The 50,964-nt window shown below is 32.1% G+C and carries 46 protein-coding genes and 1 pseudogene; 35 read left to right on the top strand and 12 right to left on the bottom strand.

The window, feature by feature from the left end:
* Positions 1 to 157 precede the first annotated feature (157 nt).
* Positions 158 to 688, top strand: a complete 531-nt coding sequence (locus tag ACYU7A_RS11500) for an RNA polymerase sigma factor (protein ID WP_344817060.1) — start codon at positions 158 to 160, stop codon at positions 686 to 688.
* The gene (locus ACYU7A_RS11495; RefSeq protein ID WP_460576672.1) at positions 688 to 1,476 is read left to right on the top strand and encodes an anti-sigma factor; all 789 of its coding nucleotides are present in this window, start codon (positions 688 to 690) and stop codon (positions 1,474 to 1,476) included. The genes ACYU7A_RS11500 and ACYU7A_RS11495 overlap by 1 nt, the downstream gene beginning before the upstream one ends.
* A 62-nt stretch (positions 1,477 to 1,538) precedes the next feature.
* Here the strand turns inward: ACYU7A_RS11495 and ACYU7A_RS11490 are convergent, their stop codons facing one another.
* Positions 1,539 to 4,790: a cytochrome c biogenesis protein gene (locus ACYU7A_RS11490; RefSeq protein WP_460576670.1), complete on the bottom strand. Its 3,252-nt coding sequence runs from the start codon at positions 4,788 to 4,790 to the stop codon at positions 1,539 to 1,541.
* Between the two features lie 155 nt (positions 4,791 to 4,945).
* Between ACYU7A_RS11490 and ACYU7A_RS11485 the strand changes: the two genes are divergently transcribed.
* The 10 genes from ACYU7A_RS11485 to ACYU7A_RS11440 all read left to right on the top strand — a co-directional run bounded on the left by ACYU7A_RS11485 (position 4,946) and on the right by ACYU7A_RS11440 (position 13,832).
* The gene (locus tag ACYU7A_RS11485) at positions 4,946 to 5,707 is read left to right on the top strand and encodes a Rossmann-like and DUF2520 domain-containing protein (protein WP_460576669.1); all 762 of its coding nucleotides are present in this window, start codon (positions 4,946 to 4,948) and stop codon (positions 5,705 to 5,707) included.
* Positions 5,691 to 6,218, top strand: coding sequence for a KdsC family phosphatase (locus ACYU7A_RS11480; RefSeq protein WP_298309008.1), 528 nt, complete (start codon positions 5,691 to 5,693; stop codon positions 6,216 to 6,218). Before ACYU7A_RS11485 ends, ACYU7A_RS11480 begins: the two co-directional genes overlap by 17 nt.
* A 76-nt stretch (positions 6,219 to 6,294) precedes the next feature.
* Complete coding sequence (locus ACYU7A_RS11475) at positions 6,295 to 6,672, top strand: four helix bundle protein (RefSeq protein ID WP_345094868.1); 378 nt, start codon at positions 6,295 to 6,297, stop codon at positions 6,670 to 6,672.
* A 98-nt stretch (positions 6,673 to 6,770) separates the two neighbouring features.
* Complete coding sequence (locus ACYU7A_RS11470) at positions 6,771 to 7,697, top strand: geranylgeranylglycerol-phosphate geranylgeranyltransferase (protein ID WP_460576666.1); 927 nt, start codon at positions 6,771 to 6,773, stop codon at positions 7,695 to 7,697.
* Positions 7,690 to 8,265, top strand: a complete 576-nt coding sequence (locus ACYU7A_RS11465; RefSeq protein WP_344817066.1) for a Maf-like protein — start codon at positions 7,690 to 7,692, stop codon at positions 8,263 to 8,265. The genes ACYU7A_RS11470 and ACYU7A_RS11465 overlap by 8 nt, the downstream gene beginning before the upstream one ends.
* 38 nt (positions 8,266 to 8,303) lie before the next feature.
* Positions 8,304 to 8,549 carry a hypothetical protein gene (locus ACYU7A_RS11460; RefSeq protein ID WP_460576664.1) on the top strand — a complete coding sequence of 82 codons (246 nt, stop codon included), beginning with the start codon at positions 8,304 to 8,306 and terminating at the stop codon, positions 8,547 to 8,549.
* A 112-nt stretch (positions 8,550 to 8,661) separates the two neighbouring features.
* Entirely contained in the window at positions 8,662 to 8,979 is a 318-nt protein-coding gene (locus ACYU7A_RS11455) for a hypothetical protein (protein WP_460576662.1), read from the top strand.
* Positions 8,980 to 8,984: 5 nt separating this feature from the next.
* Positions 8,985 to 9,416 carry a hypothetical protein gene (locus ACYU7A_RS11450; RefSeq protein ID WP_460576660.1) on the top strand — a complete coding sequence of 144 codons (432 nt, stop codon included), beginning with the start codon at positions 8,985 to 8,987 and terminating at the stop codon, positions 9,414 to 9,416.
* 129 nt (positions 9,417 to 9,545) lie between these two features.
* Positions 9,546 to 12,017 carry a PIG-L family deacetylase gene (locus ACYU7A_RS11445; protein ID WP_460576659.1) on the top strand — a complete coding sequence of 824 codons (2,472 nt, stop codon included), beginning with the start codon at positions 9,546 to 9,548 and terminating at the stop codon, positions 12,015 to 12,017.
* 111 nt (positions 12,018 to 12,128) lie between these two features.
* Positions 12,129 to 13,832: a sodium:solute symporter family protein gene (locus ACYU7A_RS11440; protein WP_460576657.1), complete on the top strand. Its 1,704-nt coding sequence runs from the start codon at positions 12,129 to 12,131 to the stop codon at positions 13,830 to 13,832.
* Between the two features lie 48 nt (positions 13,833 to 13,880).
* On the opposite strand, the gene ACYU7A_RS11435 is transcribed toward ACYU7A_RS11440, so the two are convergent.
* Positions 13,881 to 14,735 carry a DUF2911 domain-containing protein gene (locus tag ACYU7A_RS11435; RefSeq protein WP_298309075.1) on the bottom strand — a complete coding sequence of 285 codons (855 nt, stop codon included), beginning with the start codon at positions 14,733 to 14,735 and terminating at the stop codon, positions 13,881 to 13,883.
* 145 nt (positions 14,736 to 14,880) lie between these two features.
* Here ACYU7A_RS11435 and ACYU7A_RS11430 point away from each other — a divergent pair, with 145 nt between their 5' ends.
* Genes ACYU7A_RS11430 through ACYU7A_RS11420 form a run of 3 tightly spaced genes read left to right on the top strand, consistent with a single transcriptional unit; the run spans position 14,881 to position 17,369 of the window.
* Positions 14,881 to 15,348 carry an SRPBCC family protein gene (locus tag ACYU7A_RS11430; RefSeq protein ID WP_460576654.1) on the top strand — a complete coding sequence of 156 codons (468 nt, stop codon included), beginning with the start codon at positions 14,881 to 14,883 and terminating at the stop codon, positions 15,346 to 15,348.
* 7 nt (positions 15,349 to 15,355) lie between these two features.
* Positions 15,356 to 16,054, top strand: a complete 699-nt coding sequence (locus ACYU7A_RS11425) for an SDR family NAD(P)-dependent oxidoreductase (RefSeq protein WP_460576652.1) — start codon at positions 15,356 to 15,358, stop codon at positions 16,052 to 16,054.
* A 28-nt stretch (positions 16,055 to 16,082) separates the two neighbouring features.
* Positions 16,083 to 17,369, top strand: a complete 1,287-nt coding sequence (locus ACYU7A_RS11420) for a cryptochrome/photolyase family protein (RefSeq protein WP_460576650.1) — start codon at positions 16,083 to 16,085, stop codon at positions 17,367 to 17,369.
* A 60-nt stretch (positions 17,370 to 17,429) separates the two neighbouring features.
* On the opposite strand, the gene ACYU7A_RS11415 is transcribed toward ACYU7A_RS11420, so the two are convergent.
* From ACYU7A_RS11415 to ACYU7A_RS11395, 5 genes are read right to left on the bottom strand one after another with little or no spacing between them, the layout of a single operon-like run.
* Positions 17,430 to 17,855 carry an endonuclease domain-containing protein gene (locus ACYU7A_RS11415; RefSeq protein WP_460576648.1) on the bottom strand — a complete coding sequence of 142 codons (426 nt, stop codon included), beginning with the start codon at positions 17,853 to 17,855 and terminating at the stop codon, positions 17,430 to 17,432.
* Positions 17,856 to 17,910: 55 nt separating this feature from the next.
* Positions 17,911 to 18,570, bottom strand: a complete 660-nt coding sequence (locus ACYU7A_RS11410) for an HAD family hydrolase (RefSeq protein ID WP_460576646.1) — start codon at positions 18,568 to 18,570, stop codon at positions 17,911 to 17,913.
* Positions 18,571 to 18,619: 49 nt separating this feature from the next.
* The gene (locus ACYU7A_RS11405) at positions 18,620 to 19,336 is read right to left on the bottom strand and encodes a tRNA threonylcarbamoyladenosine dehydratase (protein WP_460576644.1); all 717 of its coding nucleotides are present in this window, start codon (positions 19,334 to 19,336) and stop codon (positions 18,620 to 18,622) included.
* 21 nt (positions 19,337 to 19,357) lie between these two features.
* Entirely contained in the window at positions 19,358 to 20,011 is a 654-nt protein-coding gene (locus tag ACYU7A_RS11400; protein ID WP_460576642.1) for a TatD family hydrolase, read from the bottom strand.
* Entirely contained in the window at positions 20,011 to 20,610 is a 600-nt protein-coding gene (locus ACYU7A_RS11395) for a DUF1684 domain-containing protein (protein WP_460576640.1), read from the bottom strand. Before ACYU7A_RS11395 ends, ACYU7A_RS11400 begins: the two co-directional genes overlap by 1 nt.
* Before the next feature lie 94 nt (positions 20,611 to 20,704).
* On the opposite strand from ACYU7A_RS11395, the gene ACYU7A_RS11390 reads away from it, so the two are divergent.
* Together ACYU7A_RS11390 and ACYU7A_RS11385 are read left to right on the top strand one after the other, a co-directional pair.
* Positions 20,705 to 21,937, top strand: a complete 1,233-nt coding sequence (locus ACYU7A_RS11390) for an MDR family MFS transporter (RefSeq protein WP_460576638.1) — start codon at positions 20,705 to 20,707, stop codon at positions 21,935 to 21,937.
* A gap of 3 nt (positions 21,938 to 21,940) precedes the next feature.
* Complete coding sequence (locus ACYU7A_RS11385) at positions 21,941 to 22,489, top strand: hypothetical protein (protein ID WP_460576636.1); 549 nt, start codon at positions 21,941 to 21,943, stop codon at positions 22,487 to 22,489.
* A 17-nt stretch (positions 22,490 to 22,506) separates the two neighbouring features.
* Here the strand turns inward: ACYU7A_RS11385 and ACYU7A_RS11380 are convergent, their stop codons facing one another.
* A complete protein-coding gene (locus ACYU7A_RS11380) occupies positions 22,507 to 23,064 on the bottom strand; it encodes a hypothetical protein (RefSeq protein ID WP_460576634.1) in 558 nt (185 codons plus the stop codon).
* Positions 23,065 to 23,260: 196 nt separating this feature from the next.
* On the opposite strand from ACYU7A_RS11380, the gene ACYU7A_RS11375 reads away from it, so the two are divergent.
* The 3 genes from ACYU7A_RS11375 (at position 23,261) to ACYU7A_RS11365 (ending at position 26,748) form a co-directional block, all read left to right on the top strand.
* On the top strand, positions 23,261 to 23,620 hold the full coding sequence (locus tag ACYU7A_RS11375) for a BlaI/MecI/CopY family transcriptional regulator (RefSeq protein WP_460576632.1): 360 nt from the start codon (positions 23,261 to 23,263) through the stop codon (positions 23,618 to 23,620).
* A 73-nt stretch (positions 23,621 to 23,693) separates the two neighbouring features.
* Entirely contained in the window at positions 23,694 to 25,727 is a 2,034-nt protein-coding gene (locus ACYU7A_RS11370; RefSeq protein ID WP_460576630.1) for a M56 family metallopeptidase, read from the top strand.
* 115 nt (positions 25,728 to 25,842) lie between these two features.
* Positions 25,843 to 26,748, top strand: a complete 906-nt coding sequence (locus ACYU7A_RS11365) for a hypothetical protein (protein ID WP_460576628.1) — start codon at positions 25,843 to 25,845, stop codon at positions 26,746 to 26,748.
* Positions 26,749 to 27,111: 363 nt separating this feature from the next.
* Here ACYU7A_RS11365 and ACYU7A_RS11360 read toward each other — a convergent pair.
* Positions 27,112 to 27,780 (bottom strand): annotated as a pseudogene (locus ACYU7A_RS11360) (superoxide dismutase); the annotation flags it as partial.
* Between the two features lie 230 nt (positions 27,781 to 28,010).
* Here ACYU7A_RS11360 and ACYU7A_RS11355 point away from each other — a divergent pair.
* Positions 28,011 to 28,883: a tetratricopeptide repeat protein gene (locus tag ACYU7A_RS11355; RefSeq protein WP_460576626.1), complete on the top strand. Its 873-nt coding sequence runs from the start codon at positions 28,011 to 28,013 to the stop codon at positions 28,881 to 28,883.
* 54 nt (positions 28,884 to 28,937) lie between these two features.
* Here ACYU7A_RS11355 and lpdA read toward each other — a convergent pair whose 3' ends face one another.
* The gene (lpdA, locus tag ACYU7A_RS11350; protein ID WP_460576624.1) at positions 28,938 to 30,341 is read right to left on the bottom strand and encodes a dihydrolipoyl dehydrogenase; all 1,404 of its coding nucleotides are present in this window, start codon (positions 30,339 to 30,341) and stop codon (positions 28,938 to 28,940) included.
* Between the two features lie 302 nt (positions 30,342 to 30,643).
* On the opposite strand from lpdA, the gene pckA reads away from it, so the two are divergent.
* Positions 30,644 to 32,245 (top strand): phosphoenolpyruvate carboxykinase (ATP), encoded by a 1,602-nt coding sequence (gene pckA, locus ACYU7A_RS11345; protein ID WP_344817127.1) that lies wholly within the window; start codon positions 30,644 to 30,646, stop codon positions 32,243 to 32,245.
* Positions 32,246 to 32,311: 66 nt separating this feature from the next.
* Positions 32,312 to 33,979 (top strand): putative transporter, encoded by a 1,668-nt coding sequence (locus ACYU7A_RS11340; RefSeq protein ID WP_460576622.1) that lies wholly within the window; start codon positions 32,312 to 32,314, stop codon positions 33,977 to 33,979.
* A gap of 22 nt (positions 33,980 to 34,001) precedes the next feature.
* On the opposite strand, the gene ACYU7A_RS11335 is transcribed toward ACYU7A_RS11340, so the two are convergent.
* Positions 34,002 to 34,454 carry an Lrp/AsnC family transcriptional regulator gene (locus ACYU7A_RS11335; protein ID WP_396147651.1) on the bottom strand — a complete coding sequence of 151 codons (453 nt, stop codon included), beginning with the start codon at positions 34,452 to 34,454 and terminating at the stop codon, positions 34,002 to 34,004.
* 206 nt (positions 34,455 to 34,660) lie between these two features.
* Here ACYU7A_RS11335 and ACYU7A_RS11330 point away from each other — a divergent pair, with 206 nt between their 5' ends.
* From ACYU7A_RS11330 to ACYU7A_RS11280, 11 genes are all read left to right on the top strand, one after another.
* On the top strand, positions 34,661 to 35,863 hold the full coding sequence (locus ACYU7A_RS11330; RefSeq protein ID WP_460576619.1) for an aminotransferase class V-fold PLP-dependent enzyme: 1,203 nt from the start codon (positions 34,661 to 34,663) through the stop codon (positions 35,861 to 35,863).
* A gap of 520 nt (positions 35,864 to 36,383) precedes the next feature.
* Positions 36,384 to 36,593 carry a helix-turn-helix domain-containing protein gene (locus tag ACYU7A_RS11325; RefSeq protein ID WP_374550950.1) on the top strand — a complete coding sequence of 70 codons (210 nt, stop codon included), beginning with the start codon at positions 36,384 to 36,386 and terminating at the stop codon, positions 36,591 to 36,593.
* On the top strand, positions 36,590 to 38,668 hold the full coding sequence (locus ACYU7A_RS11320) for a DNA methyltransferase (protein WP_460576617.1): 2,079 nt from the start codon (positions 36,590 to 36,592) through the stop codon (positions 38,666 to 38,668). The genes ACYU7A_RS11325 and ACYU7A_RS11320 overlap by 4 nt, the downstream gene beginning before the upstream one ends.
* Positions 38,669 to 38,671: 3 nt before the next feature.
* Entirely contained in the window at positions 38,672 to 41,548 is a 2,877-nt protein-coding gene (locus tag ACYU7A_RS11315) for a type III restriction-modification system endonuclease (protein WP_460576616.1), read from the top strand.
* Entirely contained in the window at positions 41,541 to 41,921 is a 381-nt protein-coding gene (locus ACYU7A_RS11310; protein WP_460576615.1) for a hypothetical protein, read from the top strand. Before ACYU7A_RS11315 ends, ACYU7A_RS11310 begins: the two co-directional genes overlap by 8 nt.
* Positions 41,922 to 41,949: 28 nt before the next feature.
* Positions 41,950 to 42,366, top strand: coding sequence for a hypothetical protein (locus ACYU7A_RS11305; RefSeq protein ID WP_460576613.1), 417 nt, complete (start codon positions 41,950 to 41,952; stop codon positions 42,364 to 42,366).
* A gap of 171 nt (positions 42,367 to 42,537) precedes the next feature.
* Complete coding sequence (locus ACYU7A_RS11300) at positions 42,538 to 43,518, top strand: kinase (RefSeq protein WP_460576612.1); 981 nt, start codon at positions 42,538 to 42,540, stop codon at positions 43,516 to 43,518.
* 225 nt (positions 43,519 to 43,743) lie between these two features.
* Positions 43,744 to 44,271, top strand: a complete 528-nt coding sequence (locus tag ACYU7A_RS11295; RefSeq protein WP_460576611.1) for a hypothetical protein — start codon at positions 43,744 to 43,746, stop codon at positions 44,269 to 44,271.
* A 140-nt stretch (positions 44,272 to 44,411) separates the two neighbouring features.
* Positions 44,412 to 45,095 carry a hypothetical protein gene (locus tag ACYU7A_RS11290; RefSeq protein WP_460576609.1) on the top strand — a complete coding sequence of 228 codons (684 nt, stop codon included), beginning with the start codon at positions 44,412 to 44,414 and terminating at the stop codon, positions 45,093 to 45,095.
* Between the two features lie 169 nt (positions 45,096 to 45,264).
* Positions 45,265 to 45,738 (top strand): hypothetical protein, encoded by a 474-nt coding sequence (locus tag ACYU7A_RS11285; protein WP_460576607.1) that lies wholly within the window; start codon positions 45,265 to 45,267, stop codon positions 45,736 to 45,738.
* A 197-nt stretch (positions 45,739 to 45,935) separates the two neighbouring features.
* The gene (locus ACYU7A_RS11280; RefSeq protein ID WP_460576605.1) at positions 45,936 to 46,466 is read left to right on the top strand and encodes a hypothetical protein; all 531 of its coding nucleotides are present in this window, start codon (positions 45,936 to 45,938) and stop codon (positions 46,464 to 46,466) included.
* A gap of 99 nt (positions 46,467 to 46,565) precedes the next feature.
* On the opposite strand, the gene ACYU7A_RS11275 is transcribed toward ACYU7A_RS11280, so the two are convergent.
* Entirely contained in the window at positions 46,566 to 48,497 is a 1,932-nt protein-coding gene (locus ACYU7A_RS11275) for an amino acid permease (protein ID WP_460576603.1), read from the bottom strand.
* 233 nt (positions 48,498 to 48,730) lie between these two features.
* On the opposite strand from ACYU7A_RS11275, the gene katG reads away from it, so the two are divergent.
* Entirely contained in the window at positions 48,731 to 50,917 is a 2,187-nt protein-coding gene (gene katG / locus ACYU7A_RS11270; protein WP_460576601.1) for a catalase/peroxidase HPI, read from the top strand.
* Positions 50,918 to 50,964 lie beyond the last annotated feature (47 nt).

Here is a 50,964-nt window from a genome sequence, read left to right as displayed (position 1 = left end):
TTTTTTTATAAAATTACGTAATAAAGTTAGGTGTAGTTCACTTATCAATATATAAATAAATGTTAAATTTTATATTTTATAAAACCATAAGTTGTCACTTTACGTACATAAAATTACTCTAAATAATTTTATTAATTTTGAACAAACCCAAAAGTTTATGACACAAGAACAACTGATTCCGCTAATTTTAAAGAAAGACGACCGAGCGTTTACTATCATGTATGATATGTACTCAAAAAGTCTGTTTGCAGTAATTTCTAACTTGGTAAAAGAAACTGATGAAGCCGAAGATGTACTTCAAGAAGTCTTTGTAAAGATTTGGAAAAATATTGAATCTTATAATGATTCCAAAGGACGCTTATATACGTGGATGTTAAATATTGCAAGAAATACTGCAATAGATAAACTTCGTTCTAAAGGATATAATAACAGTCAAAAAAACCTATCATCTGATAATTTCGTACATCTGTTAGACGACAGCAACAAGTTAATCAATCGCATCGATACGATTGGAATTCAAGAATTCGTAAAAAAATTAAAACCAAAGTGCATCCAATTAATTGAATTGCTATTCTTTCAAGGATACACCCAACAAGAAGCTTCTGACGAACTTGAAATTCCGCTTGGCACTGTTAAAACACAAAATAGAAATTGCATCAATGATTTAAGAACTTATTTACAAGTATAATGAACACACAAGAATATATAGAATCAGGAAACTTAGAACTTTACGTTTATGGTTTATTAAACGAAAGCGAAACTAAGGAAATTAGCGAATTGGCAAAGATCAATCCGGCTATAGGACAAGAAATCATTTCAATTGAAAAAGCAATTCTAAATTTATCAAGCTGTTTTTCTCCAACAATTTCTGCTGAAAATTTTGAAAAAATCAAAGCCAAGTTAGAATTGAAACATGGTAAAATTGTAGATATGAAACCAAAATCAAATTGGTCGCAATATCTTGGTTGGGCAGCTTCAATTGCATTATTAATTGGTGTAGGATATCAATATACCCAATTAAATTCAACATCACAACAATTGAACACTATTGAAACTGAAAAATCAAATCTTCAAAAATCGGTAGTTGAATTGGAATTGAAAAATAAAGAAACTGCTACAGCTTTAAACGTTGTTAGAGACGAAAAAAATACAGTTGTAAACTTGGCAGGACAAACGGTTGCTCCTACTTCATTTGCTAAAATCTATTGGAATAAAGAAACTTCAACAGTTTATGTAGATGCAAAAGGATTGCCAGAGCCACCAGAAGGAAAAGTTTATCAAATATGGTCTTTGAAATTGAGTCCAACTCTAACTCCAACAAGTATTGGATTATTGGAAGATTTCAAAGGAAACAACGAAAAATTATTTGCAGTTAGCGGAACTTCTGATGCCGAAGCGTTCGGAATTACTCTTGAGCCAGCTGGAGGAAGTAAATCGCCAACAATGGAACAATTATATACTTTAGGAAAAGTATAATTATTTTAAACCCTAATTAAAAAAGAAAAGGTTCAACTTAATTGTTGAACCTTTTTTTATTTCTAATTCTTTAAGAATTTTTTGTATCTGAAATAGGCAAATGTTGCTAAAATTGTTAATCCCACAAGAGAATAATAAAACTCAACTGGCGTTACAACTTTGTCTCCACTTGCGTAAGAATGCAAACCAGTTAGATAGAAATTCACTCCGAAATAAGTCATCATGATTGAATAGAAAGCAACTACACTCATCAAATTATAAATCCATAATCCGCGCAAGGCAGGAACGAAACGAGCATGAATTACAAAAGCATAAATCATAATACTAATTAATGCCCAAGTCTCTTTTGGATCCCAACCCCAATATCTACCCCAAGATTCATTTGCCCATTGTCCGCCAAGGAAATTTCCAATGGTTAGCATTACTAAACCTATGGTTAAAGCCATTTCGTTGATATAAGTGATTTCTTTGATGTTCAAACTCATTTTGGCTTTGTTCTTTTCGTTGGTAAACAACATCAATATTAAAGCTACAACACCTAAAATCATTCCTAGCGTAAATGGTCCATAACTTGCAACAATAACTGCTACGTGAATCATTAACCAATACGAATTTAAAACCGGTTGTAAATTAGCAATAGCTGGATCCATCCAATTCCAATGAGCAATCATTAAAATCATAGAAGCTACGAAGGTTCCAGAAGCAACTACCAAAGGTGATTTACTATTAAATTTCCATGGTAATAAAGATAATATATAAAAAGTGGGATTGATTTTGGATAAAATTGCAATTGTGCTTGCAAATAATAATGTAAACAACATTGTTGCCCATGCAACATAAATCATACTTTCATAGGCATCACTCCATGGAGCGTGTCCTGATATATACCATCTTGCAATTAATCCTAAGGTATGTAAAACAAATAAAACACCAATGAATACATGAAAACCATTGATAATAATTCGAATTGCTTTCTTCTCAAAAAAGATGTTTACAATAGTAAAGACCAACATTAGTACACCACAAAGCATATACAAATAATAGAGATTTTTGAAAATATCATATTTGTTGTACATGATTTCAGAATCAATCTTGTCATCGCTCGGCCTTACAGCTTTACCTTGTTTCTTTTGATAATTTTCCATACCTACTAAGAAAGTATTAGCCATAGTATAGTTATCATCTTGTGAAGATTTCATCAAAGCATCAAGATAAATTGGAAGAGCATTTTTTATGGTATCCAACGATGTTCCAGTAGCATGATTTATTTCTAAATAGGAAGCCCATTTGTTATTTTTATCATTTGGTACAGGAAATATTTTTAAGATTTGACCACTCAAAGCTGTATTTAATAGATTTACTTTTTTATCAGTTTCTATAAAATCCTTCTCAAATTTACTTGGAACTTGTGCCTTGTAAGCCGATTCTAAATAAGGTGACAATTTATAATTTCCTTTGGCATCAAAAAATGACTTTAATGAAGCATAGGTTTCCTTTTTATCAATTCCGATAATTTTTCTAATACTATCGTTTCCACTTTTAATATAAACCAATGGAACTTCATACCAAGCAATAGGAAACTGCGTCATAGAAACAAATACTTGATCCGAATTCATATCTTCGTAAGTATCTTTCTTACTAACTTTTCTAAGTAATTCTGATGAAAACGTATTGATTGGTTTCATTCTTCCTCCTTCATCTTGAATTACCAATCGTCCAAATTGAGCTGCGTGTTTCTCTGAAACTTTATATTTTAAAATAGAATCAACATAGTTAAATTTTGCACTCTTAACAGGAACTTTTTCTTTTCCATGATTGTGACCATCGTGATTATCGTGATTTTGAGAAAATCCAGTAAAAGATAACATTAATGCCAAAATGGTAATTAATTTCGACTTTTTATCTTTAATAACTTCCAACTTACGTTTCAAATCAGCAAAACGTGAATACTTTGTAAACAATATGGCCATCATTGCAAAGAATAAAATAAAATAACCAATATAGGTAATTAAAGTACCCCAAAAATCATGATTTACAGAAAGAACAGTTCCTTTTTCATCTGGATCAAAGTTGGCCTGAAAAAATCTAAATCCTTTGTAATCCAAAATATTATTCATAAAAATTCTTGCGTCAAATTTGTCATTACCGTCAATTACAGTGACTTTACTTTCAAATGAAGAATATCTTTTTTCAGTTCCTGGATAACGTTGAGCAATAAAATCATTTAACTTAAGACTAAATGGCAATGTGTAAACTTTACTTCCAAAGAAAAAAGTAAATTCTAATTTACCAATTTTAACTGTTTGTGGTACGCCTTGTTTTCCTTTAGAACCTACTAAAGTAATTTCTTTCTCTTGACCTTCTGTTTTTACCTTAAGTACTAAAGCATCTTCTCCATTTTTTGCTTTATAATCACCACTAAATTTATAATCTTTTTCTCCTTTTATAGGTTGATCTGGAAATACAAATTGTGCGCCTCCCATATTATATAGTGAACGAAACATTAACGGTTGAACTACATCTTTAGCTACTGTTCCTTGAAATTTATCTGCCATTCGCATAAAATTTCCTTCAAATGGAGCTTCAATTGTGGTTGTTCCGTCTTTAATTGTGATGTTGATTGCGCCTTTAGTATAAGAATTTAGAGCAAACAAAACATTGTGAATATTTTGAACGTCACCTTCTTTCAAATAATGTTCATGACGTTCACCTCCACCAGATTCAACCATTTTTAAATGAAACTTTCCGTTTGGCGTTTCTTTAATTGATTCTTTAGCATCAAGGATAAATTTTTCATATTCTACCTCAAAAGAAGTTTCATTGAATTTATCTTTAAAATTGAAATGATTATCTGCAATTGGTGAAAGAGATACTGAAGAAAACAATAATGGATGTTCAAATACTCTTCTTCGCATTTCGCCTTGATATTGTCCATCCACAAAATAAGTAAGATAATTTTTATCAGAATAGACTTGATTAGAAGCTTCGCCTTCACGAATTGGCATCATACCTTCATAACTTATGTATCTAGTAATTGCAGCACCAACAATAATAAAAATAAAAGAAAGATGTAATAATAAAGTAGCCCATTTCTCTTTTTTCCACAATTGATATCTTGAAATATTTCCGAAGAAATTGATTAAGAAAAAAATGTGAATAGCTTCAAACCACCAAGTATTATAGATGATAACTCGGGCTGTATCTGTATTAAAAGCGCTTTCAATAAAAGTTCCGGCTGCCATTGCAACAGCATAACCAATAAATAAAACAGCCATTAAACGTGTTGAGAAAAGTATAGATTTAATTTTTTCCATGAGGATTTAGGAATGATTTTTTTAAGTGTCACAAAAGTAAATTAAAATTGTGGATTTTTTAAAAATTATAACATCGTTTTAAGGGATTTTTAAGAGACGTTGAGAATATTAATTTTTACTAGTGCTGTAAAATATATTTTCAATATTTTTACCGAATGATTTCAATTACTATAATTGGTTCGGGCAATGTCGCACAACATTTAATAAAAGCCATTTCTAAAACTACAACTTTAGAAGTGACTCAAGTGTATGCACGAAATATTGATTCTGTTTCGCATCTTATTGATTCTGATAAAATTACAAATGACATTTCTAAGTTAAAAAATGCTGATTTATATATTATTTCAGTTTCTGATGATGCTATTCAATCAGTTTCTAATTCCATGTTTTTTTCTAACAAATTAGTTGCACATACTTCCGGAAGTGTTGCTATAGATGAACTATCAGATAAAAACAGAAAAGCCGTTTTCTATCCTTTACAAACCTTATCCAAGAAAAAAGAAGTCGATTTTACAACAGTTCCTCTTTGCATCGAAGCTCAAAATGAAACTGATTTACATCTTCTAACTGAAGTTGCTCAACATCTTTCAGATCATGTGTACAATGTTGATTCGGAACAACGAAAATCTTTACATGTCGCTGCGGTTTTTGTTTCCAATTTTGTAAACCACTTATATAAAATAGGAAGTGATATTTGTATCGAACACAAAGTACCATTTGAAATTCTAAAACCATTAATTTTGGAAACTGCCAAAAAAGTGCAACTTATGGAACCTAACGAAGCGCAAACAGGTCCGGCAAAAAGAAATGACACTTCAACAATAAACAAACATTTAGCAATATTAACTGATGAAAATCAGAAAGATATCTATAAAATTCTAACAAAATCTATTATCGATAATGGCAAAAAGTTATAAAGAAATAATGAATACAATTGACACCTTTATTTTTGATGTTGATGGTGTTTTAACAGATAGTTCGGTTCACGTTTCTCAAAATGGTGAAATGTTGAGAATTATGAATATTCGCGATGGTTTTGCCATGAAAGCTGCTATTGAAAGTGGTTATAATGTTTGCATCATTTCTGGTGGAAATAATGAAGGTGTTCGAATTCGCTTGAGAAATTTAGGCATTACCGACATTCATTTAGCTTCTCCAAACAAAGTAGAAACTTTTAAAGAATATACTGAATTATACAATATCAAGCCAGAAAATGTATTATATATGGGAGACGATATTCCTGATTATCATGTGATGCAATTGGTAGGCTTACCAACTTGTCCACAAGATGCTGTAGCCGAAATTAAAGCAATTTCTAAATACATATCACACAAAAATGGAGGAAAAGGTGCTGTTAGAGAAGTTATAGAACAAGTAATGAAAGTACAAGGAAAATGGCATTTGTATTACAACGGAAAACACGATTAAAAAGTATTCAGTGTTCAGTAATCAGTTTTCAGTTACTTAGATTGTGTTAATTTAGTATTCAGTTAATTAGTTATTTATGACATTTCAAGATTTATTGGCTTATCAAAAATCATTTGCCTTAGCAATGAAAATATTTAGAGTTTCAAAATCCTTCCCAAAAGAAGAAACTTATTCTTTAACAGATCAAATAAGAAGATCATCAAGAAGTGTTTCTGCAAATATTGCTGAAGCATACAGAAAACGAGATTATCCAAAACATTTTCATAGTAAGTTAACCGATTCTGATGCTGAAAATTCTGAAACTCAAGTTTGGTTAGAATATTCCATTGCTTGTGAATACATAACAAATGAAACATATACAGAATTATTAAATGATTCAAAAGAAGTAGGAAAATTGATAAATTACATGATTCTAAACCCAAAAAAGTTTGGAGTAAAAGAAGATAAATCGTAAATTCATAAACATTATTTAACACTGAACACTGAACACTGAACACTGAACACTGAACACTGAATACTGAACACTGAGCACTGAACACTGAACACTATAATATGAAATTCCTAAAACTAATACGTTACCAAAACCTACTTTTAATTGCCTTAATGCAACTTGTTATTCGGTTTGGATATCTTGAACTTATAAACATTCCTCTTTCTCTATGGTATTGGCAATATGCTTTACTTATTTTAGCAACTGTTTTAATTGCTGCTGGCGGATATGTAATAAACGATATTTTTGACCAAGAAACTGATGCTGAAAACAAACCTAATAAAGTAATTATCGGTAAATCAATTTCAGAATCTAAGGCTTATATTATTTATGCTTCACTAACTATAACTGGAGTTGCGTGTGGATTTATTTTAGCTAATTCTGTTTCGCATCCTAACTTTGCAGTGGTTTTTGTTTTGATTGCTACACTACTCTATTTTTATGCAAGTACTTTAAAACAAATAGCTTTAGTTGGAAATATTGTAGTAGCATTGTTATTGGCTTTCAGTGTTATTATTATTGGAATGTTTGACATTTTTCCAAATACATTTGATATCAATCGAAAACAAATGACTTTGGCTTTTAGCATCCTTTTAGATTATGCCAAGTTTGCTTTCATTATCAATCTAGTTCGTGAGATAATTAAAGACATTCAAGATGTAAAAGGAGATACTTTACAAGAAATGAAAACATTGCCAATTGTTATCGGTGTTGCAAAAACTAAAATTATTGCTTTCATATTGTTATTGCTTCCGAGCTTGTATTTGTTGTATTATTCTAAAACGTATTTATTTGAAAACAACTTGTTTTATGGATTAGCTTACATTTTAGCCTTAGTCGTAGCCCCAATGATAATGTGTTTAGTTCAAATTTTGAACGCCAAAGAAAACAACGATTACAAAAAAATTAGTACGCTTTTAAAATGGATTATTTTCTTCGGAATTTTATCAATCGCCGTTGTTACTTTAAATATCAAACACAATGCTTAAGGACTATAAAATAATTTTAGCATCTGGTTCACCAAGACGTCAACAATTTTTTAAAGATTTCGATTTACAATTTGAAATTAGATTAAAAGAAATTGAAGAAATCTATCCTGAAAATCTAAAAGCTGAGGAAATTACAAATTATCTTGCCGAACTAAAAGCAAAAGCGTTTGAAGGTGAATTAGCTGATAATGAAATCTTGATTACGAGTGATACTTTAGTTTGGTTAAACGACAAAGCATTGGGCAAACCAAAGGATTATGACGACGCTTTTCAAATTTTAAAATCGTTATCCAATCAAACGCACGAAGTAATTACATCGGTTTGTTTTAAAACAACTACTAAAACGGAAACTATTTTTGAAATAACAAAAGTATCTTTTCGAGAATTATCTGATGATTCAATACGTTACTATTTAGATAATTACAAACCATTTGACAAAGCTGGTGCCTACGGAATTCAAGAATGGATTGGTCTGATTGGTATACATAAAATTGAAGGTTCTTACACTAATGTCGTTGGTTTACCTACAGAAAAAGTATATACTTATTTAACATCTTATTTGGATTAAAGTGCGTAAATTTACAATTCCCAATAGTCGTAAAATTTATGGAAACTGAAGAAGAGATCAATGCTAAAATTTTAAAAATTACAATGGTTATTCAAGAAAATTATCCTGAATTATCAAAGTACTTAAATGAAATGCCTATCACAATTCCAATTGATAGTAACCCAAAAGTTAATGTAAAAAACTTAGAAAAATATTATGATTCTTTGGTGGAACTATTTAGAAATTATGTTGCAGAACATCAATTAAATTACATTAATCAGCATAAAAATTCAGGTCACTTATAATTACATTAAAATGTGATTTATGTAAAATTTACAACAAATAATATAACACATTTGAACAAATCATTTATCAATTTTACACTTACAAATTAAGTTTAACTAAAATTGAAACAAAATGAAAAAATTCACTTTCTACACTATGATGTTGTTACTAACTGTAACCATCTTTCCAACCAATTCTTTTGCAATTAATGAAAAAGTTCCAACATCATCAAGCAATCCAAAAGAAGTACCTGCTGAAGTAAAACTACTACTAAATAGATTGGAAGAAATTAAAAAAATGGACAAGTCCAATCTAAATTCTACAGAAAAAAAAGAACTTAGAAAAGAAGTTAAAGCAATTAAAAAAACTTTAAAATCTACTGGTAATGGCGTTTACCTTTCTATTGGTGCAATAATTATCATTATTCTGTTGTTAATTTTATTACTATAAGTTATATGAAATTAAAACTATTTATTTTTAGTTTACTGCTTATTGCAACTAGTACTATTCAAGGTCAAACCGAAGTAAAAATTACTTTTGGAACTCCTCCTGAATGGGCACCAGCAAATAGAGTTGAAACTCAATATTATTATATGCCAGACATTGACGCATATTATGATGTTCCAGCTGCACGTTTCATCTACATAAAAAATGGCGAATGGATTCGTGCTACTTCATTACCCTACAGATATAGAAATTATAATTTGAGAGGTGGAAATATTATTTATTTAACAGATTACAGAGGAACTTCACCATATAAGTTTCACAAAAATCATAAAATAAAATATCCCAAAAAAGCACACTCAACCAAAGTTTATGTTGTGAAAAAGGAAAAAAAGGAAAAAGGAAAAAAGAACCCTAAAAAGGGAAAAAACAAAAAAGATTAGAAATCAAATCAAAAGCAATGTTTCATTATGTTGCTTTTTTTTGTTAAAGAAATTCCAAAGTTTAAAAAAATAAAACTTCACTTTATATTTATTGCTACATTTGATGCTATTGCAAAATAATAGTATCCAATGCAGAAATATTACTCTTTTATATTCCTTCTTTCCTCTTTTATTGTTTTTGGACAACGTCCACAAAAACCAAATGCTGTAGAGATTTATCATCAAATTGAAAAACTAAATTTCTTAGGTTCCGTACTCTATGTAGCTGCACATCCTGATGATGAAAACACGCGTTTAATTTCTTATTTATCTAACGAAAAAAATGCTCGCACAGGATATCTTTCTTTAACTCGTGGTGATGGTGGTCAAAACTTAATTGGTCCTGAACTACGCGAATTACTTGGAGTTATTAGAACGCAAGAACTTATTGAAGCTCGAAAAATTGATGGTGGCGAACAATTATTCTCTCGTGCCAATGATTTTGGTTATTCTAAAACTCCTGATGAAACATTACAAATTTGGGATAAAGAACAAGTCTTGAGTGACGTAATTTGGGCAATTAGAAAATTCCAACCCGATGTAATTATCAATCGATTTGATCATCGTTCACCAGGAACGACTCATGGACATCACACTGCTTCTGCAATGTTGAGTATGGAAGCATTTGATAAAACTAATGATGCCTCTGTTTTTCCAAATCAATTGCAATACGTTGCTACTTGGCAACCAAAACGTATTTTTTTCAATACTTCATGGTGGTTTTATGGAAGTAAAGAAAAATTTGAAAAAGCAGACAAAACCAATTTAAGTAAATTGCAAATTGGTGTTTATTATGAACAATTTGGTAAATCCAATCAAGAAATTGCAGCTTTAAGTAGAAGTTGTCATCAATCACAAGGTTTCGGAAATACCGGAACTCGTGGCGAAGAAGACGAATATTTAGAATTTCTAAAAGGTGAATCATTGAATGATAAAACCAATTTATTTGAAGGAATTGACACCACTTGGAATCGTGTAAAAGGTGGAAATGCTATTGGAACTATTTTAGAAAACGTACAAAAGAATTTTGATTTTAAAAATCCTGAAGCAAGTATAGCAGAATTGGTAAAAGCCTATGATTTAATTCAAAAATTAGAAGACAATCATTGGAAAACTATAAAATCGGAAGAAATTAAAAAGATAATTGCTGCTTGTGCAGGTTTATATTTGGAAGCAGTTGCCGATGTTCAAGAAGTTGCTTTAGGAAGTAAAACTAAAGTAAAACAAGAAGTTATCAATAGAAGTTCTGTAAAAATGAATTGGATTTCTAGTATCGATAGTTCTAAAAAAATAGAGCTTCCGTTTAATAAAGTAGTTAATGACAATATTGAAGTTGAAATGGAAAACAACGATCCATACACAAATCCATATTATCTAAACGAAAAAGGAACTGAAGGAATGTATGTTGTTAATGACCAAAGAAATATTGGTAAACCTGATGTTATTTCTAGGATATATGAAACTTTTTTAATTGAAATCAATGGAGTTACAATTCCATTTGAAAAAAATATAGTTTACAAATACAACGACGACGTAAAAGGAGAAGTCTATCAACCACTTGATGTTGTCCCTGTTGCCACTTCTTCTATTCAAGAAAAAGTATATATTTTCCCAAACAACAAAGAGAAAGCTGTTGTAGTTAAAATTAAATCTGGTAAAGAAAACATATCGGGTTCGGTAAAACTAGAAGTTCCTCAAAATTGGATAGTTTCGCCATCTTCAATCCCGTTTACGTTGGCTAAAAAAGGCGAAGAACAATTAGCAGTTTTCAATGTAACTCCATCTAAAGAAGCATCAGATGTAACTTTAAAAAGCATCATTACCATTGACGGACAAACATTTGATAAAGAAAAAATAGACATCAATTATCCGCACATTTACAAGCAAATGGTTTTAAAACCTGCTGAAGCAAATGCGATTAAATTGAACATCAAAACTAAAGGAGAAAAAATTGCTTACATCATGGGTGCAGGCGACGAAGTTCCGAAAAGTTTGATGCAAATGGGTTATGAAGTTGTTGTACTAAAACCTGAAGAAATTTCAACAGAAAAACTTCAGAATTTTGATGTAGTTATGACTGGAATTCGTGCTTATAACGTAGTTACTAGTTTAGGATTTAAACAAAATATTCTTTTTGATTTTGTTAAAAATGGTAAAACGATGATTGTGCAATACAATACTCTTGACGATTTGGTTACCAAAGAAATTGCACCATTTCCGTTAAAAATTTCAAGAGATAGAGTTACTGAAGAAAGCGCAGAAGTTAGATTTTTAAATCCAAATCATCCCATTTTGAACCATCCAAACAAAATAACATCTGATGATTTTAAAGGATGGAAACAAGAACAAGGTTTGTATTATCCAAGTGAATGGGATGCCAATTTTACGCCAATAATTTCATCCAATGATAAAGGCGAGAAAGCTAAAGATGGTGCTATTTTAGTAGCAAAATATGGCAAAGGAAATTACATTTACACAGGAATCAGTTTCTTTAGAGAATTGCCAGAAGGCGTTCCTGGTGCGTTTAGATTATTAGCTAACATGATTGCAATCGGAAAATAACTATGGAACCAAAAAAACATAATAAATGGAGTAATAATTATACTTGGCTTTTAGTAATGAACGCTATTTATATCATTATTTTTTTCATGCTAATGCAAATCTTCTCGTAATATGCAAAAGATAGACTGGATAATTCTTTCGGCAACACTCCTATTTATTGTAATATATGGAGTATACAAAACCAAAGGAAGTAAAAACGTAGAAGATTATATTTTAGGAAATAAACAAACCAATTGGTGGACCGTTGGTCTTTCTGTTATGGCAACCCAAGCCAGTGCCATTACATTTTTATCAACGCCAGGTCAAGCCTATCATGACGGAATGGGTTTCGTACAATTCTACTTCGGTTTACCTATAGCAATGGTAGTAATATGTTTCACATTTATACCTATTTACCATCGATTAAAAGTATTTACTGCTTATGAATATTTAGAACAACGATTCGATTTAAAAACACGTTCCTTGGCTTCTATCCTATTTCTTATTCAACGTGGTTTGGGAACTGGTTTGACTATTTATGCACCAGCAATTATTCTATCAACATTATTGGGTTGGAACCTAACTTTACTAAATATCATCATTGGAATTTTAGTAATCATCTACACTTTTTCTGGAGGAACTAAAGCGGTAAACGTTACTCAAAAACAACAAATGTTTGTCATCATGAGCGGAATGTTTATCACATTCTATCTTATTTTACATATGTTACCAAATGAAATGACTTTTAGTAATGCAATGCATATTGCTGGAGCTAATGACAAAATGAATATTGTAGATTTCTCTTTTGACCCAGAAACTCGTTATACTTTTTGGAGTGGAATTACAGGAGGTTTCTTTCTGATGTTATCCTATTTTGGAACCGACCAATCGCAAGTTGGACGCTATTTATCTGGAAAATCAGATAGAGAAAGTCAGAAAGGTTTAATTATGAATGGATTTCTAAAAGTACCAATGCAGTTCTTTATTTTACTTACAGGAGTTATGGTTTTTGTATTTTTCCAATTCAATGATGTACCACTTAACTTTAATCCTGTAAACAAAATAGCCATTGAAAAATCGGAATATGCTAATCAATATCATGGTTTAGAAACCCAACTAAAAGCACTTACTGAAGAAAAAAAAGAGTACAATTTACTCTACATGGATCATTTAAATCAAAATTATGACAATCCAATTTTGAGAAGCAAATTAGTTGCAATTTCTGGAAAAGAGAAAGATCTACGCGACCAAGCCAAAGACTTAATTGCCAAAGCCGACCCAAAAGCAGAAACTAATGATAAAGATTATGTTTTTCTCTATTTCATTCTAAACTATCTACCAAAAGGACTCATTGGATTATTACTTGCTGTAATTTTATCAGCAGCCATGTCTTCTTCTGCTTCTGGACTAACTGCATTGGCTTCAACCACTGCTATTGATTTGTACAAACGTAATGTAAAAGGAGAAAAATCTGAAAAGCACTATGTAAATGCCACTAAATATTTTACACTACTTTGGGGTGTTGTTGCAATACTTTTTGCTTGTATTGGAACATTATTTGAAAACTTAATCCAATTAGTAAATATAGTAGGTTCCATTTTTTATGGTACCGTATTAGGAATATTTTTAGTTGGATTTTACATCAAATTTGTCAAAGCAAGAGCTATTTTTTGGAGTGCTGTTGTAAGTCAGTTAACAATTTTCTACATATACTATTTGGATGTTGTAAGCTTCTTATGGCTTAATTTTATTGGTGCTTTGCTTACAATTCTATTGTCAATGCTTTCACAAGTTATTCTCAAAGAGAAGAATACTTCTACAGAAATCACAGCATAAAAAAAACGTCCCAATTTCTTGGGACGTTTTTTAAATATTAAAAGTAAATTATTTTTTACTCCATTCTTTTATACTGTCGTTATTCATTTTAACGTAATCACCATTGCCATCTTTTTCAGCTCCTGCTAATGATAATTTTGCTGTTTCAATAGCACCTTTTTTATCACCAAGTTTTCCTTGAATTAATGATTTTAAACGTAAATGCCAATAAGGAGCTTCTTCACCTGGTTTTACCATAGATACAGCTTTGTTAACATATTCTAAAGCTTTATTCAAATCACCATTAGATTGGTAGTAGTATTGAGCTGATGAAAAGTAATCTCCAGCTGTTGGTCCTGCCAAAACTTTAGCAATACTTGCCATTGCAGCTTTTTGAGTTGGTACTTCAAATTTCATTGAAACCATAGTTTTTTCCCATGAAATGTCTAAAGTTGCGCTATCATTGGTTAAATTATTAATTCCAATTGTAAAAGTTTCAACATTATTGTTCAATACAACTGGGTCAACATTTAAACTTACTGCCACTTTATTTACATCATAATTTTCAGGTAAACCCCAATTATCTGTAGTTGTATAAAGGATGATTTCCCACATATCAGCTTTTGGTAAAGTGAAAATAGCATACTTCCCTTTTTTAACGGTTGTTCCATTTATAACAACATCTTCACTAAAAGAAACTGTTGAATTAGCATTCGCACCTGTTCTCCATAATTTTCCAAAAGGAACTAAATCACCAAATACTACTCTTCCTTTGGCACTAGGACGAGAATATTCTACAGTTACATCTGTAAGACCAACTACTTGATTTAAAACAGATTTCGGACTTGGTTGTGGTGTTTTCACCTGAGCTTCTACAGCAAAATTAGCAATCGCAATTGCCAATAAAAGAAATATTTTTTTCATGTCATTTGTTTTAGAGTTCCAAAATTACAAATTGTATCGGCTTCAAATGTTAATTTAAACTTAAATGATGTTATTTTTTGTTTAACAAATATTTTAAATAGTTAAACATTTATTACCTTTACAACGAATTAAAAGTACAATTTAGATGAAAATTTACAGATTACATACCAAACAAAATCTTCCTATATCAATTGATGAAGCTTGGGCGCTTTTATCAGATCCAAAAAATTTACAGAAAATAACTCCTGAATATATGGGTTTTAAAATCCTTTCTGGTGCTGACAGACCAATGTTTCCAGGACAAATTATTCAATATATAGTAACACCTGTTTTAGGAATTCCTGCAAAATGGGTAACCGAAATCACTCATGTTGTAGACAAACAGTATTTTGTAGACGAACAACGTTTTGGTCCTTACGCTCTATGGCATCATAAACATTTTATCAAAGAAATTCCAGGTGGTGTTGAAATGGAAGATATTGTAGACTATAAAGTGCCTATGGGTATTTTAGGTCAACTTATTCATCCCTTTTTGGTTAAACCAAAGCTTGATGAAATATTTGAATACAGAAGAAAAAAATTAATTGAAATGTTCGGAGAATATAAAGGATAAATAAATTATGAAAAACATACTACTAATTGGTGGTTCTTATGGAATTGGATTAGCCATAGCAAAAGAATTACAATATGAAAATAAGGTTTTTGTAGCTTCAAGAACCAACGAAGAAATATCGGAAATGCATGTAACTCACATTCCATTTGATGCTACAACTGATACTTTAGACACCTCTAAACTACCAGAAGTAATTGATGGTTTAGTATATTGTCCTGGAAGCATCAATTTACGTCCATTTCGTGGTTTAAAACCTGAAGCATTTGAACAAGATTTACAAATAAATTTTATAAGTTTGGTGAAAGTAATCCAATCGGTTTTGCCAAATTTGACTGCTTCCAATCAATCTAGTATTGTGCTTTTTAGTTCAGTTGCGGCTAGCATGGGAATGCCTTTTCACACTAGTGTTGCAGCTGCAAAAGGTGCTATTGAAGGATTTGCAAAAGCGTTAGCAGCAGAATATGCTCCAAAAATTAGAGTTAATGTAATTGCGCCTTCATTAACTGATACGCCATTGGCTGAAAAGTTTTTGAGTAACGATGAAAAAAAAGAAAAATCAGCACAACGTCATCCTTTAAAAAGAGTTGGAACCTCTGAAGATATGGCTCAAATGGCAAGTTTTTTATTAAGTGAAAAAAGCAGTTGGATTTCCGGACAAATATTCCATGTAGATGGTGGAATGTCAACTTTATTAGTTAACGGATAACAATAAACTAGCAACAATAAACATTCGAATGAACATATTCTGGTTTAGAAGAGATTTACGATTAGACGATAACGTTGGACTTTTTCATGCATTAAATAGCAATGAAGAAGTGCTGCCAATTTTCATATTTGATGAAGCCATACTTTCACAACTTTCAAAAGACGATGCTCGTGTAACTTTTATTCATCAGCAGTTAGAAAACATCCAAAGCCAACTGAAAGAAATCGGCAAATCATTAGCTGTTTTTCGTGGAACTCCATTAGAAGTATATCAAAAGTTGATTTCTGAAAATAATATTAAATCAGTTTACACCAATCATGATTACGAACCTTATGCTCGCAAACGTGACTTAGATTTGTATCATCTTTTTAAAGAACATAATATAGACTTCAAAACCAGTAAAGACCAAGTTATTTTTGAAAAAAGTGAAGTTGTAAAAGATGACGGAACTCCTTATGTTGTTTACACTCCATATTCGAACAAATGGAAAGAAAACTTCAAAAAAATCCAATTAATCAACTATAATTCAGAAGATTTTTTGGAGAAAATTACACTTCACTCCTATCCTTTTTTGAGTTTAGCTGACATTGGTTTTGAAACTTCATCTATAAAAGTTTCTTCTTTTGATATTTCAAATAACTTAATCGATAATTACGAAGCAACTCGAAATTTTCCTGCATTAAATAAAACCTCATATTTAGGAATTTATCTCCGATTTGGAGCAGTTTCTATCAGAAAAATGGTTGCTAAAGCTTTGCACAGTAAAAACGAAACTTTTCTGAAAGAATTGATTTGGAGAGAATTTTTCATGCAAATTCTATGGCATTTTCCTCACACTAACAAATCAAGTTTCCGACCAAAATATGATGCTATCAAATGGGACAACAATGAAGATTTATTTAAAAAATGGTGTGATGGAAAAACCGGCTATCCTTTTGTAGATGCTGGAATGCGCGAGCTAAACGCAACAGGTCACATGCACAATCGTGTACGAATGATTGTAGCAAGTTTTTTATGCAAACACTTATTGATAGATTGGCGTTGGGGCGAAACCTATTTTGCAACAAAACTTTTAGATTACGAACAAGCAAGTAATGTTGGCAATTGGCAATGGGCAGCTGGAAGTGGTGTTGATGCTGCACCGTATTTCAGAATATTTAATCCTACTGAGCAAATCAAAAAGTTTGATAAAGAGTTGAAATACATCAAAAAATGGATTCCTGAACTAGAAACTCAGTATTATCCGAGTCCAATTGTAGATCATAAAGAAGCTAGAGAAAGATGTCTGAGAGTTTATAAAGAAGCTGTGGGGTAAAGGTAAATGTGTTAGTAGGTTTCTCCTCCTTTGGAGGAGTGTCCGAAGGTGGAGGTGGTTTTAATCGTTTCTAGGAGAATAATGTTCTATAATAAACGATTCCAACTCTTTCATAACATTATCTAAATCGTGCAAAACTCTCAAATTTGTAGCTTTAAATATCTTTAATCCAAAGGATTCTAGATAATCCTCACGCTTTTTATCATACTCTTCTTTATCATTATGACTTTCACCATCAATTTCTACAATAAGTCCTAAAGTCTTAACATAAAAATCAACAATATAGTTACCAATAATTCTCTGTCTATCAAAATCTATATTATGAAAACCTCCTTTTTTTACTTGTAGCCAAAAAGCAACCTCTGGATAATTTTCTGCTTTTCGTAAAGCTCTTGCTCGAGATTTCAAATTAATATTATAAGGCAAATTTTCAACGAAATTTCTTTTGATTGGGATTTCGTTTATATAAGTTAATATTTGTTCCATAATACATTTAATTTTCCACCTCGCCTTTCAGGCACTCCTCCAAAGGAGGAGAATACTATACTGAAATCATTCTAATCCTATCAAAACTCAACTCACTAAAATGACTGATTACTTCATCTGCTTTTGAATAATCTTGCATTTTTGAATTGACACTATCATAACCAATACAATAGATTCCGGCTGCTTTTGCAGCTAAAATTCCATTGGTACTGTCTTCAATTACGATACAATTTTCTCTTGGGGTTTCTGATAAAAAAGCAGCATGTTCAAATATTGCCGGATGTGGTTTCGACTTTGGAAAGTCTTCTCCAGAAACAATATGAGTAAAGTATTGATGCAAATCAAATCGATTAAAAATCCTATTTATAGTAACTTTTGCCGATGAAGACGCCAAAACCAATTGCATACCATTTTGATGCAATTCTTTAATTAAATCCTCCACTCCATCTAATAAATATAAATCTTCTTTTTTATCGAAAGCATCATTGAATAAATTGCGTTTGGTTTCGACAAGTGTTTGAACCTCTTGCTCCAAATTAAAATGGGCTTTCAATTTTTCAAAGATATTCTTAGTAGAATTCCCGGTAAAGGATGCATAGATTTCTGGAGTGATTTCTATATTCAATTGTTTAAAATGTTCGTTATAAGCATAATGATGCACAGGTTCTGTGTCAACAATTACGCCATCCATATCGAAAATTACTGTTTTTATCATTTTGTATTTGCCACAAAGGCGCTAAGACGCTAAGTCTTTTTAAAACTAATTACTCTTTTTTTATCAAATATCGAATCACAGTTTCCGCCATATACAATCCAAAAAGTCCTGGCATGTAGCTATTAGTTCCGTAAAACGATTTTTTGTAGTTACTTCCATCAGTCATTTTCAAGCTACTTTCGTCTTGAATTTCTGAAGAAAAAACTACTTTCAATTTATCAATTTTAAACTCTTTCAAACGTCTTCTGATGGTTTTTGCAAACATACAATTTACCGTATTGGAAATGTCTGCAACTTTTACTTTGGCAGCTTCCATTTTTCCACCTGCGCCCATTGAAGAAATTATTTTTACACGTTTGCGTTTAGCTCCAACAATCAGATTTAACTTTGGCGTTACGCTATCAATACAATCTAAAACGTAATCGTATTTTTCTTCTACAATTTCAAAAGCTCTTTCAGGTGAAAGGAATTCTTGTACTCTCGTCAAATTTAACTCCGGATTTATATCCATCAAACGATCGCCAACTACATGAACTTTTGGCATTCCTTCCGTAGAATGTAACGCTGGTAATTGTCTATTTACGTTGGTAATATCAACCACATCACCATCAACAATAGTTAGACTTCCAACGCCTGCACGAGCCAAAAACTCGGCTGCAAACGAACCAACGCCACCCAATCCGACAACCAAAACATGGGCGTTTTTTAAATTATTTAATCCTTCGGGTTTGAATAGTAATTCTGCTCTTTCTTGCCACTTTGCCATTTTAATATTAGATTTTTGATATTAGATTTTAGATTTGAAAACTGTTGTGAAATTTGTATTCAGTTGTTCTATCAAATCTTCCATTTTTATGTTTTTGTATTTTGCTGCTAAAGTATAAACTTCTTCTAAAGTTTCTTCAATTGTATCCGTTTCAAGGAAAAATTTATCATTTGGAACAGATTTAAAAACAGTTTCCAAGTCGGGATTTCTTAACAAATATTTTCCGAAAGAAAGATAAAATCCGTTATCTATCAATTGTTTTGCAACTTGTTCGTTTTTAGAAAATCCGTGAATGATTATTGGAACGTTAATTTTCAATCTCTTTTTTATTTCAATCAATTCATCAAAAGCAGCAACTAAGTGCAAAACTAAAGGTTTTTGATATTTTTCTGCTAAGGCAATTTGCTTTTCAAAAACTTCAATTTGTATGTTTAACGGAATTTCAATTCGCTTGTCTAATCCACATTCACCAAGAGCTAAACATTCGCTCAATTGAAGTTTTTCTTCAATAGTTTTCATGTCATTTTCTAAACGATTCTCATCAATATACCATGGATGAATTCCGATAGAATAGTTTGGAATGGCTGCTTCAAATTTCCAAGGATATTGATTGACCAATTCAAAAAAATCATATGAATTTGTGAATTTGTGCGTATGTAAATTGAAATACTTCATTAGTCATGAAACTTCTTAACTCCTGCCAAAATCTCCACATTCAAATCATTTTCCAAAGGAACAATCGGACAAGAATATTTATGATTATAAGCACAATACGGATTGTACGCTTTATTGAAATCAATCGTCCAAAGTTTGCCTTTTTGAATTCTTAAATCTACATAACGACCTCCGATGTAGCTTTCTTTCCCTGAAGTCAAATCGGAAAATGGTAGAAATAAATAATCATCAAAACCTGGTTTTTTAATCAACTCAATGTTTTGATACACATTCAATTTGCAAGTTACACCATCAATTGTAAAACTCAACTCTCCATATTTTACATATTCTGGAAGTCTATCAGTTGATGTTTTCATCTTAAAAACTTTCTCTTTCTTGGTTCTAACAAAAGTTGCCTCAACTATATATTTATCGCTAATTGGAAAAAAATCTAAAGACTTGAAACTTTTCAAATCTTCTTTTGTTAAAGGACTTTTCTCTTTATCGGCATAGTCGAAATTAAGATTATCTTGAAACTCTTTAGAAGTTTCAGCCGTTTTATCTTGAGCACTTGATACTAAAAAACAAGAAATAAGAAGGAAAGTGAATAACTTTTGCATCAGAATAATTTTTACAAAAATAGTTCAAAAGATGTTATACCACAAAGGCGCAAAGCCACAAAGTTTTATACCTTTGTAAAATAACGAATGATTCATGTTTAAAAACGCTTTCCGCAAGTATATCGATAATTTTAGAGGGTTTCGAAGAGAAGTTTGGATACTTACTTTGATAACCTTTATCAATCGTGCCGGAACGATGGTTTTGCCGTTTTTATCAAAATATTTGTATGAAGATTTACATTTTTCTGAATTACAAATTGGAAACATTTTGGTTTGTTTCGGATTAGGTTCTATGTTAGGCTCATGGCTTGGCGGAAAATTATCTGATAAAATAGGATTTTACAAAATAATGATTTTCAGTTTGTTTGTTAGCGGATTGATGTTCTTTGGTTTACAATATATTACAAGTTATATCGGACTTTGTATTGCTGTATTTTCAATTATGGTGGTTGCCGATATGTTTCGTCCTGCCATGTTTGTTTCACTTGGAGCTTATGCCAAACCTGAAAATAGAACTCGTGCCTTGACGTTAGTTAGATTAGCCATAAATCTTGGCTTTGCAGCCGGACCTGCTTTAGGTGGATTAATCATTATGAACATTGGTTACAAGGGACTTTTTTGGGCAGATGGTGCCACATGCATTTTGGCTATTTCAATCTTCTGGCTGTTGGTAAAAGAAAAGAAAAAACCTGCCGAATCAAAAGAAGCAAAAGCACTTTTGGAAGCAAACCGAGAATCAGTTTTCAAAGACAGACCTTTTTGGATCTTCTTATTTATGTGTGTCATTACAGGTGTTTTATTCTTTCAATTGTTTACCACGATTCCATTATATCACAAAAAGCAATTTGATTTGAACGAACTTCAAACAGGTTTGCTCCTAACTTTAAACGGAATTCTAATTTTCTTCATGGAAATGCCTGTGGTAAGCTACATCGAACGCAATAAATTGAATAAAGTAAAGGTTGTTACCATTGGTTGTCTGCTTATGACGATTAGTTTGTTCTTACTTTTAATCAACTTTTGGGCAGGAATATTAATCATTATGATGTTGTTTATGACTGTAGCTGAAATGTTTGCATTTCCATTCTCCAATTCATTTGCCATGAGTCGTGCGCCCAAAGGTCATGAAGGCCGTTATATGGCCATTTTCACCATGAGTTTTAGCGCTGCACATATTTTGAGTGCCAAAATTGGAATGGGTGTTGTTGCTGCCTACGGATACCAAATGAACTGGTTGTTCATGGGAATTCTGGGATTAATTGGAACTGCTGCAGGTTATTGGGTGATGCGATTGGTAGCAGAAGAAAAGTTAAAAATTAAGAATTAGAAAATGGAACTATTTATAGAACTGCTTTCGTTTATTGACGATCATTTTATTGATGGTATTTTCGTCAGTGTTCTTTTGATAATTATTGTTAGAAAGTTTTTAAAGTCAATTAAAACAGTAACTGCTCTTGAAATAGTAAGCTATTTGATGGTTTTTTATTGCTTATTATCAATTATTTACCTTTTTCTAATTTCAGTAGTTAAAGTAGATTCTGAATTGTATGCTTCTTTTATAAATCGTGCTACAGGAATTTACAAATTGACCTATATTTTAATGCTTCTTGCACATTCATTTCTTCCATTGCTTCTATTATTTAAGAAATTTAGAAGTAAGATATACTTAGTCCTTTTCATTGCTATATTTATGAATTTAGGTTGGCTATTTGAATCCTTTGTAATTCATTTAACCACTATTCACAGAAAATTCGACGATGATCGAAATGCCTTTTTGCCTTTTGACAGTGATTTAATTATTTTTGGAAAAGGATTTTTATTAGGAATTGTAGCTTTAATAATTGGGAATATAAAGGAACACCGATTAGTGAAAAATTAAAAATTGATAACTACTAATTAGTATAAAAATCTCCTTCTTATTTCTTGAAAAGATTGATTTGAATGTATCAGTTCCTCAATGATTTCTTTTCTTAAAATGTCAATATTATCTTCGTTTAAATATTTTGCCCAAGCGGTTTCTTCAAATAAAGTGCGGATTTGCTTAATTAACTTAGTTGTTTGTGAGGATGATCTTAAAACTTTATCGGAAGAATAATTTGAACTTTGTTTGTGATAAAAATTGACCGTTTTAGACTCATAATCGGCTTCAAGAAAGTAAATCTTATCTACATCATTATCGGAATAAAAATCAGACCAATTAGCGTAACCGAGTTTGGTTCTATTGGAATTTGGAATTTGAACATTGGAATTTTTAATTAATCTCCATTTGCAATTAGCTACTCTACTCCAATGATTGGACAAACGATAGACTCCATTTTCTGCAAAATAGTAACAACTACCCGATTTGCTTTTGTAATTTAATTTCAAATCTTTAATTGCATCTACATCGACTTCTTTGAAAATACAAAAAGTGTATTTGTGAAAATTGGTTTTGTTGTACGTTTTAATTGGCATTACTTTTTACTATTGGAACAAAAGTAAGTAATTATTTTTTGACACAAAATAGACGGACACTATTGATTTTACTCATTTCTTTTAATTTCTAAAATAAGAATTAGAAAGAGTAAACGTTAAATTTAGTTAATTAACTATAAAAATAGTTGTGTAACTAAAAATATAGTTATATGTTTGTCTTGTAAAAATAAACATCATGCAAAAGTTAACTAATAAAGAAGAAGAAATCATGCACATTTTATGGAAGCTAAAAAAAGCTTTTGTAAAAGAAGTTATGGCGGAAATAACAGACGATCAACCACATTACAATACACTTTCAACCATCATCAGAAATTTGGAAGAAAAAGGATATGTAAGTCACAATGCTTATGGAAACACGCACCAATATTTCCCAATTATTGCATTAGAAGACTATCGTAAAGAATTTATGAATACGGCAATTGAGAACTATTTTAATAATTCCTATAAAAATATGGTTTCGTTTTTTGCTGAAGAAGAAAAAATTTCGGCTGACGAATTGCGTGAGATTTTGGAGATTATAGAGAAAAGAAAATAGTTCAAACTACGAAAAACGAAGTACGAAGTACGAAATACGAAGTAGAAAAGTAGAAAATTAAAAAAGTAAAACCATGGAAGAAATTGTAACTTACTTATTAAAATCAAGCGGATTGTTGGCTACCTTCTTTCTTGCTTATCATTTTTTGTTGCGAAAAGAAACGTTCTTTACTAGCAATCGTTGGTTTTTACTTTCAGGCTTGGCTACTTCCATTCTATTGCCTTTATTTTTCATTAAGAAAATTGTTTACGTTGAAAGTCCGAAAATTACCTTGCCAATTTCTCCAGAAAATAATGATTTACCCATAATCATTGACAAAGCAACACCAATTACAACGGAAAGTATTGATTGGCTTCAAATCTTGTTTATTGTCTACGGCATTGTTGCAGCAATCTTAATTATTAAAGTTATTATTGATTTGTTTTCACTTGCCAAACTGTTGAGAAAACAAACCATTCAGAAGCAAGAAGACTTATCTTATATTAATATAAATCAAGATATAGCACCTTTCTCCTTCTTTAATTATATCGTGTTTAATTCAAGTCTTTACTCGCAAGAAGAATTAGAAAGTATCTTATTGCATGAGAAAATTCACAGCCAAGAAAAACATTCCATTGATGTTTTGGTGGCAAAATTATTCACCATTGTCTTTTGGTTCAATCCATTAATATGGTTGTATCAAAAAGCCATTATTCAGAATTTAGAATACATTGCCGATAGCAAAGCAATACAAAATATAGAAGACAAAAAGTGTTATCAAATGGCACTTTTAAAGGTAGTTTCTCATCAAAACTGCTTACCCATCACCAATCATTTTTATCAATCATTAATCAAAAAACGAATCGTTATGTTAAACAAAAATCAATCCAACAAGAAAAGTATTTGGAAGTACACATTAATTCTTCCTGTAGTTATTGCTTTCGTATTTTTATTTCAAATAAAAGTTGTAGCGCAAGTAATTGAAGATACAGCAACAAAAATTAGCGAAACAAAAGTGTCCCTAATCAAAATCGAAATTAATAAAGATAATACGGACGAAGATTTGAAAAGCTATCAAAAACTATTTCTAGAAAATCGAAGCATTCAATTAGACTTTTCAGAAATAGAACGAAATAACAAAGGAGAAATCCTACATATTGTTGTTAAATTTGACGACCACAAAGGAACCAATGGTAAAAGTGTTTTTAAAGGAGATCCTTACATTAAGGCAATAACACTTATGACTGATACTAATGAAAAAGGACAAAATGAATTCAAAATCTACGATGGTGAAACTAATGGTATCATTTCAAATAATGATTTGATAGAAGAAGAAAAATTAGTTTCCATCTACAATTCACAATTTGAAAGTGATACCGAAGATACTTTAGACCGTCTGTTCATAATTAATGGCAAGCCTTACACCAAAGAAGATTTGAAAGGAAAAAATATTGCCATTATCGATGCCAATATTATTAAATTATCTCCCAAAGAAGCTCTTAAAAAATATGGCAAAAGAGCTAAAGATGGTGCCATAATTTTTAAAGGTGAAACGGAAATAATTAATAACGTTTTAGATGCTGATTTTCCTGCACCACCTCCACCACCTCCAGCACCTCCTGTTACAAGAAAAACAACGAGTGATATCAATCAAGAAAAAAACAGACTTTACATTATAAATGGTAAAGAATATTTTCAAAATGACTTAAAAGGCTACACTTTAAAATGTGATGGTGCAATTACATATTATGACGAAGAAGAAGCTGTAAAGAAATTTGGTGAAAAAGCCAAAGACGGTGCAATGGTTTTCAATGGAGTTACTTCATTTGAGAAAAAAAACATTGCAACGGAAATTCAAGAAAGAAAAACTATAATTTTCTCCAATGATAATGGTGATGACATTGTTTTCATTCCTGCAGAAAAAATTTTAAAATTACCTGGTTATCCTTCTGCTAGACTTAATGATGGCGGATTAATTCTAATTGTTAATGGCGTTGAAAAAACAAATCCGTTGGATACCTTAAATCAAATGAATTTACAAAATGTAAAATCTGTAAGAGTTTATGATGAAAATGGAAAAGAAACTCCTGGTACTCAAATCAAGAAAATTGTAATAACTACCAAGTAATTTCCTAAATCTTACTTAAAAAAGTTAAAAAATTGTAAATACCTTTTGTTAAAAAAGACATCTTTATAAATTTGTTTTAGAATTTTATCAATCAATAAATCAAATAACAAATCTTATGAAAACACAATTTAGAAACTTTGCTTTTGTACTTCCTGCTTTAGTTACGTTTCTTTTTAATCAGAACGTGGCTTTGGCACAACAAAATCCATTTACTTGGAACAATCAAGCCAATAGTGATGACATTGTAATGACTTGGAACAAGAATACACCAGAAAGCGAAATGAAAGACGACATTAAAGCTCTGGCTGAAAATGGTATTACTATTAAATATTCAGGTGTAAAACGAAATAGTAAGGAAGAAATTACTGCTATTAAAGTAGAATATTCTGATAGAAAAGGAAATAAAGGCAAAATGGAACTGGATAATTCTAACCCAATTGCAACCATCAAATTCTTCAAACAAGGAGATACTGTTGGATTTGGTGAACCTTCAAACGGAAATGACTTCTTTGCCGGAAACCCTATGATGGGAGGTTTTGCAGGTGCAGATGACATTATGAAACGTTTCAACTTTGGTGGTGACAAGAATTCTCAATCGTATAGTTTCAGTTTTCCTGAAAATCCGAATTTTGGCGATAGTGAGACTAGAATTATGATTCAAAAAGAGGGTAAAAAACCATTGGTATTTAGAAATGGTGAAGTTGTTGAAGGTGGTGATGATTATACTCCAGAAGAAATTGAAGAAATTAGAAAAAATTCAAAAATAGAATTCTCAGAAACTCCAGGAACCAACTTAGGAGAAAAGCAATTTGATTTCAGAAATGCAGAAGGATTAGAAAACTTCAAAAAACAAATGGAGGAAATGAAATCTTCGTTTGGTGGTTCCTCAAAAGATTTAGACAATACCAAAGAAGAAATGCTAAAAGCCAAAGAGGAAATGATCAAAGCCAAAGAGGAACTAGAAAAAGCTAGAAAAGAATTAGAGAAATCTAAAACGGCAACTAAGACAAAGAAAGCATAAATAAAAAAAGACCATTCGTAATTGAATGGTCTTTTTTTTTTAGTGATCTTCGTTAGTACAAAGTCCGATAATTTCATGAAATACATCGTGCAACTTAGTCAAAGACTCGGTTAATTCTTTATCCGATTTTTTGCTTTTTACAAGTTTGTCAAGCTTTTTACTATCGATAGCTAATTTTTGTACGGCTGCAACTACTTCTTTTTTATTGAACTCAGCAGGAATTATTGATTTTGCTAACAAATTTGCTTTCTCAACCATTTCACCCGAACGTTTTCTTATCGGTTCTAAATTTCCTTCTTCACTTGGATGAAACGTTTGAGACATTACTTTATGAAAATCTTTTAATGCTTGCCAATCATCAAATTTACCTTTGGTAGCTGCTTTGTAATTGTTACTTACTTCATTCCAATTAATTACATTCCAAATAGCAGTTAAATAATCGGCACGTTTGTTTTGATATTTCAAATAGTACGCATGTTCCCAAACGTCAATACCTAAAATTGGAGTTCCTTTGCTCTCAACTACATCCATCAAAGGATTATCTTGGTTTGGAGTTGAAGAAACTACCAACTTTTTATCTTTATCTACAGACAACCAAGCCCATCCTGAACCAAATCTTGTTGCAGCTGCTGCATTAAGTTTTTCTTTTAAAGCATCAAAACTACCAAAAGACTCATTTATAGCTTTTTCTAACTCTGGTGATGGTTTAGTGTTTTTTTCTGGTGTAAGTATCGACCAAAACAATTCGTGGTTGTAATGTCCTCCAGCATTATTTCTAACTGCTGGTGTTTGTTTAGATACCGACGCAAAAATATCCTTCAAAGACATCTTTTCTGCTTCGTTTCCTGCAATAGCTGCATTAAGATTTTTGACATAAGCTGCGTGATGCTTACTATAATGTATTTCCATTGTTTGTGCATCTATGAATGGCTCTAAAGCATTGTAAGCATATGGCAATGGTTTTTGGGTAAACTGTGCCGTGGCAACAAAACTCATTACCAATAAAACAGCAACTAATCGATTATTTTTCATTGTTTAAAATATTAAAAACGTTACAAAAATTCATTTAATGTAAATCAAAAAAATGCTTTATTGACAAATAAATATCCTTGAAGTACAACATTCAAAGGTACGGAAATTCAATAAAATATTCATCAAAGTTCGGCTTTTAAGCATTAATTAACACAAAAATGTTATCGTAACAATAGGTTACTTTTGTGAATAGTTTTTTTTAAGTATTTTTGATAAAAATAAAAGTTTTAATGAAAAAAATAATTCCTTTTTTAATTACCTTATTTGTTACAACAATCGGTAGTTCTCAAAATAATACCTCAACGAATCACCTAAAATTTGAAACCATTTATTACGACGCAATCTACAAATGGGTTGCATTTCCTAAAGCGGAAGTCGATTCTACTTATGTTTATGGTTATATTTATTTAGATATGCAAGCTGGTCTTACTTTTAATCATGAAGGTACCTTTCATATAGACAAAACTGGTAAATTGGTTAGTAGTAAAAAAGACTCAAACAGCATGATTAAAATGCGCTTAGGAAATACTACCAAAAATGTGGCAGTTTTATCATCGATTCAAATAAAAGAATTAGGTGTAACTCTTGTTCCAGATTGGTTAAAATACTACAAAAAACCTATTGACGATGCAGAATCATTAACACGAACAGGTTATCATCTTAATGCTGTAGGCGGAAGTAAAAAGGCATTAGAATTTTTATTAAAAGCTTACAAGAAATCACCTCATCATAAAGGTTTGGAGTTTGAATTGGGCTTTGCCTACAATGCGCTTGGTCAATATGAAAAAGCTATAGAAATTCTAAATAAAGCGACCACCCACGACCCAAAAAATGCTTTGTTATATAAAGAGTTTGGTTATGCTTATTTAAACTTGCATAAATTACCAGAAGCAGAAGCCATTTATAAAAGAGGCGTTGAAATTGCTACTGATAAAGAATTGAGTTGTGAAATGGCTATTAATATGGCTAATTATTATTTCATTCAGAAAAGTAAAGACAAATTCAACGAATGGGCTAATCTTGTTAAGCAAAATGCTTCACCAAATTCACAATACATTAAATACATTGAATACTTCGAGAAAGAATGGGAAAGTAAACGATAAAAAAAATCCGTTCCTTAGTAATAAAGAACGGATTTTTTTATTTGTATAACCTTACTATACGTGTAAAGCTCTATTATCTGTTGCTGCCAATGCTGCTTCTTTGATTGCTTCTGCAAAAGTTGGATGCGCATGACTCATTCTAGAAATATCTTCTGCAGACGCTCTGAATTCCATTGCTGTAACTGCTTCTGCTATTAAATCGGCACAACGAGCACCAATCATGTGAACTCCAAGTACCTCATCTGTTTTAGCATCCGCTAAGATTTTTACAAATCCATCGGTATCACCACCTGCACGAGCTCTTCCTAATGCTTTGAATGGAAAACTTCCTGCTTTGTATGCAACACCATCAGCTTTTAATTGCTCTTCTGTTTTTCCAACAGCAGCAACTTCTGGCCAAGTATACACAACACCTGGAATTAAATTATAATCAATATGTGGTTTTTGACCTGCTAAGATTTCAGCAACCATTACTCCTTCTTCTTCCGCTTTGTGAGCTAACATCGCACCACGAACCACGTCACCAATAGCGTAAATGTTTGAAACATTGGTTTGCAAATGGTCGTTTACTTCAATTTGACCTCTGTCTGTTAACTTCACTCCTGCTTTGTCAGCATTCAATCCGTCAGTATAAGCACGACGACCTACAGAAACTAGAGAATAATCACCTTCTAAAGTGATGATTTCTCCTTTAGCATTTTCTGCTTTAACTGTTACTGTTTTTCCTTTTCTATCAACCGATTGAACTTTGTGAGAAGTATAGAATTTCATTCCTTGTTTCTTCAATACTTTAGTCAATTCTTTAGACAAAGCTGCATCCATTCCTGGAATGATTCTGTCCATAAATTCTACTACCGAAACCTCAGCACCAAGACGAAGATAAACTTGTCCTAATTCAATTCCGATAACTCCACCACCAATAATAACTAAATGCTTAGGAACTTCAGGCAATTTTAAAGCTTCTGTAGAAGTAATGACTCTTTCTTTATCCAATTTAATGAAAGGCAAACTTGATGGCTTAGAACCTGTTGCAATGATAATATTTTTAGCTTCCACTACTTCAGAAGAACCATCAGCTTTAGTCACTTTTACATGCGTAGCATCTTCAAATGAACCAACACCTTCAAGAACTGTAACTTTGTTTTTATCCATAAGGAACTTTACTCCGCCAGAAGTTTGGTCAACAACGGCTTGCTTACGTTCAATCATTTTGGTCAAGTTTACTTTTACTTTTCCAGAAACTTCAATTCCATGATCAGCAAAATGTTGCAACTCTTCATAATGATGTGATGAAGCTAAAAGCGCTTTTGATGGAATACAACCTACATTTAAGCAAGTACCACCTAGCGTTGGATATTTTTCAATAATAGCGGTATTAAAACCTAATTGGGCACAACGAATTGCAGAAACATATCCGCCTGGGCCTGAACCTATAATGACTACGTCAAATGAACTCATATTATATATTTTTGTGTGTGTTTATAAAATAGTGTTGCAAAATTACGAATGTTTTTTGGTATTTTAATTGATTGTGTAATCTTTTCAAAAGGAAATTATTTTTTGCCTTTTAAGCTTACTTCTCTTTCATAGAAAGCCACGAGCAAAAATCGCTGTAACCCTTGCTATACAAAGAAAACGTTTTCGTAGATTTCTGTTTTTTATGATATTTATCAGTTAATTTAAGTAGTTAAAATTGGAACTTTGGACTATAAAATTTAAGCTTTTAAAGAATACTAAAATAAGAACTAAAACTTTTAACTATGAAAAACATTAAAGTCATTCAAGAACTTCACGATTTAGGAATCACTGGCTACCATGAAGTGGTTTATAACCCAACCTACGAAGAATTGTTTCAAGCAGAAACTTCTCATTTCCGCAAAGGATATGAAAAAGGTGCTGTAACCGATTCTGGTGCTGTAGCTGTTAAAACTGGAGTATTTACAGGACGTTCTCCAAAAGATCGTTATATTGTTAAAGATGACGTTACCAAAGATACTATCTATTGGGATGACAAAGTTAATTTTCCAACTACTCAAGAAGTTTGGAGCGAATTAAAAAAATTGGTTTTGAAACAACTTTCAACTTCTAAAAAATTGTATGTAGTTGACGCTTTTTGTGGAACCAACAAAGATACTCGTCTAAAAGTGCGTTTCGTAATGGAAGTGGCTTGGCAAGCACATTTTGTTACCAATATGTTCATTCGTCCATCTATCTTTGAATTAGAAAACTTTGGAGAACCTGATTTTATAGTAATGAACGGTTCTAAAACAACTAATCCAAACTGGAAAGAACACGGATTAAATTCTGAAAACTTCGTATTATTCAATCTTACCGAAAAAATCCAAATCATTGGTGGTACTTGGTATGGTGGTGAAATGAAAAAAGGAATGTTTGCTATGATGAACTATTACCTTCCTCTAAAAGGAATGGCTTCTATGCACTGTTCTGCCAATGTAGGTGAAGATGGAGACGTTGCAATCTTTTTCGGACTATCTGGAACAGGAAAAACTACGTTATCTGCCGATCCAAAACGTTATTTAATTGGTGATGACGAACATGGATGGGATAACAATGGTGTCTTTAACTATGAAGGAGGTTGTTATGCCAAAGTAATTGATTTATCAGAAGAAAACGAACCAGACATTTGGAGAGCTATCAAACGAGATGCTTTATTAGAAAATGTTGTAGTCAATGAATATGGAGAAGTAGATTACTACGACCACTCTATTACAGAAAACTCTCGTGTTTCTTATCCAATTTATCACATCAATAAAATTGTACTTCCTTCTAAAGCAGGACATGCTAGCAAAATCATATACTTATCTGCTGATGCTTTTGGTGTATTGCCTCCAGTATCAATATTAGACGAAGACCAAGCACAATATCATTTCCTTTGCGGATTTACATCTAAACTAGCCGGAACCGAAAGAGGAATAACTGAACCACAACCATCATTCTCTCCAGCTTTTGGTGAAGCTTTCTTGACCTTACACCCAACAATGTATTCTAAAACTTTGGTCGCAAAAATGAAAGAACACAATGCTAAAGCTTATCTTGTAAACACTGGTTGGAATGGAACTGGAAAACGTATATCTTTAAAAAACACACGTGCCATTATTGATGCTATCATTGATGGAAGTATAGAAAAAGCTGAAACAGTTAAAATTCCGTTTTTGAATTTGACAGCTCCAAAAACATTAGCTAAAGTAGATGACATTCTTGATCCAAGAACTACTTATAAAGATGTGGCTGATTGGGAGAAAAAAGCAAAAGAATTAACAGCGCTTTACAATAAAAACTTTGAGCAATATACCAATACTGAAGAAGGTAAACGATTGGTAAGTGCTGGACCAAGTTTATAACCACTTTAAACCAATACCAATGGAAAAATTTCACTATCTTTCCATTGGTATTTAAAAGCAAAAACAATGGACTGGATAATTGATTTATTTACAAAGCAATCTTTTGCTCAAACGGTGATAATATTCGGTTTAGTCATTGCCTTTGGTATTTGGTTTGGGAAAATTAAAATCTTCGGAATTTCTCTCGGAGTGACTTGGGTACTTTTTGTTGGATTACTATTCTCTTACATTGGTATTTCAGTCAATCATGAATTACAAGATTTCTTGAAAGAATTCGGATTGGTATTATTTGTTTACACTCTTGGATTGCAAGTAGGTCCAGGTTTCTTTGCCTCTCTCAACCGAAACGCTTTGGTTACTAATATGCTAGCAGCATTAGTTGTTATTTTTGGAGTAGCTACAACCTTAATTCTATATTATTTATCTACCAATCCCATATCAATCATGACAGGGATTATGAGTGGTGCTGTTACTAATACGCCTGGTTTAGGAGCGGCTCAAACTACAATTACCAATCTGCATCATGTAACAAATGATAATTCTCTAGTTACTTTAGCATACGCAGTGGCTTATCCTTTTGGGGTTTTTGGGATAATTATCTCAATGGTAGTTTTAAAGAAAATATACAAAGTTGATATCGAACACGAAACCGAATTGCAAAACAAACTCAACAATCTAAGAGAAGATAAAGTCATTTCTAAACATTTGAAATTGGAAAACAAACAATTGATAGGAAAACCTATTAGTGCCATTTTTGAAATGATTAAAACACCTATTGTCGTTTCAAGAATGTTTCATAAAGGAATCATTATTACACCTACTCCTAAAGAAATATTGTCTGAAAATGATGTTTTACTGATTGTTGCTCAAAAAAATACTTTCGATCAATTACATCTTCTTATAGGTTCTGAAAGCGATATGAATCTTAAAACCGCTATTGATAGCAAATTAGTTACAAGTCATGTTGTTGTTACCAACAAAGAAATTACACACAAAAGATTGGGAGATATTCCCGAATTTCACCAACACGATTTTACTTTTACAAGATTGTATCGTGCCGGAACCCAAATGGTGCCTAATGGAAACATAGCTTTACAACTTGGAGATACTGTGAAAGTCGTTGGAACGCAAGAAGGTTTAGAAAGAGTAACCAATGTATTAGGAAATTCCCTAAAACGATTGGAAGTGCCTGACATCGCTCCTATTTTCATCGGAATTGTATTAGGAATTATTGTCGGAAGTATTCCATTTCAAATTCCTAACATTCCGGTTCCTGTCAAAATTGGTTTGGCTGGCGGACCATTAATTATTGCTTTATTACTAAGTCGTTTTGGAAACAAATTCTATTTGAACAATTACACAACAAACAGCGCCAACTTGATGATAAGAGAATTAGGAATTACCTTATTCCTTGCAAGTGTGGGTTTAAGTAGTGGTTCTAAAATCGCGACTGCATTTGAAGGTGGTAATGGATTCTACTGGATAGCTATTGGTATCGTAATTACTATTCTTCCTTTGTTGCTTGTTGGTATAATTGCGAAAAAATACTTCAAGAAAAACTATTTCGAAATCTGTGGATTATTGGCTGGAGCTTCAACAGATCCACCTGCATTGGCTTTTGCTTTGAAAATGGCAGGCAATGATATTCCGTCATCAACCTACGCAACTGTTTATCCTTTAACAATGATTATGCGTATTGTAGCGGCACAACTGCTAATTTTAATGTTCACCTAATAATAAAATTTACAAAACAGTATCACAATACAAATGCGGTACTGTTTTTTACTTGTCCAATCATGAAAGTACTGTGCGTACTACCAATATGATTTAAGGTAGTAAGTTTTGTTACCATAAACTCTCGGTATTCTTCCATGTCTTTTACACAAATTTTTAGAATGTAATCATAATCACCACTAACGTGAAAGCATTCCAATACTTCGTCCAATTTTACTACTTCGCTTTCAAATTTTGTCAAGAAATCTTTAGAATGTTGAATAAGCTTGATATGACAAAACACTACAAATCCTTTGTCTATTTTATTTCTGTTTAGTAAAGCTACATACTTGTCAATAATTCCTTCTCGCTCTAACTTTTTGATTCGCTCATAAACAGCTGTTACTGATAAATTCAATTTTAAAGAAAGTTCTTTAGTAGTTTTCTTGGTATCCTCTTGCAAAAGCTGAAGGAGATTTTTGTCGATAGTATCCATGGAAATTAAAAATTTGAAGTTTTCAAAAATCTATAAATTAAAATTTATGGCTTCAAATTTAGTTATATTTTCATTATAAAATAGTTTTTATAGTTTTAAAATCTAATTAATTCAATTACTATTGACTTTTAATCTAATATTAATCAATTTTGAAATCAAATAAACAAATTCACAACCGATAACCGACAACAAAAAAAACTAAAAACATGAACAACTTCAACCCAGCCGATAAAATACAAGATTTACAATATTTTGGAGAATTTGGTGGTGTTAACCCATCTATTTCTGATAGTTCTACTTATACGTTTCTTTCTGCTAAAACGATGTTTGATACTTTTGAAGGAAATGCTGAAGGATGCTATTTATATTCGCGTCATTCTTCTCCAAGTAATTTGTATTTAGACAAAGCTATTGCAGCTATGGAAGGTACAGAAGCGGCTAATGTTTCTGCCTCTGGAATGGGAGCAATTACTCCTACTCTTTTGCAATTGTGCAGTCAAGGAGATCATATTGTTTCTAGCCGAACTATCTATGGTGGAACGTATGCCTTTTTGAAAAACTTCACACCAAAATTTGGCATTAAAACATCCTTTGTTGACATTACCAAACTTGACGTTGTAGAAGCTGCTATTACGCCAAATACCAAAGTAATTTATTGCGAAACCGTAAGTAATCCGTTGCTTGAAGTTGCCGATATTACAGGTTTGGCTAAGTTGGCTATCAAACACAATTTGAAATTAGTTGTAGACAATACCTTTTCGCCTTTGTCGGTAGCTCCTGCCAAAATGGGTGCCGATATTGTCATTCATTCCTTAACCAAATACATCAATGGAAGTAGCGATACTGTAGGTGGTGTAGTTTGTGGTTCAAGAGAATTCATCAACAGTTTGAAAGATGTAAACTCAGGAGCAAGTATGCTTCTTGGACCAACAATGGACAGCTTGAGAAGTGCCTCAGTAATGAAAAACTTACGCACACTTCATATCAGAATGAAGCAACACAGCTACAATGCCATGTATTTGGCTACCAAATTTGAAAACGATGGTTTGAAAGTAGTCTATCCTGGTTTAGCAAGTCATCCAAGTCATCAATTGTATGCTAGTATGATTAATCCAGAATATGGTTTTGGAGGCATGATGACTGTTGACGTTGGTACAATAGACAAAGCCAACGAATTAATGGAGTTAATGCAAGATAGAAATCTAGGTTACCTTGCTGTAAGTTTAGGATTCTACAAAACCTTATTCTCAGCACCAGGAACATCAACCTCCTCAGAAATTCCTTTGGAAGAACAAAAAGAAATGGGACTAACCGATGGACTAATTCGTTTTTCAATTGGTTTAGATAACGACATTGAACGCACCTACCAAATGATGAAAGAATGTATGGTGGAATTGGGAGTTTTGTAAATAGTACTTCGGTAAATACAGATTTATACTATTTTTAACTACTTTTACTATTATTATAAATTTTGACTTTTTCATCCTAATACAACCTAAATTGGGTGTATTAGAATGATAATATCAGACTTATAAACTAGTTATAAGCAAGCCTAAAAGACGACAGTGCAAACAAAAACAGACGACTAAAAACTGAACATTAACACAAAAGCAAACCATTTCGACAAGTGACCGACATACAGACCATATTTCAAATGGACAATGAGTAAGCCGACACTGATTGCCGACCCTTCTGTATTTTTTATTTTCCCCACCGCACATTTTTTATAATTCAATTTTAGCCAGCCGCACAAATGGCACATTGGCTTTTGCCCCTACCGCACAAGCCGACCCTTCGGCAAAAGCCAAAGAGCCATTTTTTGCCAACGCACCTTTAAGAATGTTGAAAATTTTCTGATTACTTTTTATCTTGCAAAATGAGATATAAAATATTTAAAAACTATATTTGCGACTTGAATCATTTGAACAAATGAACAGAATAAAAGAAGTGTTGGATGAAAAAGGCATTAAGCAGACTTGGCTTGCCGAGCAATTAGGCAAAAGCTATAATATGGTAAACGCTTATGTGCAAAACAGACAACAACCACGAATAGAAGTTCTTTACGACATAGCCAAAATATTGGACGTAAACGTGAAAGACCTCTTAATTGACAACGACATTAAAAAGAATAAGAAATGAGCAAGGAACAAAAAATAACGAACGACATAAAAGTGCCAAACAAAGATTTGGAAGCATTAAGATTAAACTTTCCTCATTGCTTTGACAAAGATGGAAACTTTCAATTGGAAAAGTTTAAAGCCAACTTGACTGAAAAAGAAATCAACTTTTCTACTGAGAGTTACGGTTTAGACTGGCTTGGAAAATCGTATGCACGGCTTTTGGCAAGCGACCCAGCAACTACTTTGCTGAAAGCAGACGAAACTCATAATAGCAAACCCGAAAATGCTAATTCTGAAAACTTGCTCATAAAAGGCGACAACTTGGAAGTGCTGAAACACCTTGCCAACGCATATTACGAACAAGTAAAAATGATTTACATTGACCCGCCTTACAATACAGGAAGTGATGGGTTCACATATCAAGACGATAGGAAATTTTCCGCAAAAGAACTACAAAACTTAATTGGTGTTGATGCTGAAAAAGCTAAACGCATCTTAGATTTTACGCAAGGAAAGAGCAACAGTCATTCTGCTTGGTTGACATTCTTATACCCTCGTCTATACATATCCAAACAACTACTTAAAGATGAAGGAGTAATCTTTGTTTCGATAGATGATAATGAAGTAACACAACTTCGAATGCTAATGGACGAAGTTTTTGGTGAAGAGAATTACATTGGCACCTTCATAATCAATTCTACTCCAAACGCAAGAGATTATGGTCATATCGGAAAAATGCACGAATACTGTATTTTCTATGCAAACAAACTAAACAAAACAGAGACTAATCTACTAGAAGATAAGAACAAGAGATTTACATTTAAAGATGAAAAAGGCGGATTTAATGTTCATCCTCTTTACAATAGTAATGTAGCTTTTACGCCTGAAAATCGTGAAAATTTATATTACCCTTTTTATCTTAATCCTGAAAAGCAATTATCAGAATTAGGTGAAGAGTTCTATGAAATAAGTTTGACTAAAAATGAAAATCATATTGAAATTTATCCGCCAAAATCTGTAAAAGATGGTGTTCAGTTTGTTTGGCGTTGGGGACAACCAAAATCACTTGGTGAATTAAATAAGGAAATTGTAGGCTATTTAACAGAAGACGAAGAATATAGAATAGTTCAAAAAATGCGAACGTCTGAAAAGTTGATTCGTTCAATTTTATCTGACAAAGAATTTTCAAGCAGAAGGGGAACAGCAGAAGTTGAAAAAATATTTGGCAAAAAAGTGTTTTCATTTCCAAAACCAATTGAACTACTTAATAACCTAATCAAAGTTGCAACGGATAAAGATTCTATAGTTTTAGATTTTTTTGCAGGTAGTGGAACAACTGGTGATTCCTTATTCCAGATTAATAGTGAAGATGGCGGAAATAGAAAATTTATATTGGTTCAAATTCCTGAATTAATTGACCAAAAACAAAATAAGGTTGGATATAATTTTGTAAAAAAGGAATTAGGAATTGACACTCCAACAATTTTTGATATTACAAAAGAACGAATAATTAGAGCAGCTAAAAAGACTAAAGATGTTTTAATCCCAAACAAAATCAATGAAAAAGAAGCTGAATTAAAGGAGCTTGAAGGGAAATTAGACTTAGAAGGGAAAGAAGAAAAAATCAATCTGCTCAAGACAGAAATAAAATCACTTAAACATCAAGACCTAGGTTTCAAAGTCTTTGAAACTATTCCTATTTGGGAAGATTACAATTTTGAAGCAGAACAGTTTGATACATCGCAAACCATTTTTGATGCAGGAAAACTGACTGAAGAAGATATAAAGGCATTGCTTGTTACCTGGAAAACAAATGACAATATTTCCCTTTCGCAAGAATTAGAAATTGTTGATTTAGGCGGTTACACTGCTTTTTACGGCAATGGAAAATTGTATTTGTTGCACAAAAACTTTACAACCGAAAATTTGAAAGCCGTTTTAGAAAAAATTGATACAGATAAAACATTCAATCCTACTTCAATCATTGCATTTGGTTATCACTTTGAAAGTAAAAATTTGCGAGAACTCTCGGAAAACGTGAAACAATACGCCAACAAAAAGAAAATTGATATTGACTTCATAACAAGATATTAAGCAATGAAAGGATTTAATTTTGAAAAGAACTTAAACCACCAGACACACGCAGTAGATAGCACTATTGGCGTGTTTCAGGATATTTCTCTTATTCAGGCAACCGAAACGGATAAAAATTACATCAACCCTGCATTTGATTTTCAAACCGGAAACACTTATCCAAACAACATAAGAACAATTAAGGAAAATAACGGTGGCATAAGCGAAAAAATAAAACGTGACAGCAACATCATAGATATTATGATGGAAACAGGCACGGGCAAGACCTATACTTACACAAAAACTATTTTTGAACTCAACAAACAATACGGAATTTTCAAATTTATTGTTGTAGTTCCAACGCTTTCTATCAAAGCGGGGACAATAGATTTTTTGAAATCAGACAGTAGTCGTGAACATTTTAAAGAGCAATACGGAAAAACCTTGCATTTGCACGTTGTAGAAAGCTTAAAAAATGTAAAAAGCAAGAAGTCCTATATTCCTCCAGCCGTTACAAGTTTTGTCAATTCGGGCAATTTTGAAAAAAACAGCATTCAGGTTTTGATTATCAACGCAGGTATGATAAACTCTGATACTATGCAAAAAAGTTTTGACAAAGGTTTGTTTGATAAATACACCGTTCCGTTTGATGCCATTGGAGCAACTAAACCGTTTTTGATTATTGACGAACCACACAAATTTGGAACAGGAAACAAAACGTGGGAGAACATTCAGAAAATGAAACCGCAATTTATTTTGCGTTATGGTGCTACGTTTCAAGGTTATGAAAATCTGATTTACACTTTGACAGCCGTTGATTCGTTCAATCGAAATTTAGTGAAAGGCGTAATCGGACACATTACAGAATTTGACAGCGGTAAAAATGCAATTGTAAAGTTTATTGATTCAGACGGAACAGAAGCAAGTTTTGAATTAAACGAAAATGATAAACGCAAAACGATAAAGCTTAAAAAGAAAGACAGTTTACAAACAATTCATTCTGAAATGAGTGATTTGACAATTGAAAATCTGAACAAGAGCACGATTGTTTTATCAAACGGATTGGAAATGAAAAAAGGAGATAAAATCAATCCTTATTCGTATGCCGAAAAGTTACAGGAAACAATGATTCAAAAAGCAATTAAAAAGCATTTTGAACTTGAAAAGGAGTTTTTGACGAGAGATGTAAAAATAAAACCGCTAACGCTTTTTTTTATCGACAATATTGATGAATACCGAAATAAAGACGGTTATATCAAAAAAACGGTAGAGCAATTAGCAAAGGCTGAAATTGAAAATTTGCTGAAAGTAGAGCAGGACGTTTACTATAAAGCGTTTCTTGAAAAATCATTGACAGATATTTCAGCAATACACGGTGGTTATTTCTCAAAAGACAACAGTGAAAAAGACGAAGTAATTGAAAAGGAAATAAACGAGATTTTGCACGATAAACAAGAAATGTTGAGTTTGGAAAATCCAAGACGTTTTATTTTTTCAAAATGGACATTGCGTGAAGGATGGGATAATCCAAATGTTTTCCAAATTTGCAAACTCCGAAGCAGCGGAAGTGAAATTTCAAAATTGCAGGAAGTTGGACGTGGTTTGCGATTACCAGTAAATGAATACGGCAATCGTGTAAAAGATGAACAGTTTTATCTCAACTATTTTGTTGACTTTACCGAAAGTGATTTTGTTGATTCTTTAGTAAATGAAATCAACTCGAAATCTGGTGCAATTTCAATGGAACAAACGCCTGATAAACTTTCTACTGAAATGATTAAGAAGATTTGCGAACTCTACGAAACAACTGAAGAAGACCTATTGCAAATTTTAGACGATAATGATGTAATTAAGCGAAACAACGATTTTAAAGAAAATGGTTTCACATACATCAAACATAATTATCCGAAAATCTTTGAAGGTGTAAATTCTACGAAAGTTCGGAAAGCAACAGACGATAAAAAGAAAATTACAGTAAGAACAGATAAATACAGTGAGTTAAAAGCCCTTTGGGAAAAACTCAACGAAAAAGTAATTTTGGAATACAAGTTTGATAAAGAAGCCGAATTTAAAAACCTGTTTACCGAGTTTTTGAAAGCACAAAAGGGCAACTTTACAATAGACGGAGTAAGTGAACGAGTTGCAAAAGTTGAAATCAAAGATGATAGAGCTATTGTAAACGAAGCAGAATCAATCTATGGACGAAATGTCGCAACTATTTCAACAATGAAATACAGCGACTTTCTGAAAGAACTTTCAAAAATTTTAAATATCAATCTTGCAACAATTCATCAATCAATTATTGATGCAGGAACAGACATTAACAAACATTTGAACCCAACAACTTTGCGAATTATCAAAGATAAATTTGACCATTTCCTAATGGCAAATGCTATTGATAAATTCAGTATTGAATACAAAAAGGTTTCAAATAACATTCACCCAACTAAACTGACAGACGAAAAAGGAAATGTTTTATCAGAAATTTCCGCTTCTGATATTGGTATTTTCTTTTCAGATGAAGATGTGGCACAGTCTTATTTCTTTGACGAATTGTATTACGATTCTGAATTAGAAATGAAAAACATCAAAACAGAAATCAACGAAGTTATTGTATTTACGAAAATCCCGAAAAACTCAATCAAAATTCCTGTTGCAGGTGGCAAGACTTATTCGCCTGACTTTGCTTACGTTTTAAAATTCAAAGATGGCAAACAGAAATTAAACTTCATTGTAGAAACCAAAGACGTTGGAAGTGATGACGGTCTTCGTGAAGAAGAAAAAGCGAAAATTAAACACGCAGAAAAATTCTTTGGCGGACAAGTAAAAATTGAATTTAGAAAACAGTTCAGCAATAACAAAATTGTTGACTTAATAAGAGAACTTTCAATTGATGAATAAAGTAACAAGGATAAGCCAACACACAGGTGTAAGCACATTTGCAAGCCGCACAAGCCCAAGCACAGACCAAAGCTTGCAAAAGAGCTTCCACCTTTCCCACCCAGACAAAATTGAATTAAAAAAAATCTCCTTCCCTTCTGAAAATAAAAAATACCCGACCGCACAACCCGACACGACAAAGACAGCGAAACGTAGTATTGACAATGGTTTGCAAGGACGGTGGACAGAAGGCCAGCTTATAACAGCGGTTTGGCGTAATGGCGGGTTCGGTGCTTCGTATGTCAGTTTTGTGGTAGGTTCAAGTGCGGTTCTTCGATTGAACTTTTGTGCTAAAAATCCGCCACTACGCCAAGCCGCAAAACGTTGGCAGTAATTTTATCAAAACAAAAAAAGTAAATATTATGATTGATATAAACCACCCAAATTCTCAGTTCATTTTTGAAGCTTCTGGTTATACCGATAGAATAAAAAATTATTGTCGAATTTATATAAATGAGTCTTTTGAACAAAGAATAATTACATTCGAAAAAATGAAACAGGAATGTTTAAATCTAAAAACATTTTCTGAAGAACATTTTAAAGATAGAACAAAAGATATTTATGATGTTACCCAAAAACTTATTTCAGAAATTGATTCGTTACAAAAGATTAATAATGAAACAACAATTGGAAACTGTAAAGTTTGTGACAATAAACTTAAAACTTTTGACTCAAGGGTAAAGGAAGTAGGATTTATAACTATTTGTAACAATTGCCCAACAATAATTTATGAATTAACAAACAACTTGGAAGGACTTACCGGAGCTGCTTGGATATAAAAACTACTGCCAACAGCGGTTTGCTTCAATGGCTTGGTTCGGGATTTATTTGGAAAAGCACAGCAATTTAATTTAAAGTTTTTTCTATATTTGTAAAGGCTTGGTGTTAAATAATCGCCACTAAAGCAAGCCGCGAAACGTTGGCAGTAAGTTTACCGAAAAACCTTAAAAATGGACAAAATATTATACTTTCCTTATATCAATTTACCAAAAACAAGTTGGACAGTTAGAACTTTACTTTATTACGATAATATCGGTTCAATAGTTCCTACTGATTATTTCTATAATCCAGAAAGAAATTACGAGCCATTCATGTTAGAGCTAGTTAGAAGTGGATTAGTTATTCCTATTGACCCAATAGAAACTTTAGAATTTCCTTGGGGAATGAGTACACCATTAGTAGAATTTTTCCAAAGTCCATATTTTCGATTAAACTATAAAATACAATGCTTTTTAAATGGTAGAGTCAGTAGAATTCATGCACAAAAGTTTGACGGTCAAATTTTTTATAGTTTAGAACAAATAGGTTTAGCTAGACGACTAGATAATGATTGGTACTTCGTAGAAACATCAGCAGCAGAATATTTAATGAAATATTTGGCAACAATAATAAGTACAAAACTTGAAATGCTTCCAACAACGGATACTTTCAGAAGGAGTTTTATGTCAAGAAATTTGGCAAATCAAAACAAAAAAAGAGAAACTATACTTTCAAGATTAATTCCATTTCCTGAAGAAATCAATTTACCCAAATTGCTTAAATTCAAGGAAAAACATAATGACCTTTTAAAATCATTTAAAAATAAAGTTGAGCAAATTGTTCTCGACGAAAATATAATTGAAGGAACAGAATTATTTAAAACAAAAATTGAAGAATTGGAGATTGATAAAAATGAACTTTCAATAAAAATGAATGAGAGTCAATTTAATAATGTTTTTTTTGGTTCAGTTTGCGGAATTATCGGAGCTGCTCAAGGTTTTGCATCAACTGAAAATACGACAGGAGCAGTAATCGGTGCATTACCAGGATTTGCAAGTGCTATTCATTCTGCATTAAAAATCGAAAGAGCAGAAAATTTATTTGACCAAAGCGGAATGAAATATTTAGCTTTAGTTGATAGACAGTTAAGAGATTATAATAGAAATAACTAATAAAACCTACTGCCAACACCAGTTTTCGCCTATTGCTGGGCTTGCGCTTGCTATTTTGTTCTTCGTGGAAAATAATCTGGTGACTACAACTATATCTTTCTAAGAAAAATTGTAGCTTTGTTTTGGTCAGTGTTCGCAGCAGCAACAGAGCGAAAGCTGGGGAACGTTAGTGGCTATTTTTGCCCAACAGAAAAACCAATTAGTAAAACAAAAATATTAATCAAAATGAATAAATTATTAATTGTTTTTCTTGTAACATTAATTCTAAATTCTTGCGACAAAAAAACGGAAACTGAAAAACTAGCGGAGTTTGACAAAAATGGAAAACTAATTGTTTACAGCGAAGAAGTTTATGCAAAAATGTGGGTGAAAAATAAAAACTTAAAAGTTACTGTTATAGATACATTTTGTATAAACCAAAAGTCTAAAGCATTAAAAGACATCAAAAATGGAAAATTAATATACTTTGGTTTTCATCCAAGAGAGTTTCCTAAGATGACTAAAATATTAAGTCAATTTGGAATTGAAACAAAAGAACATTTGGGACGATGTGTAAGAATGGGTGGATTTGAACCTTATTGCTATCAAGAAGAAATGTATAAAGAAATTAACAGAAAATATGGCGAAAATTTTATTGATTCAATTTTTAAAGTTGCTCAAAAAGAGTTCATAATAGAAAATCCAAACGTTGAATATATGGCAGATGGAATTGATTTAAGAAAAAAGATTCTTGAAGAAAACAACATCAAATAACAACAGTAACAAGAAATGGCGAGACACGGGATTTATTCGAAATTAAAAAGGTTTTAATTTAAAGTTTTGGTTATCTTGGTCTTGGTTCTTCTTTATTCCGCGACACGTCCGGCGTCATAATATCAAAAATCCTGTAAAATATGAGAATTTTATTAATCTTACTTATAATTTTTACTTCTTGTCAGAATAAACAAGAAACGAAATCTAATAAAATTCCATATGAACCAAACAGTAATTCAATTGAAAATTTAGAAACTGGTAATGCTCAAAAAGAAAAGTTTCAAAAAATTCCATATAGTCTAAAAAATAATTATTTAGATAGTTTAGGAACAAAGCTAAATCCAAATAAAAATTACGATTATTGGCAATATGCAACTTATTATCAAAATTCAATTGAAACAAAATATAATGTTCTAAAGCAAGGTGGCGATACATTACTGAGAATAAAAATAAATGAAAAAATAAATCCAATAAAAACTGTTGGAATATTTCAAGGTGGACATCCGAATTATCGTTGTAATTATGCGATAACAATTGAAAATCGAAAAGTAAAATATGTAAAAAGCGAAGATGAGTTTAGAACATTCTTAGGAAATATAGATAATTTAGAAGAAGCGATTCTTTTAGCCAGAACTTATGGATATTTATTGGGAAGTGAATTAAACGAAAGCGAATATCGAAAAATCGGAACTAGTTTTGAGTTACATTTAGTAAAATATCACGATTACCCAAGAAGTTTGGAATCAGTAGAATTAAAAATCGGTTATGATGGAACAATAAAAACTAAAAGTTTAGGAAATTTCAGAACGAAAGATGTTTACTAAAAAATTAAGTCGCAAAACAATCGTTTCAAGAAATGACGAGGATAGAGCTATCAGAAAAGTACGCTTATGTAATTAAATTTTGGCTACATTTGTTTGGTCCGTGCTAATAGTCGCCACAAACGCTAGCTAGAGGACGTTATACGCAATGCTAAACTAACAAAGTAAGCTAATGAAATATATATTCATACTATTTTTTTTGACAATTTCTTGTAAAGAATCTTCCAATCGGGAAAATAAAAACTCCAAATCTTTACATAATGTAGATTACAATGTCGCACTTAAATTCATAAATGATTATAACAAAGATTTTTTTAATCCGCGTGTTGAAGCTTTAGTATGGCTTTCAAAAAATAAAGCAGTGACAAAAAATCTATTAGACCGATATAAACAAATGGTTGATTCAGCAGAAATAGATGAGCCAGAGTTAGGATTAGATTTTGATCCAATCATTAATGGACAGGATTCAGATGAGCAAGGTTTTGAAATAATGGAAATAGATTCCCTAAATGGTTATGTAACTGTTCAAGGAAAATCTTACCCAGATTATAAAATCGTACTAAAAGTAATAGATAAAAATGGCGTTACTTTAGTTGACGGATCAGGAGTAATTAATATTCCAAAGTCAAAACAACCAAAATTTTAAAAGCACTGCTTATAACCGTGGTTTACAACAATTGCTAGACTTGCGCTTGCTATTTAGTTTTCGTGAAAATAATCTAGTAACTACAATTCTATCTTTTAAAAAAAATCGGTAGGTTTGTTTTAGTCAGTGATTAATGAATTCACAAAAGAAAAATAACATAACTAAGCATATTCAAAACGTCTAAATAAATTGATACCATGAAAAAAAGTCTGTTTATTGTTCTAAGCATTTTAACTTTAAGTTGTAACAATGATGAAACCAGTAATCAAAGTAATAATAAAGATTTAAAGCTAGTCACTGGAATTAATTTAAGACAAAACTTTGACGATCCACCATTAAAATTAGGAAATCCTAATGTTTTGGTGAATAATAAGTTTACCATTTATCCTAATCCAGCTCAAAATATGGTGAGCATCTTAGCTCAAGATAATGTTACCGATGTATGGTTAGTACCAGCCACTCCTGAAAAAATCTATCAATCGGTGAACTTTAGCAGTATTCTAACCAACAATTTGTTTAGTGAACAATCTATCAACTCTAATTCAATTATTGCTATCAATTCCCAGTCTTCAAACAATCTAATGATTAACCTTGAAACGCTCGAAAAAGGATATTACAAAGTATTTGTAAAAATTGATGGCGTAATTTATTGGGATAATTTGTACAAATACGATAGCCAAATTGACTCCTCTGTACAATTTACTGCCATTAATGCCTTTTGGAATTAAATCTTTAGCTCTAAATAATTAAATAAGTAAAAGCAATTACAAACTAAAAATGCCTCAAAAAGATAAAACTCTTTGAGGCATTTTACTATTTACTATTCACTATTTACTAATCACTTCTCTATTCAACTTACTATTCTTATAACTAAATCCGAAGTAAATAGCTAATCCAATTAGCAACCAACAACTGAAATAAATCCAATTCCAAACACTTAATTCTGCCATCATATAAAGACAACAAACCAAACCTAAAAGCGGAATTAAAGACAGGTTTTTACGCCATGACCACGAAGCAAAGTATACTAACGACAATAGGAAAATCCACATCGGTATTTTGTGTTTGAACAATTGAAAACCACTTTCATATTTTAGATTGTTATCAATTGGCAACGAATTTACCACATTCTCATATGCTTTATCATCCTCAGAAAACTTGCTCAATACTTCTTCTAAATCGGCTGAAGCGTCTTTAACCAAAAGATTTTGTTGCAAGTACGTCATCACCTCTTTTACTTGAGTTTCTTCAAGTGAAGTCACAATAGTCGTCGGATTGTTGATTTGTTTTTCATTGGTAATAAAATCCATTGTTGCCTTTTTGTTAACCGTAAAAGCAATGATAGCTCCAACAAGAATTAACAACGGAAATACATATTTAGAATTCACATAAGGTGTTTTAAACTTTCCTCTTGGAATATCAGGTTTGTTTTGCATAACAAGAACTCCAGCACAAACTAAAACAAAGGCAAATAAGGTTCCAATACTACACAAATCGGTTACCATAGTAAGATTTAAAAACAACGCAGGAATTGCCACAACAAATCCAGTTACAATCGTCGCGTAAGAAGGCGTTTTGTATTTTGGATGCACTTTAGAAAATCGTTTTGGCAATAATCCATCACGACTCATACTCATCCAAATTCGAGGTTGTCCCATTTGGAAGACTAATAAAACACTTGCCATCGCCACTACGGCACTCACGGCAATAATTCCAGACATCCATTTTAAATCCAATTTATCAAATACAAATGCCAATGGATCACCAACATTCAAATCGGCGTAATTCACCATTCCTGTCAAAACTAATGCAATAATAACGTACAAAATAGTACAAATAATAATCGCCCACATCATTCCTTTAGGTAAATCTCTTTGAGGATCTTTACATTCTTCAGCCGTTGTTGAAATGGCATCAAAACCAATGTAAGCAAAGAAAACTGCCGAAACTCCTTTCAGTATTCCTCCTACTCCATTTGGTGCAAACGGAGTCCAATTAGCAGTATCTACATAAAAAACACCAACTGCTATAACTAATAATATGATACAAAGTTTTACAACGACCATCAAGTTACTGGCATTTCTAGACTCTTTCATTCCTCTGTAAACCAGATAAGTAATGATAACAATAATCAATAATGCAGGTAAATCGGCAACTAAATGAAAAGAACCAATCGTTGGCGATGTGGTGTAGGCTGTATAAGCCAATTGCAAACTTTCCGATAAATTTTCAAATGTTTTTCCACCATTCATTAAAGCGGTAGCTTCTTCAAAACCTTTGGAAGCAGTTAGATAATCCATTTGAATCCATTGTGGTAAATGCAATCCGCCACTCTCGAGAAGTCCTGTAAAATAATCACTCCAGGAAATCGCAACGGTAATATTTCCAATGGCATATTCCATAATCAATGCCCAACCGATAATCCAAGCTATAATTTCACCAAAAGCTACATACGAATACGTGTACGCACTACCAGAAACTGGCACCATTGAAGCAAATTCAGCGTAAGCAAAAGCGGCGAAACTACAAGCAACAGCGGTAAAGATGAATAAAAAGATAACTGCTGGTCCACCATCTGAACTTGCTTTACCAATGGTACTAAAAATACCAGCGCCAATAATGGCAGCAATTCCAAAAGCAGTTAAATCTCTCGCAGTTAAATGTTTGCCCAAACTATTGTGTCCATCAGCTTCATTTCTTGCAACTTGATCATTAATATCTTGTACTGTCTTTTTTCTAAATAATGTGGAAAAATTCATATTTAACGAATAGTTTATTGATGATTTATACAAAAACAAATATAACATAATTTCACATTGATTTACAAAATTGAAAAATTACAAACTATAATTAAAATCTATTAAAAAATAAATTTAAAGGATAAATTATCTATACTAACTTAATTTTAATTTATAAATTTGTTAGAATTAAAATTGAAATTATAAACGATCAACAATAAAAAAGTTTTAAAACTAAATAATTACTAAAATTTATGGAACATTCAAACGACATTAGCAAATGCCCATTTCATCAAAATCAAAAAGGTTTGAGCGATGGTGTGAAAAATCAAGATTGGTGGCCAAAAGCACTTAACTTAGATATTTTACACCAACAAGATTCAAAAACTAATCCACTTGGAGAGGATTTTAATTATGCCGAAGAATTCAAAAAATTGGATTTACAAGCTGTAAAAAATGACTTAAAAGCGTTCATGACCGACAGTCAAGATTGGTGGCCTGCCGATTGGGGACACTATGGTGGATTGATGATTAGAATGGCTTGGCACTCAGCTGGAACTTACAGAATTTCTGATGGTCGCGGTGGCGCAGGAACTGGAAACCTTCGTTTTGCTCCACTTAACAGTTGGCCTGATAATGGAAACTTAGATAAAGCAAGAAGACTTTTATGGCCAATTAAAAAGAAATATGGTAACAAAATTTCATGGGCCGATTTAATGATTTTAGCCGGAAATATGGCTTATGAATCTATGGGATTAAAAGTGTTTGGATTTGCTGGTGGACGTGAGGATATTTGGCATCCAGAAAAAGATATTTATTGGGGTGCAGAAAAGGAATGGTTGCAAAAATCTGGTGGTGAAGGAAGTCGTTATTCTGGAGAAAGAGATTTAGAAAATCCATTGGCAGCCGTAATGATGGGATTAATTTATGTAAACCCAGAAGGTGTTGATGGACAATCTAATCCATTAAAAACGGCTCATGACATGAGAATTACGTTTCAAAGAATGGCAATGAACGATGAAGAAACAGTTGCCTTAACTGCTGGTGGACACACGGTTGGAAAAGCACACGGAAATGGTGATGCTTCCGTATTAGGACCAGAGCCTGAAGGTGGTGCCATCGAAAATCAAGGATTTGGTTGGATGAACCCAAAAGGAAACGGAAACGGCGCTGACACAGTAACAAGTGGATTGGAAGGCGCTTGGACAACACATCCAACACGTTGGGATAATGAATATTTTACTTTATTATTAAACCACGATTGGGAATTAAAGAAAAGTCCAGCTGGAGCAAGTCAGTGGGAACCAATAAACATGAAAGAGGAAGACAAACCTGTCGATGCTCACAATCCATCTGTAAGAAGAAATCCTATCATGACGGATGCTGATATGGCATTAAAAATAGATCCTGAGTACAGAAAAATTTCTGAAAAATTCCATAGTGACCAAGCCTATTTCTCTGAAGTTTTTGCAAGAGCTTGGTTCAAATTAACACATAGAGATTTAGGTCCGAAAGACAGATATTTAGGTGCGGATGTTCCTGCAGAAGATTTGATTTGGCAAGACCCAGTTCCGGCTGTAGATTACACTTTATCTGATGCTGAAGTTGAAGAATTAAAAGCAAAATTATTAAACAGCGGATTAACAAGAGCCGAATTAATAAACACTGCTTGGGACAGCGCTAGAACATTTAGAGGTTCAGATTTTAGAGGTGGCGCAAATGGTTCTAGAATTAGATTAGAGCCACAAAAAAATTGGGTTGCCAATGAACCAGAAAGATTACACAGAGTTTTGACTAAACTTGCCGAAATTCAAGCAGGTTTGAGTAAAAAAGTTAGTATTGCCGATTTAATTGTTCTTGGTGGAACTGCAGCTATCGAAAAAGCAGCTCAAGAAGGTGGATTTAACTTAAAAGTTGCTTTCCATGCAGGAAGAGGTGATGCTTCACAAGAAATGACTGATGTAGAATCGTTTGAAGTTTTAGAACCAACTAACGATGCTTTCAGAAACTTTATGAAATCTAAATATGTTGTACAACCTGAAGAATTAATGCTAGATAAAGCACAACTTCTTGGATTGACTGCTGCAGAAATGACGGTTTTAATTGGAGGAATGCGTGTTCTTGGTACCAACTATAACGGAACTAAACACGGTGTTTTCACCAATAACGAAGGTGTTTTGAGTAACGACTTCTTTGTGAATTTAACCGATATGAGCTACAGTTGGAAACCTGCTGGCGATAATTTATATAACATCGTTGACAAAAAATCAGGTGCAACCAAATGGACTGCTACTAGAGTGGACTTGGTTTTTGGTTCTAATTCTGTTTTGAGAGCTTACGCCGAAGTGTATGCACAAGACGATAACAAAGAAAAATTTGTACGAGATTTTATCAATACTTGGTCAAAAGTGATGCATTTAGATCGTTTTGATTTGAAATAAGAACTTCCAAGTTAGTATTGTTTTTCTGAAAAACCACCTTTTTAAGG

It is taken from the genome of Flavobacterium koreense (assembly GCF_054776075.1).
This window is presented reverse-complemented; position numbering and strand designations above follow the sequence as displayed.

Excerpts from the sequence above, each read along its gene's own strand:
- ACYU7A_RS11500 (WP_344817060.1), top strand. The coding sequence starts at position 158 with ATGACACAAGAACAACTGATTCCGCTAATTTTAAAGAAAGACGACCGA.
- ACYU7A_RS11495 (WP_460576672.1), top strand. The coding sequence starts at position 688 with ATGAACACACAAGAATATATAGAATCAGGAAACTTAGAACTTTACGTT.
- ACYU7A_RS11490 (WP_460576670.1), bottom strand. The coding sequence starts at position 4,790 with ATGGAAAAAATTAAATCTATACTTTTCTCAACACGTTTAATGGCTGTT.
- ACYU7A_RS11485 (WP_460576669.1), top strand. The coding sequence starts at position 4,946 with ATGATTTCAATTACTATAATTGGTTCGGGCAATGTCGCACAACATTTA.
- ACYU7A_RS11480 (WP_298309008.1), top strand. The coding sequence starts at position 5,691 with ATGGCAAAAAGTTATAAAGAAATAATGAATACAATTGACACCTTTATT.
- ACYU7A_RS11475 (WP_345094868.1), top strand. The coding sequence starts at position 6,295 with ATGACATTTCAAGATTTATTGGCTTATCAAAAATCATTTGCCTTAGCA.
- ACYU7A_RS11470 (WP_460576666.1), top strand. The coding sequence starts at position 6,771 with ATGAAATTCCTAAAACTAATACGTTACCAAAACCTACTTTTAATTGCC.
- ACYU7A_RS11465 (WP_344817066.1), top strand. The coding sequence starts at position 7,690 with ATGCTTAAGGACTATAAAATAATTTTAGCATCTGGTTCACCAAGACGT.
- ACYU7A_RS11460 (WP_460576664.1), top strand. The coding sequence starts at position 8,304 with ATGGAAACTGAAGAAGAGATCAATGCTAAAATTTTAAAAATTACAATG.
- ACYU7A_RS11455 (WP_460576662.1), top strand. The coding sequence starts at position 8,662 with ATGAAAAAATTCACTTTCTACACTATGATGTTGTTACTAACTGTAACC.
- ACYU7A_RS11450 (WP_460576660.1), top strand. The coding sequence starts at position 8,985 with ATGAAATTAAAACTATTTATTTTTAGTTTACTGCTTATTGCAACTAGT.
- ACYU7A_RS11445 (WP_460576659.1), top strand. The coding sequence starts at position 9,546 with ATGCAGAAATATTACTCTTTTATATTCCTTCTTTCCTCTTTTATTGTT.
- ACYU7A_RS11440 (WP_460576657.1), top strand. The coding sequence starts at position 12,129 with ATGCAAAAGATAGACTGGATAATTCTTTCGGCAACACTCCTATTTATT.
- ACYU7A_RS11435 (WP_298309075.1), bottom strand. The coding sequence starts at position 14,735 with ATGAAAAAAATATTTCTTTTATTGGCAATTGCGATTGCTAATTTTGCT.
- ACYU7A_RS11430 (WP_460576654.1), top strand. The coding sequence starts at position 14,881 with ATGAAAATTTACAGATTACATACCAAACAAAATCTTCCTATATCAATT.
- ACYU7A_RS11425 (WP_460576652.1), top strand. The coding sequence starts at position 15,356 with ATGAAAAACATACTACTAATTGGTGGTTCTTATGGAATTGGATTAGCC.
- ACYU7A_RS11420 (WP_460576650.1), top strand. The coding sequence starts at position 16,083 with ATGAACATATTCTGGTTTAGAAGAGATTTACGATTAGACGATAACGTT.
- ACYU7A_RS11415 (WP_460576648.1), bottom strand. The coding sequence starts at position 17,855 with ATGGAACAAATATTAACTTATATAAACGAAATCCCAATCAAAAGAAAT.
- ACYU7A_RS11410 (WP_460576646.1), bottom strand. The coding sequence starts at position 18,570 with ATGATAAAAACAGTAATTTTCGATATGGATGGCGTAATTGTTGACACA.
- ACYU7A_RS11405 (WP_460576644.1), bottom strand. The coding sequence starts at position 19,336 with ATGGCAAAGTGGCAAGAAAGAGCAGAATTACTATTCAAACCCGAAGGA.
- ACYU7A_RS11400 (WP_460576642.1), bottom strand. The coding sequence starts at position 20,011 with ATGAAGTATTTCAATTTACATACGCACAAATTCACAAATTCATATGAT.
- ACYU7A_RS11395 (WP_460576640.1), bottom strand. The coding sequence starts at position 20,610 with ATGCAAAAGTTATTCACTTTCCTTCTTATTTCTTGTTTTTTAGTATCA.
- ACYU7A_RS11390 (WP_460576638.1), top strand. The coding sequence starts at position 20,705 with ATGTTTAAAAACGCTTTCCGCAAGTATATCGATAATTTTAGAGGGTTT.
- ACYU7A_RS11385 (WP_460576636.1), top strand. The coding sequence starts at position 21,941 with ATGGAACTATTTATAGAACTGCTTTCGTTTATTGACGATCATTTTATT.
- ACYU7A_RS11380 (WP_460576634.1), bottom strand. The coding sequence starts at position 23,064 with ATGCCAATTAAAACGTACAACAAAACCAATTTTCACAAATACACTTTT.
- ACYU7A_RS11375 (WP_460576632.1), top strand. The coding sequence starts at position 23,261 with ATGCAAAAGTTAACTAATAAAGAAGAAGAAATCATGCACATTTTATGG.
- ACYU7A_RS11370 (WP_460576630.1), top strand. The coding sequence starts at position 23,694 with ATGGAAGAAATTGTAACTTACTTATTAAAATCAAGCGGATTGTTGGCT.
- ACYU7A_RS11365 (WP_460576628.1), top strand. The coding sequence starts at position 25,843 with ATGAAAACACAATTTAGAAACTTTGCTTTTGTACTTCCTGCTTTAGTT.
- ACYU7A_RS11355 (WP_460576626.1), top strand. The coding sequence starts at position 28,011 with ATGAAAAAAATAATTCCTTTTTTAATTACCTTATTTGTTACAACAATC.
- lpdA (WP_460576624.1), bottom strand. The coding sequence starts at position 30,341 with ATGAGTTCATTTGACGTAGTCATTATAGGTTCAGGCCCAGGCGGATAT.
- pckA (WP_344817127.1), top strand. The coding sequence starts at position 30,644 with ATGAAAAACATTAAAGTCATTCAAGAACTTCACGATTTAGGAATCACT.
- ACYU7A_RS11340 (WP_460576622.1), top strand. The coding sequence starts at position 32,312 with ATGGACTGGATAATTGATTTATTTACAAAGCAATCTTTTGCTCAAACG.
- ACYU7A_RS11335 (WP_396147651.1), bottom strand. The coding sequence starts at position 34,454 with ATGGATACTATCGACAAAAATCTCCTTCAGCTTTTGCAAGAGGATACC.
- ACYU7A_RS11330 (WP_460576619.1), top strand. The coding sequence starts at position 34,661 with ATGAACAACTTCAACCCAGCCGATAAAATACAAGATTTACAATATTTT.
- ACYU7A_RS11325 (WP_374550950.1), top strand. The coding sequence starts at position 36,384 with ATGAACAGAATAAAAGAAGTGTTGGATGAAAAAGGCATTAAGCAGACT.
- ACYU7A_RS11320 (WP_460576617.1), top strand. The coding sequence starts at position 36,590 with ATGAGCAAGGAACAAAAAATAACGAACGACATAAAAGTGCCAAACAAA.
- ACYU7A_RS11315 (WP_460576616.1), top strand. The coding sequence starts at position 38,672 with ATGAAAGGATTTAATTTTGAAAAGAACTTAAACCACCAGACACACGCA.
- ACYU7A_RS11310 (WP_460576615.1), top strand. The coding sequence starts at position 41,541 with ATGAATAAAGTAACAAGGATAAGCCAACACACAGGTGTAAGCACATTT.
- ACYU7A_RS11305 (WP_460576613.1), top strand. The coding sequence starts at position 41,950 with ATGATTGATATAAACCACCCAAATTCTCAGTTCATTTTTGAAGCTTCT.
- ACYU7A_RS11300 (WP_460576612.1), top strand. The coding sequence starts at position 42,538 with ATGGACAAAATATTATACTTTCCTTATATCAATTTACCAAAAACAAGT.
- ACYU7A_RS11295 (WP_460576611.1), top strand. The coding sequence starts at position 43,744 with ATGAATAAATTATTAATTGTTTTTCTTGTAACATTAATTCTAAATTCT.
- ACYU7A_RS11290 (WP_460576609.1), top strand. The coding sequence starts at position 44,412 with ATGAGAATTTTATTAATCTTACTTATAATTTTTACTTCTTGTCAGAAT.
- ACYU7A_RS11285 (WP_460576607.1), top strand. The coding sequence starts at position 45,265 with ATGAAATATATATTCATACTATTTTTTTTGACAATTTCTTGTAAAGAA.
- ACYU7A_RS11280 (WP_460576605.1), top strand. The coding sequence starts at position 45,936 with ATGAAAAAAAGTCTGTTTATTGTTCTAAGCATTTTAACTTTAAGTTGT.
- ACYU7A_RS11275 (WP_460576603.1), bottom strand. The coding sequence starts at position 48,497 with ATGAATTTTTCCACATTATTTAGAAAAAAGACAGTACAAGATATTAAT.
- katG (WP_460576601.1), top strand. The coding sequence starts at position 48,731 with ATGGAACATTCAAACGACATTAGCAAATGCCCATTTCATCAAAATCAA.